This window comes from Arcticibacterium sp. (assembly GCF_055134445.1).
Genome location: NZ_JBSRVI010000035.1, coordinates 115,343 through 173,013 on the forward strand (window position 1 = coordinate 115,343; position 57,671 = coordinate 173,013).

The following is a 57,671-nucleotide window of genomic DNA, read 5'->3' on the forward strand; positions in this document are numbered from 1 at the left end:
ACAGGAATTGAAAAATCACGGTATCGATATTCCCTTTGAATATGGTGTTAAGGATAGTGGAAATATGATGTTTGCCTCCTATGCTCTTGATAACAAACCAGAGCTGGCAGATCTAGCTTATAATGTGAGACTCTTTCCAAATGATGCCATACCGCAGCAGCAGTTTTTGTATGTTTATTTTCCTGAAAAGGATAATTTTATCATGGGAAATATGTGGTCAGTTTTTGGGAGTTCCTTGATCTTGATTTTGATGATTGGTGGTATCTTTTTTACATCCATCAATACGATGTTGAAGCAGAAGAACCTGTCTATGATAAAGAACGACTTCATAAACAATATGACCCATGAGTTCAAAACACCAATTTCTACCATTTCTCTGGCTGTGGAGGTGATGAAAGATACTAGCATGAAGTCTAATCCAGAAAAGTATCTTAACATTATTAAAGATGAAAATAGCAGGTTAGGAAGCCAAGTGGAAAAAGTGTTGCAAATGGCTTTAATGGACAAAGGGGAAGTTAAGTTGTTAACGACCGAAGTAGATCTCCATGATTTAATAGAGCAAGTGTGTCAAAACTTGAGCGTGCAGATTGAAAGTAAAAACGGAAGTATCGTTTTGGATCTAGAGGCCGCAGATGCCGTGATTATTGCAGATGAGGTTCACATGACCAATATTATTTATAATCTGATAGATAATGCAAACAAGTATTCGCCGGAGAACCCAAGGATAATGGTCGCTACCAGGGATGTGGATGGCGGTCTGGCCTTAATTGTAAGTGACGAGGGTATCGGAATGAAAAAAGAACAGCTAGGGAAAATATTTGAAAAGTTTTATAGAGTTTCCACGGGAAACATTCACAATGTTAAAGGATTTGGTTTAGGTCTGAGCTACGTGAAAAAGATGATGGACCTTCACCAAGGAGATATAAAAGTGATGAGTGAAGTGAATAAAGGAAGTACTTTTGAATTAACGTTTTATAAGGATTTAACGGCTTAAACCTGTGAAGGATAAAAATATGGAAATCAAATTAAAAATACTCTTGGCCGAAGACGATCCGAATCTAGGAATGCTCCTTCAGGAGTATCTTTCTTCAAAGGGATATGAAGTGGAGCTGGCAAGAGACGGCAATCAAGGCTTAGATCTTTTTTTAAAGAATGAGGGTTTTGATATGTGTTTGCTGGATGTAATGATGCCGAAGAAGGATGGGTTTTCTTTGGCAAAGGAAATTAGACTCAACAATGCCGAAGTCCCTATTATTTTTCTTACTGCTAAGTCTATGAAGGAAGACACCATTCAGGGTTTTAAAAGCGGAGCGGATGATTACATTACTAAGCCGTTTAGTATGGAGGAGCTCCTAATGAGGATGGCGGCCATTTTTAGAAGAGTTAGTAAGCAAGGGCCAGAGGTAAATCAAGAAGAGTTTTCTATAGGGCCTTATACTTTTAACACCATAGATCTTAAGCTGTCGTTGTATGGAGAATCAAAAAAGCTAACCACAAAGGAATCTGAACTCCTTAAGCTCTTTTGTCAAAACCCAAACAAGCCAGTAAGTAGGAGTTATGCTCTGAAGATGATTTGGGGAGACGACTCCTATTTTAATGCCAGGTCAATGGATGTTTATATCACTAAACTTAGAAAACATTTAAAGGCAGACGAGAACATTAAGATATTAAACCTCCATGGAGAAGGCTTTAAGTTAATAACGGGCTGATGTATAGTGGGGTATATAATTAAAAGCATAGGATAGTGCAGTACAGGTTTTCAGTAATAAAAATCTTTATCCAAAGAAAATTTTGCAAAGAATAATCGTTAATTTTGCAGGAATTATTTCCATATTTTTCAAGACTTAACACTTCGGATGGCAGGATTATTTAGCTTTCTTACTAGCGACATTGCAATTGACTTAGGTACCGCAAATACCTTAATTATACATAAAGACAAGATTGTCGTTGACGAACCTTCAATAATTGCCTTAGATAAAGTAAGTGGCAAAGTGCTTGCTATTGGTCATAAGGCCATGCAAATGCATGAAAAAACCAATGAAAACATTAAGACCATAAGACCGTTAAAAGACGGTGTTATAGCGGACTTTACGGCCGCCGAGTTAATGATTCGTGGTATGATTAAGATGATTGACTCTGGTAAGAGTTGGTTTTTCTCTCCTTCTCACAGAATGGTGGTTTGTATTCCTTCAGGTATTACGGAGGTGGAAAAACGTGCTGTAAAGGATTCTTGTGAGCATGCAGGTGCTAAGGAAGTATATATGGTTCATGAGCCCATTGCAGCAGCAGTAGGTATTGGTATTGACATAGAGCAGCCTAATGGTTCCATGATTGTGGATATTGGAGGTGGTACTACCGAAATAGCGGTCATTGCTCTTTCGGGTATTGTTTGCGAAGCATCTGTGAGAATTGCAGGAGACTTATTTACAAGAGACATTGTGGATTACATGCGTAGAGAGCATAACCTTTTAATAGGGGAGCGTTCTGCTGAATCTATAAAAATACAAGTAGGTGCTGCTCTGCCAGATTTGGATGATGCACCAGCGGACATAGAAATTCGTGGTAGAGACCTTATGACGGGTATACCTAAAGAGATTAAGGTAACTTACAGCGAAATAGCCTATGCATTGGATAAATCAATATCCAAAATAGAAGAAGCTATCATGAGGGCTTTAGAAATGTCTCCACCAGAGTTATCTGCAGATATTTTTGAAAACGGAATTTTCTTGACTGGCGGAGGTGCATTGCTTCACGGTTTGGATAAGCGTCTGGAACTTAAGACAAAACTGCCAATTCATGTGGCAGAAGATCCACTTAAGGCTGTGGTGAGAGGTACCGGTGAAATTCTTAAAAATATTGAGAAATTTCAGGCAGTATTAGTTCATTAGTATTTTTCATTTGAGCATTTAAGTTTTTATGTCTCAATTATTCGGGCTCTTAAACAGAGCCAAATATTTTTTCCTATTCCTAGTTTTGGAGATTATTTCCTTTGCATTGATTCGTAAGAATAATTTGCAATGGGATGTTAATGTCTTTAATTCAACCAATGCGGCGGCGGCAAGCACCATGGCAGCTACGTATAAGGCGAAGGAATATCTCTACTTAAAGGAAGAGAATGAAAGTCTGGCGAATGAAAACAGTGCTTTAAGAGAGGAGTTGACAGAGCTTCAGCAAAAAAGTGAAAGAGGAGATGCCTTTTATAAAGTAGACTCTATATATGCGGATAGATTTGAATTCCAGGTAGCCAAAGTTATCAATAGCACTTCAGCAAGGTCAAAGAATTACATTACCATTGACAAAGGAACTTTGGACGGTATAGAACCTGGCATGGGGGTAATTGGTCCCAGAGGTGTAGTGGGTCAGGTGATGTCTTGTAGCCAACATTTTTCCAGAATTTATTCCATTTTACATGAGGAATTTAGAGTTTCTTCAGAAGTTAAGAATAAAGCACTGCGTATTTCTGATCAAACAGCCCTTGGCCTAGCACTTTGGAATGGTGTTTCGCATGACATCGTTAAGCTAGGAACGATAGATAAATTCAAAAAAATAGCCGTAGGTGATAGTGTAGTAACCTCTGCACAAAACTTAATTTTCCCTCCAGATGTACTTATTGGTAAAATAGGATACGTATCCACACCCGACAATGGGGCTTTTCATGATATTGATGTGAAATTGGCAACTGACTTTGGTGGGCTTACTTATGTATATATCGTAAGGAATAAGTTAGTAGACGAGCAGATAAACTTAGAAAGGGAGGAAGAAAATGAATAGTCAGAATCTCATTAAATCGGGTTTGGTTATTATACTCTATGTGGCACTACAAGTGCTATTAGTGAGGAATTTAGTGCTTTTTGATGTGGCTTTCTGCTTTATATACATTATAGCGATATTATGGCTACCGGGTGATATGGATAGTATTTGGGTTATTTTACTCAGCTTTCTAATAGGATTGACGGTAGATGTATTTTATAATACTGCTGGGGTGCATGCGGCAGCATGTACTTTAATAGGTTTTCTAAGAAGAGGAATTTTACTATACTTTTTTCCGGCAAAGGGGGTTGAAAATGATTTAAGCGTCACACTGCCAGAGTTGGGTCATCAGCGTTATTTGGTATACATCACTGTAATTGTTTTTGTTCATCATTTAGCTTTGTTTTTTATTGAAGCTGGTGGTACACATTTGTTTCTTCACACAGTCTTGAAGATTTTTTCAAGCACTGTATTCACGGTACTGGTTATTTATCTAGGCAGTATTTTCACTTCTAATCTGTCTTTTCAAAGATAATGCTCATCAGACTTTTAGTTCTTTTTTTTTTCTGTTTAAATGTTTTTTCTTGTAGGAGTAAGGCAGATAATACCGGTTTACAAGATCAGGAAGATTTAGGACTACAAGAAAGACTCGATTCTATTCGGGTAGCCATTTCTGCCGATAAAAAGACAGCACTGTTAAAGGGTTTTGTGGATGCCAAAGTCAAAAAGGGTTTTAATGGGAGTATCTTAATAGCCCAAAGCGGGATAGTACTATGTGACACGCTTATTGGGCTGGCAAACTTTGAGGATTCGATACCTATAAGTAGAAATACTCCGTTTCAGTTGGCATCTTTATCTAAAACATTTACCTCAGTAGCTGTAATGCAATTGGTAGAAACGGGTCAATTGAGTTTAGATCTTACCGTTAAAGATTACTATCCTAACTTTCCATATCAAGGTGTTACACTTAGAAGTCTGTTAAGCCACAGATCTGGATTACCTTATTACGAATATACTTTTGATAAAAAATCTAGGGAAGGGAAGTTTTTTCCTGATAATCAAGAGTTGATGAAATGGTTTGAAGAAGTAAATCCTACACCAAAGGCTTTCAATCTACCAGACCATTATTTCTCTTATAACAATACAAATTTTGCTATTTTAGCAGCAATTGTAGAAAAAGTTTCAGGTCTTACGTTTGCGGAATACTTGAAAAAAAGAATATTTCTGCCATTAGGGATGAAAAAATCGAAGTTTGTAACGGAGTTAAAAGATGGTCAGCCAAGGACTTTTGGCTATCAAAATCGAAGAAGAATTCCCTTTGACGCTTATGATAATATAGCTGGAGATAAGGGTGTTTTTTCTACTTCTCAGGATTTATTGAAATGGTACGGGGCTTTAAAATCCGAAAAAATACTGAAGAAAGAGTCTTTGAGGGAAATTTATACACCCAGAAGTTTTGAACATCCGGGGTTGAGAAATTATGGTTATGGTTTTAGGCTATGGCTGAATGATAAACAACAAACAGATTATGTTTATCATACGGGTTGGTGGAAGGGCTATAATACGATTATGTTCTTAGACCTCAGAGAAGATTTTGTTATTATTATATTAAGCAATAGATACAATAAGGATGTTTATCATGTCAAAGATGTTGTCGATATTCTTCATGGAGGAGAAAGAACCACAACGGTGGAAGAAAACATTTTAGATGAGTAGTATAAAAATTTAACCTTTTACGATATATGAAAAAATTATTAATACTGGCGACATTATGCATTTCACTACTGTCTTGTGAGCGGAAGTCGGCAGAAGAGTATGGTGTTATAACCAATAAGCCAGAGTATTATCATAACGCACTAGATAAGCTGACAGAAGTTATTATTCATGACATTTTTTCACCACCAGTAGCGAGTAGAATTTATTCTTATGCTACGCTAGCCGGTTATGAGGCTCTAGTGAATTCTGATGAGAGCTATCGAAGTATGGATGGCCAGCTTAAGGGTTTTGTGAATGTGCCAAAACCGGATGCTGCGGAAGAGTACTGCTATCCTTTGGCGAGTATAAAGGCGTTGCTCCTGGTAGCCAGAAGTCAAACATTTACGGTTGATAAATATGATGAGTTTGAGAATGGTCTCTATGCCGACTTCAAGAAGGCAGGTGTTCCTTCTGATGTTTACGAGAGATCTATAAAGTATGGTGAGGCTATTGCGGCTCATGTTATAGACTATGCCAAAAAAGATAATTATGCCCAGACGAGGGGTTTAAGATATACGGTGAAGAATGAGGCCGGATTATGGGTGCCTACTCCTCCGCAGTATGGAGATGCTATGGAGCCATATTGGATGACTATCAGATTAATGGTTTTAGATTCAGCTAATCAATTCACACCACCACCACCACCACGATATAACCTGGATAAGAATAGTTTGTTTTGGAAGGAGCTTATGGAGGTTTATGATATATCTAAGAATAAAACGGAGGAGCAGGAGAGTATGGCGTGGTTCTGGGATGATAACGCTTTCGTAATGAATGTTCAAGGGCACGTAATGTTCGCTAATAAGAAAATGACACCTGGTGGTCATTGGTTGGCGATAGCAAAAACAGGTTTAAAGGGACAAAAGAAATCTATTATGGAATCTGCAGAAGCGTATCTTATGGTATCAGTTGCTTTGCATGAAGCTTTTATCTGTAGTTGGGAGGAGAAATATAGAAGTGAGAAAATAAGACCAGAAACGGTTATCAATGCCGAGTTTGATCCAGATTGGGTGCCTTATTTACAAACACCGCCATTTCCGGAATATACCAGTGGGCATAGTACCATTTCGGCGGCTTCTGCGGAGGTGATGACGGGGCTTATGGGAGATAATTATGCCTTTACTGATTCTACGGAGTTTCCGTATGGTCACGGGGTAAAGACTTTTCCTTCTTTTAGGGAATCTGCTACGGCTTGTTCATATAGTAGGATGTATGGTGGAATACATTACAGGTCTGGTTGCGAAGAAGGGCAGGCCATGGGAATAAAAATTGGTTCTTATGTTTTTGAGAAGCTGAAAACAAGGAAGTAGTTAAATAAATCCTTCATGAAGTATTTAAAGTCCTGACATAAATGTCATGGACTTTTTTTGTTTTTGGAAGATGAGTGACAATGTGGCATACTTTGCTCACATTGAGAACCAGAAAGAAGACACAATGGCTGAATTATAAGATTGGAATGAGAGTTGATGAGGAATGATTAGAAATTAAATTTTTAATTAAAATAAATAATCATCATGAATACTTTAGTAAAATCTTTTAGACCTGTAAGTAACTACCCTTTCTTATTTAATAATGTTTTTGGGGAGAATGACTCGTTTGGAGATATAAAGAAGAACGAAGCAATACCCGCTGCGAATATTTTAGAAGGGGTGGATAATTTTAAAATTGAATTGGCGGTACCTGGAGCACAAAAGGAGGATTTCAAAATTAACGTGGACGGCAAGCATTTGTCTATCGCTAGAACTTTGACAGAATCTAATGAGCGTACGGAGGCCAATTATACGAGAAAGGAATTTAGTCAATCTTCTTTTGAAAGAAAGTTCTATCTGCCTAAATCTGTAGATGTCGAGAAAATTGATGCAAGTTATGTTAATGGTATATTGATGCTTAATTTGCCTAAGAAAGAAGAAGAGAAAGAAAAGGAGCCTAAGCTGATTACGGTTTCGTAATGCTAATGAGGGTGTAAAAAGCGGCTTAGAAATAGCTCTAAGTCGCTTTTTTCTTGTTAAATTATGTTAAGTGTTGAGGTCGGGGTTGAATTTTAATGCTTCGACGTACGTTTCTATATTACAAAAAAATATTTTTGTGTTTATTGTTCTAAATGAAAAACAGATGAAGGATATATGAAAAATAATTTAAAAGTAGCATTAATAGCAGTGGCAAGTAGTGTGGTCACCATAGTAGGCTATAAAGTGTCAGGCTTAGAAAAGACTGATGTTATAATGAACGAGGCGAATGCTAGAGAAGATACAGGGAATTCGAAGCTAGTGAACTTTTCGAATATGCCTGCTTCTGGGTTGACAGACTTTACTTATGCAGCCGGAGTTTCTGCTCCTGCGGTAGTGCATATAAAGGCTAAGTCCATGCGGGCGGTAAGACAGCAGCGAATGCCGTCTATCTTTGATGATTTTTTTGGTTTTGATCAACAACAAGCTCGTCCGCAGGAACAACAATCTTCTGGTTCTGGTGTAATTATCTCTAAGGATGGATATATCGCTACAAACAATCACGTGGTGGAAGGTGCAAGCGAACTTGAGGTAGTGACTTATAATAAGAAAATTTATACGGCAGAAGTTATTGGTGTAGACCCGTCTACGGATATTGCGGTAATAAAAATTAAGGAGAAAGATTTACCTAGTTTAATCTTTGCCGATTCCGATGAGGTTAAAGTGGGAGAATGGGTATTGGCGGTAGGAAATCCTTTCAATTTGGAGTCTACAGTTACGGCTGGTATCATAAGTGCAATTGGTAGAGATATAAGTATTTTGGCTAGAAGTTATCAGCAGAGGTACCAGAAAAGTGGCGTAGAGGGCGATACGCCGATTGAATCTTTTATTCAAACAGATGCTGCGGTTAATCCAGGAAATAGTGGCGGGGCTTTGGTGAATTTACAAGGTGAGCTTATCGGAATTAATACCGCTATAGCGTCTCCAAATGGGGCTTATGCCGGTTATGCTTTTGCAGTTCCTTCAGCAATTGTCAAAAAAGTAACAACAGACCTTATTAAATTTGGTAACGTTCAAAGAGGATATCTAGGGGTTGTTCCGGTGGAACTAGACAATAAGAATTCTCAAGAATTTAAGGTAAAGGTTACTCAAGGAATTTATGTTAGAGAAACTACAGAGGATGGTGCTGCTAATGTTGCGGGAATTCAGCCAGGTGATGTAATTTTAAAAATTGATGGGATGGTAATAAAGTCTGAGCCGAAATTTAGAGAGTTAATTGGACTTAAAAGACCGGGTGAGAAAATTAAAGTGACCGTGGATAGAGATGGTAAGGAGAAAGATTTCACGGTAACATTAAGAAATAGAGATGGAGGTAGTTCTATCATTAAAAAGGAAGTGGCAAAGAGTTCTATTTCTAATTTAGGAGTTAAACTAGAGGAGCTTTCATCTGGAGAGAAAAGCGAGATGGGAGTGAGAAACGGTGTTAGGGTTTCAAAGGTTTTTGAGGCGGGCACTTTTGCTAGAGACACAGATATAAAAGACGGTTTTATTATTACGCGTGTTGGGAACGTTAAAGTGGATTCAGAGAAGGATTTCAATGATGCCATTCAGCAAGCAGTCAATAATAAGGAGGATGGTGTGTTGATCTGTGGTGTTTATAAAAGTGTTTCACGTAATTTCTGTTATGGTTTAACGCTTTAAAAGAGCGTATTAGGGTAATATGCAAAAAGACCGCTTTCCGTGAAGGAAAGCGGTCTTTTTATGCCTAATAATGCAAGAATAACTATCCAATCACCGTGTGAGTGAAAGAAGTTATTTTCAATCCTTTTTGAGTGTTCTCAAGAAGTTTTGCAATGTTAATAGATGGGTCTTTAACAAAGTCTTGATTTAAGAGTGTATTCTCTTTATAGAACTTATTAAGTTTACCAAGGGCAATTTTCTCAAGCATTGCTTCAGGCTTTCCTTCTTGACGAGCTTGCTCTTTTCCTATTTCAATCTCTTTTTCCACGATTGTAGGATCTACATTATCTTTATCTAAACCTACAGGCTTCATGGCTACAATTTGCATTGCAACATCTCTACCTAAAGATACTACATCCGCTCCTTGAACATTCTCAAAAGATACCAAAGCAGAGGCTTTGTTATTTGAGTGAATATAAGCCACAACAGCTTCTCCTTCAACATGGTCAAAAGAAGATATAACTACCTTCTCACCAATTTTACCTATTAATTCTGTGATGGCCTCACTAATTATTCTGCCATCTTCAAGTTTTGTTTCAAGTAAAGTAGCCGTGTCTTTTACATCATTTTTAACACCAGCTTGTAAAATAGCTTTTGCCAATGAAGTAAAGTCTTCAACATTTGAAACAGGCTCTGTTTCGCAAGCTAAGGCCAATACTTTACCACTTTTACCACCATCACTTACATCTACAAGAATAACGCCCTCAGAAGTAGTATTGTCTGCTCTTTTGGCAGCTACTTTCTGACCCGCTTTTCTTAAAAATTCTACTGCTTTTTCAAAATCGCCATCAGCTTCTACTAAGGCTTTTTTGCAATCCATCATACCAGCACCTGTGGCTTGACGAAGTTTGTTTACATCTGCAGCTGTTATGTTCATTTTTGCTTTGATATTTAATTATAAATCCTATAATGTGAATAGCCCGAAAGGTTCCTCCGGGCTATTCGAAAACTTATTTTTTCCTAGAACTAAGCTTTCTCCTCTGTAGAAGTAGCATCAGATTCAGTAGCTGGAGTTTCCTCGTCAGCACCTTCTTCCTTTGTTGTTCTTGTTCTCTTTCTTTTTGGAGATTCTTCAGTTTCCGCTTCTTCAACTGGAGCTGCAGCTGCTGCGGTAGCGGCTGCCTTTTCTGCTGCTTTTTCGGCTGCGGCTTCTTTTTTAGCATCTGAAGCTTTTTTAGCTTCTTCAGCTTCTTTTAACTCAGAAGCTTCTTTATCTTGTTTTCTTTCAAGAATACCTTCTTCTATGGCTTTACCAATAGCAAGGGTAATCAAAGAAACAGATTTGTAAGCATCATCATTAGCTGGGATGGCGAAGTCAATTAACTCTGGGTTAGAGTTAGTATCAACCATAGCGACTACGGGAATACCTAATCTTTTTGCTTCAGAAATAGCAAGGTGCTCACGTTTGATATCCACTACAAATAAAGCAGCTGGAAGTCTAGACATGTCAGTAACACCACCAAGCAATCTTTCTAACTTGATTCTGTCTCTGTCTAACATTAATCTTTCACGCTTGGCAAGATTGCTAGAAGTTTCTTCGTCAGAAAGCATTTTCTCAATGTTCTGCATTTTTTTCAATGACTTACGAATCGTTGGGAAGTTGGTAAGCATACCGCCTAACCATCTTTCTGTAACGAAAGGCATTTTCAATCTTTTCGCTTCTTCAGAAACAATCTCTTGAGCTTGTTTCTTAGTAGCTACAAACATTATTTTTCTACCAGAGCGAGAAATACCTCTTACGAAGGCTTGAGCTTGCTCTAATGAAGTTAATGATTTGTTAAGATCAATAATATGGATACCATTCTTCTCCATGAAGATGTATGGAGCCATACGTGGATCCCATTTACGGGTAAGGTGACCGAAGTGAACACCTGCATCTAAAAGTTCTTTGTAAGTTAACTGTGCCATTTGTCTTTGTTTAAAGGATGATTTAAGCAGCCCAACACATCGGACACGATAAGTGCTGACTGTACTATTTTAAGAAAAACACAAAGTCTGAAATAGAAAACCATGACAGACTTTGTATTCATATTGGTATTAACGTTTAGAGAACTGGAACTTCTTACGAGCCTTTCTACGTCCGTATTTCTTACGCTCAACCATTCTTGAGTCACGAGTAAGGAATCCTTCTTTTTTCAAAGCTGGTCTGTTTTCTCTATCTGCCTCTACTAAAGCACGAGAGATAGCCATTCTAATAGCTTCCGCTTGTCCTGCTATTCCACCACCTTTAACATTCACTTTTAAGTCATACTTTCCGTCTGAATCAACTAAATGAAAAGGTTGGTTTAATATAATTTGTAATACTTCCGTTGGGAAATATGTTTGCAAATCGCGACCGTTAACCGTAACATCACCCTTACCAGGTTGCATGTATATTCTTGCAACAGCCGTCTTTCTTCTACCTATGGTATTGATTACTTGCATATTTTTAATGTTTTAATTTAGAATTAAAGTTCGATTAACTTCGCTTGTTGTGCTGCGTGAGGATGCTCACTTCCAACATAAACAAACAGGTTTGTAAATTGCTTACGACCTAGACGAGTTTTTGGAAGCATACCTCTAACGGCCATTTCCACAACTCTTCTTCCGTCTTTCTCCATTAATTCACGAGGTGTAGCAAAACGTTGTCCACCTGGATGACCCGTATGACGGATATATTGCTTATCTGTCATCTTCTTTCCAGTCAATTTCACTTTCTCAGCATTGATAACAATAACATTGTCACCGCAATCTACGTGAGGCGTGTAATTCGTTTTGGTTTTACCTTTCAAAATGCTGGCAATCTGGCTACATATACGACCTAAAACTTTGTCTTTTGCATCCACAATTATCCATTCCTTGTTGACCGTCGCTTTATTAGCCGAAATGGTCTTATAACTTAATGTATCCACTGTTTATTTTTTTTAAACGTTTATAAAAAAACATTCGCCATTTGATTTTTAAACCTATCCCAAATTCAGTGTTAAAAACCTCAAGCCTAAAGAAAAGTTGTAAGATGCTAGAAACCAGCACATAAAACGGATCGGAACTTCCATTTACACCAACTTAATTTTCCCTTCGAAGCACGGGCGGCTTCATGAAGGCAGTCTTTGGGGCTGCAAAGGTATAAATAAGTGGTTTTAAATACAATAGCTTATTGAAAATAAATATTCAACTAAGCATTTAGCTTTATGACTTACCAAAATTACCTCTTAGAGGTTGGTATTTCCAAGAGGTAAATGGGTTTAGGTTTATCTAAGGTTAATATTGCTCGCTAGTTCACAATCAAATAATGATAGGTATCAGTATCATGGGAGTTCTCATAAAGATAACCAGAAACCTCCAATCTTAAATTGTAGCGGTCATTTGAATCTCTGATAAAACGACGAGTTTCCCCATTTTTATAAGTAACATTAATCCTTATCATTGATGTCTTAACGCAATCATCAGGGCCTTCTGCGGTTGCCCAATACCTACGGCTTGAGGTTTCTCCGTTTTCGGTTACTTCGTCATATGATATACTATTTCCAGAAACATCCTCCGTATCTATAGTTAAAAAGTAAAGACTGTCTTTATAGCTTATGGTACTGTTTGGAATTACTATTTTTTCTAGTTTGAATTTTCCTCGAATTTGACTGCTGGCAGGAATACAGCTACAGCTGTAGATAAACCAGCAATGGTCGTCAAGAGAACAATGACTAACGTTGTTGAGGGTTTTTTCATAAGTGGAATTTAATATTTATGACATAGCTGCAATATAAATATTGTGTATTCTTCTCATGATTGACACTTTTTTAAAAGCGGTGATACAGCTTATCTAAGCTTCAGCGTTACAAGACATATTACGGCTAATATGATTCCGATAATCCAGAATCTGGCCACAATTTTCGCTTCGTGCAGACCCTTTTTCTGAAAATGATGATGCAATGGTGACATCAAAAGAAGGCGGTTGGCTTGTGCATGTTCCAGTCCATGTTTTCTTTTTTGGTATTTAAAATAAGCCACCTGAGCCATAACCGAAACCAGTTCTATTAGAAATATACCACATAACACAGGAATTAATAGCTCTTTTCTTAAGGCTAATGCCATGGTAGCAATTATTCCACCGAGCATTAAACTTCCTGTATCTCCCATAAAAACTTGAGCAGGATAAGCATTATACCAAAGAAAGCCAATACAAGAACCAAGGAAGGCCGCACAGAAAATCACAATCTCTCCAGAGTTAGGAATAAGCATTATGTTAAGGTATTCTGCGAAAATTTTATTTCCAGACAAGTAAGCAAAAATGGCAATAGCCAACCCAATGATAGCGGAGGTTCCTGCGGCAAGGCCATCGATACCATCCGTAATGTTGGCTCCATTTGAGACAGCCGTTATTATAAATGTGCAAATGAATACATAAGGTAACCAAGATAAAAAATCAGGCAAGAAGCCCCCAAGAATACCGTAATCGATCTCATTACCTTTCATAAAAGGGACAGTGGTGGTTAGCTTAGCCATATCTACATATTGGCCGGCATTTCCCACATATTCTCTAACCACAACATTGTCATTATAATAAAGGGTAAGGCCTACAATTAGCCCAAGCCCAATTTGACCTATGACCTTAAACTTTCCTTTAAGACCTTCTTTGTCTTTCTTGAAGACCTTTATATAGTCATCAGCAAAGCCAATCATGCAGGTCCAAATAGTCGCTATTATTAAAAGTATGATGTATATATTATCTAGCCTAGCAAATAACAGTACTGGAATTAATAAGGACGCCAGTATAATAAAGCCGCCCATGGTGGGTGTGCCTTTTTTTTCCATTTGCCCTTTAAGGCCTAGATCCCTAATGGATTCTCCAATTTGAAGATTTCTTAAAAGGTTAATAATTCTTCTACCAAAAATGGCAGCAATTAAAAGAGATACGATGGTTGCTGCAGAAGCTCTGAACGAAATGTATCTAAAGACTCCTGCCCCTGGTAAATCAAGGATACGATGTAGGTAATCGAAAAGGTAATAAAGCATAAATTAGAAAAGGTATGACCAAAGATAGGGATAAAATTATTGTTGATCTCAATCTTCGTTTATGGAGTAGTCAAAAGAAATTTAATGCGAAAGTCGTTGTTCGCCCCAAGAGGAGTTCAATTAATAAAAGGCATCTTCAAAATGTACAATTTCAAATGGCGAAACTATGATAGAAATTAAATCAAAACGGACTTTACCTTCCCATTCAGAATCATTCAAATATATGTCGGCGGCTTTGATAAGAAAATTCTGTTTCGACTTACCCACATTGTCTTCCGGAAGACCATGGTCTGCATCCCCTCTTAATTTTACTTCTACAAAGATAAGCCAGTCGTTTTGTTTAGCGATGATATCAATTTCTAAATGACTAACCTGATAATTTCTTTCTATAATCTGGTAACCCTTATTGACTAAGAAATCTACCGCCCATTGTTCTCCTTTTTCGCCAACTTTTCTTTTGTTCTTCATCATCGGTATTGAAAATAGCCTTAAGTTTTATTTTTGTTTAGTGTACTGTAACCATAAAAGCAAATTAATTTTGCCGCCATAGTGTTATAGTCAGAACCTGAGAGATATGGATTAAAGATATGCAAAATAAGGAAGTAAAGGTTGAAAATTTGGGTTTGATAGACTATCAAGCGGCATGGGATTACCAAGAAAGTGTTTTTGCTAAAACAGTAGAAGTCAAGCTCCACAATAGGAATAATAATACAGACACCCGAACGCCAAATCATTTGTTGATTTGTCAGCATCCGCATGTTTACACGCTTGGAAAAAGTGGTAAGGAAGAAAACTTGCTTTTAGACCAAAGAGGTTTGGAAGAAAAGAGTGCTAATTTCTATAAGATAAATAGGGGCGGAGACATTACTTATCATGGGCCAGGTCAATTAGTGGTTTACCCCATTTTAGATCTTGAAAACTTCTTTACAGATATACATAAATATTTAAGGTATTTGGAGGAAGCGGTTATGCTTACTTTGGCAGATTATGGCATTTCAGGTCTAAGGGTAGATGGTTTTACGGGTGTGTGGCTAGAAAGAAACCCTTTAAAAATGTTAGGAGAACGAAAGATATGTGCTATGGGTGTAAAAGCCAGTAGGTGGGTGACTATGCATGGTTTGGCGTTAAATGTGAATACCGATTTGTCCTATTTTGGAAATATTGTGCCTTGTGGTATTGAAGACAAAGCAGTTACTTCAATGCAGTACGAGCTCGGTAGAGAACTAGATATCAATGATGTTTCAAAAAAAATGATTGAGCATTTGAAGGTATTGTTTAATATGGAAATTATATGAAGTTAAGACTGTTGCCATTTAGTTTAGAAAACAAGAACCCATTCAGGATTTCTTATGGTGTAAGAACGCATACAGATACACTGTTTGTGGAAGTAAGTAGCGGGGGCTTTGTGGGATTGGGCGAGGCCGCTCATGTTCCATACTATGGCATTAATGTGTCAGAATCTATCGCCATTTTAGAAAAAAATTGGAGTAGCATATCAGACTTCTGGGGTACACCTCATGATATTTTTTGGCATCATATAAATGATATACTAGGAGAGAATCATTTTGCGAAATGTGCTGTGGATATTGCCCATTATGATTGGTGTGCTAAAAGAGAGAGAATGACTTTATCAGATTATTTGGGCCTTAGTTTAGATAGTCTGCCAAATTCCTGTTTTACCATTGGAATGGATGAACCTGAGAGAATGGCTGAAGCAATTTCTTCATCTAACTGGCCTAGTTTAAAGATAAAATTAGGAGGAGAAGATGATTTAAACACACTAAAGTTCTTAGAAAAAAGTATTCATAAACCCTTCAAAATTGATGTAAATGCAGCTTGGAGTTTAGAAAAGGCTTTTGAGTATTTGCCTGAGTTGGAGAAATTGAACCTTCAGTTTATGGAACAGCCTTTGGCTAGAAACAGGATTGATGAAAATGGACTTTTAAAGGAAAGATCTTCCATTCCTATTTTTGCGGATGAGAGCTGCTTTTACATGGAGGATGTAGTAAAATGTGCGAAGAGTTTTGATGGTATAAATATAAAATTGAGCAAATGTGGAGGTGTTTTTCCGGCACTTGAAATGATAAAAGAGGCTAGATCTCTTAACTTGAAAGTTATGATGGGTTGTATGACAGAAAGTAGTGTTGGTATTTCCACCATTGCACATTTAAGTTCTTTGTTAGATTATGTAGATATGGATGGAGCGGCCTTGCTAAAGGACGACCCTGCATCTGGTGTTAATGTAGTAGATGGGGTAGCGGTTTTTAACGGTCTTCATGGGCACGGAGCCAATTTAAAATAATTTTAGAAATGTTAGAACAGGACGAACTTAAGCGATTTAGTAGACAGGTTCTAATTCCAGAATTTGGAATAGAGGGACAGGAAAAGTTGAAGCAAAGTTCGGTTTTAGTGATTGGCTGTGGAGGATTGGGTAGCCCCGTCCTTATGTACCTAGCAGCAGCTGGGGTTGGAAGGATAGGACTCGTGGAAAACGACGTAGTGGAGACTTCAAACCTGCAGCGACAGATTCTATATTCAGAGGATTCTGTGGGGAAATTGAAAATCGAGGAAACGGAAAGTCGACTTAAGTCCATTAATAAAAGACTTAAAATCACGAAGCATTCTACCCGAATAGTGTCAAACAATGCATTAGAGATTATTGAAGATTATGACTTGGTGATAGATGGTTCTGATAATTTCCCTACGAGATACCTTGTAAACGATGCCTGTGTTTTAAGTGAAAAGCCACTAGTTTATGGGGCAATATACAGGTTTGAAGGCCAAGTTTCTGTCTTTAATTATAAAGGAGGGGTGAATTATAGGGATCTTTTTCCAAGTCCACCTTCAGAAGAAATGGCACCAAACTGTGCGATTGCTGGAGTTTTGGGCGTTATGGCCGGAATAATTGGTTCCTTGCAGGCCATGGAGGCCATCAAAATATTAACGGGTATAGGAAAGGTATTGAGCGGAAAACTACTTATTGTTGAGACTTTAAGTATGAGCTTTAGGAAACTGACAATTTTTAAAAACACAGACGCTGAGCCAATTACTAGTTTGATAGATTATGACAGGTTTTGCGGTATTATGGTTGAGGACAGGGACTGTATTGATTATGATAACTTCAAAGTTTCAAATATCGCTCAACTGATAGATGTGCGAGAATTTCATGAGCATGAAATGGGAAATCTTGGAGGAGAGCTAATGCCTTTGGAAGCCTTAGAGGATTTTATTCCTGAAATTAAAAATACAGGACTCGTGGTGGTTTACTGTCAAAGCGGTATCAGAAGTGCTAAGGCTGTTAAAGTTTTAAAAGAGACTTATGGATTCAATAATGTGGTGAGTCTAAAAGGAGGAATTAATGCCTGCGACTCATAAAATCTTGTAGGATTATAGTAGCAGATATTTTATCAATGTTACCCTTTACTCTCCTGTCTTTCTTCTTTGTTCCGCTGGAAATCATGACTTGCACGGCCATTTTGGAGGTAAACCTTTCATCAATCATATGTACGGCTTTATCTGGAAAAGCTTTGGAGAGAGAGAGTCGAAAGTTTTTCACCATTTCTGTGGCATCCGTTGCTGAACCATCTAGGTTTTTAGGATCACCCAAAACAAAGCATTCCACATCTTCCTTTGCGGTATATTCTTTTAAATAAGATAGGAGGGTGTTGGTAGGCACTGTTTCCAATGCAGTGGCTATAATTTGTAGAGGATCCGTTACCGCTAAGCCTGTTCTTTTCCCTCCAAAATCAATTGCCATTATTCTTGCCATGATGTTCTTAGAATTTTTCTATGTCGGAAAAGAAAAAGGAAGATTCAATCAAAGCGTTCTCATCTGAATCGGAACCGTGGATAGCATTTTCACCTAAAGATTTTGCAAAAATCTTTCTTATAGTTCCATCTGCTGCATCCTTTGGATTTGTAGAACCAATCAGGGTGCGGAAGTCGGAAACTGCATTCTCTTTTTCAAGGATTAACGGTATGATGGGTCCAGATGACATGGTTTCACAAAGTTCTTCGTAAAATGGCCTCTCCTTATGAACAGCATAGAACTTGCCTGCGTTTTCGGCTGTTAGTTTGGTTTTTTTCATGGCCACTATTTTGAAACCAGCCTTTTCTATCATTTGGATTATCGCTCCAATATTATTTTCTGCCACTGCATGCGGCTTAATCATTGAGAATGTTCTGTTGGTCATATTAATTGATATTTCAGATTCGATAGGAGACAAATTTAATGTATTTAGAGATACTACGCTGAATTATTAATATAGCTTTCCAAATATGCTTTGTACCTTTGCCCCCCAATTATAGAGAATGCATCAATATTTCACTGACAGTCAGGACAAAAGGAAAGAATTTTTAAGTTTGATGGCTAAGCCACAACAAATAATTCTTACCGCACATCAAAACCCAGATGGAGACGCTTTTGGCTCTTCGTTAGGGCTTTATGCTTTTTTTAAACAGCAAGGACATGAAGTCACGGTAATCAGTCCTACAGGTTATGCCGACTATTTGGCTTGGATGCCTGGCGTAAATCATGTGGTAGATTTCCAGAGTGAACCTGCTAAGGCAGCAGAACTTATTGCTAAAGCTACCCTTATTTTTTGCTTAGATTTTTCTGCATTAAGTCGCATTGGTGAAATGGGAGAAATGTTTGAAAAATCTTCCAGTTTTAAGGTCTTGATTGACCATCATCAAGAGCCAGAGAGCTTTGCTGATTTTGTTTTTTGGAATGATAAGGCAGCAGCAACTTGCGAGTTGATTTATACCTTAATAGAGCAGTTGGGTCTTTTGGAGTTTATTAACGAAGAAGTGGCCACTTGTCTGTACACAGGAATTTTAACAGATACAGGTTCTTTCAAATTTGATAGCACTTCGAAGGAAGTGCATCGAATAGCAGGTGAACTTATTGATAAAGGAATAAATCCCAATGCAATAAATCGAAAGCTTTTCGATCAAAACGAAATTGATAGGCTCCGGTTTTTAGGATACGCTCTTAAAGAGAAACTTACTTATTTAGAAGAATACAGAGTTGCTTATTTCTTTTTTTCAAAGGAAGAATTGGAAATGTTTAACTCTAAAAAAGGAGATACAGAAGGGCTTGTAAATTATGGATTGTCTATTTCTGGGGCAGTAATGTCTGCTATTTTTATTGAAAGAGATGGGATGATAAAAATCTCTTTCAGATCAGTTGATGATTTTTCTGTATCCGAGTTTTCAAGAAACCACTATAGTGGCGGTGGTCATAAAAATGCCGCTGGTGGAAAGTCGGATTTGTCATTGGAAAGTACGGTTGAAAAGTTTTTGAACCTTCTTCCAACTTATAAACAACAATTAACCTCACAGCCAGTATAAAAATGGAGTGTGATTCAAACAAAGCAAAAAATGAACTTTAAAGCGAGTGTGTTAGTGGCAGCTGTATCTGGTTGCTTATTGGCGTGTGGCCAATTTAAAATCTCTGAAACTGAAAATGGAAGTAGGCTTCAGATGCATAGAGAGAGCTCTGAAACCAAAATTAAGGAAGGTGATATGTTAACCTTGGATATGAGAATATCTACCGAGTTGGATACCGTTTTTAGAGATACTTGGGCTGAAGGCCAATCTATTCAAGTACCTGCAAGAAAAGGAGAGTTTAGAGGATCTTTTGAGAATGCTCTTTTTGAATTAGGAGAAGGAGACAGTGCAACGGTTTATGTTAAGGTGGATTCTTTATTTGGTAAAATGGGACAGCCGCTTCCTCCAGGAGTGCCTGAGCATTCAGAATTAAAGTTTTTAGTAAGTGTTAAGTCTGTTCAAACAATGGAGCAGTTTCAGGAGTCTTTGAAACTTAAGAGAGAAGGCGAGGCACAAACTATTGCGGTTTATGTGAAAGAAAAGTATCCAAAAGCCGTTAAAATGGAGAATGGAATTTATTATGTTAAAGAAAAAGATGGTGTTGGAGCAACGGTAGCTGCTGGAGATACCGTAAGTGTTAGTTATGTAGGTAAGTTTTTCGATGGTAAGGTTTTTGACCAAAATAGTCCCTTCAAATTTCCTGTAGGTTTAGGATATGTAATTAAAGGTTGGGATGAAGCCTTAATGACAATGAATAAGGGTCAAAAAGGTACTTTTATTATTCCTTCAGATCTTGCCTATGGCGAAAGAGGTGCAGGGGCAACAATTCCTCCTTTTACGCCATTAGTATTTGATATAGAACTTTTTGAAATAGGTAGAAAATGAAAAATGTAGTTATTGCTTTATTAGTAGCGGTGGGCCTTTCCTCTTGTGGAAAGAATTTTATTGAGAATGAGGACCAAAAGTATTTAGATCTTAACGTAGAAGAAATAAAGGCTTTTAATGAAGCAAATAATTTAGGTCTTACAGAACATTCAACGGGTATTTTTTGGAAAAAACTAGTCGAGGTAGAGAGTCCTGTTTATCCAACTGCTGATATTTCTCTTCATGTAGCGTTTAGAATGAGCACATTGAAGGGTGGTGAGTTATTAAATGTTACTGCGGCAGACTCTAGCTTTTTTTCCGCAAGTGCGGCATCTAGTGTTTTTCAAGGGTTTTTAATTGCACTAAGTGCTTTAGGAGAAGGAGAAAAGGGCGTGTTTTATTTGCCTTCTACATTGGTTTATGGTGCTAACCCACCAGAGAACTTAGCCATTCAGCCCTGGCAAGTTGTCGTTTTGGAAATGGAGATTATTAAGCAGTATTCTGAAGAGGATTTTATCGATCTTTATATAGAAAGAAATAGTTTGGCAACTCCAGAACTTACAGATCTAGGTGTTAGAATTATTAGAAGTGCTAATAGACCGGCGGAAGGAGATTTGGTTGCTGGGAATGTGGTTAAGGTAAAATACAAAGGTTACTTTTTAAATAAGAGCACTTTTGATGAAGGTGAGTTTGAATTTAGATTGGGTGCAGGTTCTGTTATTACTGGTTTTGATGATGGTGTTTCGCATATGCGAGTAGGAGAGAAAGCCACTTTAATTATTCCTTGGAGTTTGGGTTATGGAGAGTTTGGTACAGGAACTATTCCTGCAAAAACCACATTGGCTTTTGACATTGAGGTTGTATCAAAGACGGAATAATTTCCCTATTGATGGTGTAATAAAACACTAATAAGGATTCTTGACTTGAAAAAGTGACATTATTCCAAATGATAGCCATATTTTTTAAAAGCAAATATTGTTTGGCTTAAAAGCTTAAAAAGCAAAATATTAGTTTAGTTATGTTAAATAATTGTAACTATTAGGCCACTTAAAAGGAGTCTCATCCAAATTTGGATGAGACTTTCTTTTTTAAAAAGATCTAACATCGCATTGATTTAAGGATCTTTAAAACATATCTTTGCGGCGATATCAGCAAAATGTTAATGCTGAACAAAGTAAACGCAATGAAGATATGTCAGCTACTGTAGAGAAAACGCATTACACAGAAAGTGAGTTAGCAGAGTTTGAAGTTATAATTCAAAAGAAGCTCGCGGCAACAATTAATGAAATTAACTTTATAAGCACCACACTGAGTAGAAAAGACGATAACGGTACCGATAGTACTGCTGTTGGAAGTAAAACGCTGGAAGATGGTGCTGATATGAGGGAAAAGGAGAGACTTAACCAATCTTCAGGAAGGCTGAAAAAATTTGCTTCTCAATTGGAAGGAGCCCTGATTAGAATTAAGAATGGTACTTACGGATTATGTAAAGATACTGGTAAGCTTATTCCGGCAGAAAGATTAAGAGCTGTACCGCATACTCAACAGACTATAGAAGCCAAGTTGGCGAGAAATTAATTGAACAATACCTATTTAACCCTAAATTACCGTCATTTTTAATGACGGTTTTTTTATGCGACATGTTTTACAAATAGCATCTGCGATAGTCTACTTGCTTTTGGTTTTATTTCACAAAGAGAGACAGGATTTTTGGCTTTATTTTGGTGGGGTGTCACTTCTTTTCGCTTTTTATGTTTATGTTGTAGTCAAGACGAAGTTTGTTTTTTTTGAGATTTTATTTTGGGCAGTGCTGTTCAGATTTCTTTTTATTTTTTATTTACCGGTACTTTCAGATGACGTATATCGGTTTATTTGGGATGGCTATTTGGGCATAACAGATCAAAACCCATATTTATTTTTACCTTCAGATTATCATGGTCTCATGCCTGAAGGGCTTTTTGAAAAATTAAATTCTCCTAACTACTACAGCCTTTACCCTCCGTTAAATCAGCTCCTCTTTCAACTAGGCGTAACGTTGGGTAAGACTTCTGTTTTTAGTAGTATTGTGGGTATTCGTTTTATTCTTTTTGCGGCAGGAATTGGAAATGTTTTTTTAATTAAATCAATAGGTGAAAAATTAAAATTTTCAAAAAATAGGGCCGTTACAATTGCTGCTATTTATGCTCTAAATCCTTTTATTATCATTGAAACGGTAGGAAACCTTCATTTTGAAGGCGTTATGCTATTCTTTTTATTTTTAGCCAGTTATGTTTATTTGAGATTTTCTCATACCATATGGTCGGCCATTCCTTTTGCTTTAGCGGTATCTATAAAATTACTTCCGCTTATATTTCTTCCTTTGATTTGGAAAAGGCTGGGTTTAAAAAAGGGAGCTTATTTCATTCTGTTAACTTTTTGCATAAATGTAATTTTATTTCTACCCTTTTATGATGCTCATTTGTTGACTAATATTTTCAATTCTCTAGATTTATATTTTCACAAGTTTGAGTTCAATGCGAGCTTCTATTATTTACTTAGAGCAGTAGGATTTAAAGCTTTGGGCTTTAACACTATTAGCATAATAGGGCCGTTTTTGGCGACTGTTAGTTTATCTCTCATACTAAAACTGTCTTTTTCCAGGCTTGAGTTTGCCAAGACTTCGCTTTTGATTCTACTTATATACGTAATGTGCAGTACCACCGTGCATCCATGGTACATTATTACGCTTTTCGGGGTTTCTTTGTTTACGGATTTCAGATTTCCAATGGTTTGGACTTTTGCAGCTTCTCTTTCATATTTCGCCTACACATCACAGCCAGTTCAAGAGAACCTCTATTTGGTAACTTTGGAATATATGGTAGTTTTCTTCGCAATTTATTGGGAATGGAAGAATAAAAAACCGCTGTTCTAATTTAAGATTCCTTTAATCTTCCTATTATTTAGGCAATAATGGTAGGATTCTCTTCAAAAAATGCAAAACAATGTGTAAGAAGTTTGTTTTCTCCTTCGGAGTTTTTAATTTTGCAGTCCAAATCTCAAAATAGACGAATAAAATATATCTTGATATGGCTAATATCGGTAAAATTTCACAAATTATTGGACCTGTAGTTGATGTAAGCTTTGAGGGCAAAAACTCAGAGATTCCTGAAATTCTAGACGCTTTGTCTGTGGTAAAACCAAATGGACAAAAAGTAATTTTGGAATGTCAACAGCACCTTGGAGAAGACAGAATCAGAGCTATTGCGATGGATTCTACAGATGGTCTTCAAAGAGGAATGGAAGTAACTCACTTGGGTTCTCCTATCATGATGCCAACAGGTGAAGAAATCAAGGGTCGTCTTTTCAACGTTGTTGGAGAAGCCATTGACGGTTTAGGAGAAGTTACCACAAAAGGTATTTCTATTCACCGTTCTGCTCCTAAGTTTGAAGATTTGGCAACGTCCACTGAAGTACTTTTTACAGGTATTAAAGTAATTGACTTGCTTGCCCCTTATGTAAAAGGTGGTAAAATTGGTTTATTTGGTGGTGCAGGTGTTGGTAAAACAGTACTTATCCAAGAGCTGATTAATAACATTGCCAAAGCTTATGCTGGTTTATCCGTATTTGCTGGAGTAGGTGAGCGTACGCGTGAAGGAAATGATTTACTTCGTGAGATGATCGAGTCTGGTATCGTGAAATATGGCGATGCATTTAAGGAGTCCATGGAGCAAGGAGGATGGGATTTGAGCAAAGTAGATAAAGAAGCTTTGAAAGATTCTCAAGCAACATTTATTTTCGGTCAGATGAACGAACCTCCAGGAGCACGTGCTAGAGTAGCACTTTCTGGTCTTACTGTAGCAGAACATTTCCGTGATGGTGATGGCGAAGGAAAAGGTCGTGATATTCTTTTCTTTATAGATAATATTTTCCGTTTTACACAAGCGGGTTCAGAGGTTTCGGCTCTTTTAGGTCGTATGCCTTCTGCCGTGGGTTACCAACCTACATTGGCTACGGAAATGGGTGTAATGCAGGAGCGTATTGCTTCTACAAAAAGAGGTTCTATTACATCTGTTCAGGCCGTTTACGTACCTGCTGATGATTTAACTGACCCAGCCCCAGCAACTACTTTTGCTCACTTGGATGCCACAACGGTATTGAATCGTAAGATTTCTGAGCTTGGTATTTACCCTGCGGTGGATCCTTTAGATTCTTCTTCAAGAATTCTTTCTGCAGAAGTTTTGGGAGATGCCCATTACGACTGTGCACAAAGAGTGAAGAATACACTTCAGAGATATAAAGAATTACAAGATATTATTGCTATTCTTGGTTTAGAAGAACTTTCTGAAGAAGATAAATTAATCGTAACAAGAGCTCGTAGAGTTCAGCGTTTCCTTTCTCAACCATTCTTTGTGGCGGAGCAATTCACAGGTCTTCAAGGCGTTTTGGTTGACATTAATGATACTATCAAAGGTTTCAATCAAATCATGGATGGTCTTTATGATCACCTTCCAGAAGCAGCTTTTAACTTGGTAGGTACGATTGAGGATGCCGTGGTTAAAGGAGAGAAACTGTTGGCAGAAGCAAACAAATAAATTCCACTGAAATTAGAGTTTGAATTATGATTCTAGAAATAATTACACCAGACAAGAATGTTTTTGAAGGCGAAGTTTCTATAGTGACTTTACCTGGTAAAAACGGAGAGTTTCAGATTTTGAATGATCACGCTCCATTAGTGAGTACACTTGCAAAAGGTAACTTAACTTATGAGCAAGGTGGTTCTAAAACCTCAATGATAGTAGATGGTGGTGTGATAGAAGTGGTAAACAATAAAGTTCTAGTTCTTGCTGAGGCTGTTTTAAAAGCCTAGTTTGAACAAACTAGTATATTAAATCCCATGATTCATTTCATGGGATTTTTTTGTTTTTAAGTTTAAATGAAAACACTCATTTCGATTTCTATTGTAGTTTTGTAATAATGGGAATAAAATCTACTCTAAGTAAGCCTTTAGCCGCTATTACGGCAAGGAATCAACATGGCTGGATGCGAAATGCCGTAGAGGTTCAAGAGAAATGGCGTAAAAGCATTATAGAAACAGCTTCAAATACCGTTTTTGGGAAAGATCATCGTTTTTCAGATATTCAATCTTATGGTGATTTTAAACAAGCGGTTCCTGTAAATGACTACGAAGGCTTAAAGCCCTATGTAGAGAAAATTATAGCAGGAGAAAGTGACGTACTCTGGAAAGGAAAACCGCTATATTTTGCTAAGACTTCAGGGACTACCTCTGGAGTCAAATACATTCCAATAACAAATGACTCCATTCATAACCACATAGATTCGGCCAAAAACGCTTTGTTGAATTATATTTTTGAAACAGGAAATGCTAAGTTTTTGGATAACAAGCTCATTTTTCTTTCTGGGAGTCCAGTAATGACCAAAACGGCAGGTATTCATACTGGGAGACTTTCTGGAATATCAAATCACCATGTACCAACTTATCTCAAAACAAATCAGCTGCCTTCTTATGAGACAAACTGTATAGAAGATTGGGAGCAAAAACTGGAAAGAATAATAGACGAGACCATTGATAAACCTATGAGTCTTATTTCTGGTATTCCGCCATGGGTGCAGATGTATTTTGATAGGATTCAAGAGCGAACTGGAAAACAGATTAAAGATGTTTTTCCAGAATTCGATCTTTTTGTTTACGGCGGTGTAAACTTTGAACCCTACAAAGCAAAACTGTTTGAATCTATAGGCAAGGAAGTAGCCTCTATTGAGCTATATCCGGCTTCCGAAGGATTTATAGCTTACCAAGACAAATTTGAGTCTGAGGGGCTTCTTATGCTCTTAGATAGTGGTATTTTTTATGAGTTTATTCCTGCGGAAGAATATTTTGACGAAAACCCTACTCGTTTAACCATTGGTGAAGTAGAACTGAATAAGAATTATGCCTTAGTTATTAATAGCAACGCCGGTCTTTGGGGTTATTCTATTGGAGATACTGTAAAATTTGTTTCTTTAGATCCCTATAGAATTATTGTATCTGGAAGGATTAAGCATTTCATTTCAGCTTTTGGAGAGCATGTGATAGGGGAAGAGGTAGAAAAGGCTATGAAATACGCCTGTGAAAGACATCCTGAAGTAGAAATAGTGGAGTTTACAGTAGCTCCTATGGTGATACCAAAAGAAGGTCTGCCATATCATGAGTGGCTTGTGGAGTATGCCAGAGAGCCAATTGATGAAAAAGCATTCGCAAAAGATTTAGACTCCCAGTTGGTGTCGCTTAATACTTATTATAAAGATCTCATCGTCGGAAATATTCTAAGGCCTTTGGTGGTTACTTCACTTAAAAGAAATGCCTTTATAGGTTATATGAAATCAATAGGTAAATTAGGAGGACAAAACAAAGTACCTAGACTTTCCAATGATAGAGTTATAGCAGATGGATTGACCAAGGGTCAAAACTTAATTTAAAGTGAACTTGTCGGCATCCAGATGAATAGGAAAGGCATTTCTAAAAGAGCTTAATTCGTCTTTTGATAGTTCAGAAATAACAATCTGAGACTTACTGCTAATTTCGTTTAAAACAACACCTTTCGCATTGATAGCCTGTGAATGCCCAGAATAGGAAAGATTGTTTCCGTCGGTGCCTATTCTATTGGTTCCTAGAACGTAACACTGATTTTCAAGACTTCTTGCCTTAAGTAAAGTATCCCAAACATCTGTTCTTGACGCAGGCCAAGAGGCGGTGTAAATTAATACATCATAGGCTAAACCTAGGTTTCTACTAAATACTGGAAAGCGGAGATCGTAGCAAATTAAAGGGCAAAATTTCCAACCCTCATAATCTATAATCAGGCAATTATCACCGCTAGAAAATGTCTCTTTTTCTCCTCCAAAACCAAAAAGATGTTTTTTGTCGTAGAAGGAAGTGTTTCCATTGGGTTCCACAAAAAGCAAGCGATTGAAGAAATTTTCACCTTCTTTAATAACCAAGCTTCCACATATAGCGGCATCATACCTTTTCGCCATTTGCTTCATCCATCGGTGTGTGGTGAAGTTCATAGGCTCTGCCAAATGTTTTGCATTTGTTGAGAAGCCCGTGGTGAACATTTCGGGAAGCACTATCAAATCAACAGGAATATCAATAGAAGATATTTTTTCTTCTATTTCAGACCTATTAGCTTCAGGGTTTTCCCAGTAAATATCTGTTTGAACAAGAGCTACTTTTAGTGTTGGCTTCATATATAATGTGTTTTACTTTTTGTAAAAACGCATTTTATAGTCTGCTTTTATCATGCCTTTAGAAATATTAGTCAATCTTTTTTTTAGCATTTGCTTCTTAAGCGGACTTAAATGATCTGTAAATAATATTCCGTCAATGTGATCGTACTCATGCTGTATAATTCGTGCCGCCATATCATCATACTCTTCTGTATGTTCGTTCCAGTCCGTATCAAAATATCTAATGGTAACAGTCTCGGGTCTTAAAACTTCTGCTCTTATGTCTGGAATACTTAAACAACCTTCTTCATAAGCCCACTCTTCCCCTGTTTCTTCCAAGATTTCGGCATTAATAAAAACTTTTTTGAAGCCCTCTAAAGACGGATTAACCTCTTCATCCTCCTCTAAGTTTTCATTTATTTGATGCCCATCTACTACAAACATGCGTATGTCTTTCCCAATTTGAGGAGCCGCTAAACCAACCCCAGAGGCAGAGTACATGGTTTCAAACATATCTTCTGCTAGTTTTTTTACATCTATTTCCCCTTTTTCTATATCACGGCATTCTTTTCTTAAAACAGGATCGCCGTAAGCTACTATAGGATATTTCATCTAGAATTCTCTTTTGTTTTTTGCAAAAATAAGGATATGTTTTTTCACCTATGCATTTCAGTGTAAGTACTAAGAGAATTTGTCTGTAATAAATTCCCGTTATCAGGGCACTATTTCAAAATTTAGACAGGAAAACCCGCTGAAAGAGAAGTAAAATGTTTTGTTTTTAAAGATTCCAAAAGCAACCTTATTTTTTTTAGTTACGTTGATATAATAGGGTTTTGAAATTTACTTAAAGGGAAAAGTCAAGATCATTTATGTCTTTAATGCGGATTGAAAACGGAATTTTTGAATAAAAAACGTTAAATCTCGTTTTCTAAAAGCAATTTTACTTTAAATTACGTAAATCAGGCCAGCCTGAGTCTGGTTCAGTTTTTGAGCCTACTTTCTTTGTTAAAATATGTTTCGCTTAAATAGGAAAAATATAATAAATCTGTTCTTCATGACGCTGTCACTTTTTGTGAACAGTAGTGCTTGGGCACAGTTTTATGTAAGCGAAAAAACTTGTGTTGTAGATATTCAGAGTGGTGCAGAAGGTTCATTAGAAGGATGCCCAAATGCCACTTATTTTTTCGACACCGATACGAGTACTGCTATCTGGGAATGGAATTTTGGAGATGTAGCCGATGTGACTCCCGGGCTAATAAGAAACCCACAACACTTCTATGGCTCCCCAGGTGATTATGTCGTTCAATTGACTAAGACGTCTAAGCAAGGTGTGCGATCCATTGAGACTAAAACTATCTCCGTTGGAGGTTTGCCACAGCAGCCTAAGTTTAATGAGGCTATTTCGGCAGATACTACGGTTTGCGGTAGTAATCCTTTAACCCTTAATCCTTTCAAAATAGGAATAGGAACTGGAGATTATACTTACTTATGGTACCCAGGGGGAGATACCACTCGAACCATTGATGTAGATTCTTCTGGATGTTATTCTGTAGAAGTTTTTAGTGCAAGTGGTTGTTCTAGAACCGCCAAGATAAATGTTAAATTCTGTTTTGAAAAGTCTGGTGGTGGTGGTGGAAATGAAGAATGGTTTTTTGGGACAGGAGCAACGCTAGAATTTCAAAATGATGGTGGCGTAGAAATCCCTAGAGATTCCTTAAATCCCGAAGGTGATTTTTTTGCAGACGTAGAAAAAGATAGCATCACCATTTCTCCAGTGGCAGGACGTTCAAATTTATTAGACTCTGATGTTTCCACAGGTATGGTTTATGGGCCTTCTGGAAGTCTGGCTTTCTATTCCGACGGAAAAAATGTCTATAATGCAAACGACGAACCTGTTTTAGACATAAATGGTGTTGGTTTATTAAATGGAAATAATACAGCATCTCAGGGTTTGATTATTATACCTAAATCTGGATGTACAGAATGTCCTCATCATCAGTATTATGTTTTTGCCAAAGATGTAGACACGGGCTTACTTTCTTATAGTGTGATTGATCTCAGATATAATGGAGGAATGGGCATGATAACCGAAAGGGATGTTCCAGTAGCTGTAGGAATTACAGACAAGATTACCATTCTTCCTAAATCAGACGAAACAGGATTTGAAATTTTCACACATCAATCTGGAAACAATATTATTGAAGTAATTAGAATTGACTCTGTTGGGATTCAAAGCACACAACAATCCATTGGCTTGCCACAGGATAATCCTTTAACAGAAAGTGGATATACGGTATTTGACCAGAATGGTGCTCAAATGGCTCAAGGTGGAATTCAGAATGGAAACAATGTCGTTGAAGTTTTTAGCTACGATGGGGCGACAGGAACATTTTCAAATCCTATTGTGATAGATCTGGGTATTGCAGCTCCGCCAAGCGTTTACGGATTGTCATTTAGCCCAGATGGAAGGCTTTTATACGCTACTATTTCTGGTGATCCAACTAAGGGGGAAACGTCTACCTTACTACAAATTCCAATATTTTTTCAAGATCCAAGTTTAATACAAAGCAATATCTCTACCATTGCTACATCTAAAACGGAGCAATTTGGAGCCCTACAGTTAGGACCCATAAATCCTAATGCCCCCGGAGATAAGTATTTATATATGGCTGTCAATAACAGCAAAAATGTAGCTTACATTCAAGCTCCCGATATTCCTGGAAATGCTGCCGTAACTGGATATATAGAGGCCAGTAAAGGAATTGATGTGAACGGTGAGATGGGCTTAGGTCTTCCTACCGTAATTTATGCCAAACAAGTGCAGGATGGAGGCGGGGCTTCTGCTAATTATTTTGGGAATTGTTTTAACGCTGCCACGGCTTTGGAATCTCAGGGCATTTGTGACCCTATGAGGAATGAAATCACGTGGGAATTTGAGGACGGCACCACATTAAAGGGCACCAATGTCAATTATACCTTCCCAAAATTGGGTTGGAATAAGATCAAGGTTATTATAAAAGTCTTTAATAAATCACCATTGAGTGGTGTAATAAGCTCTCAGGTTATAGATAAATTATTAGAACTTACAGAAACGGAATGTACAGAAGTCATTTTAGAAGATTCCATTTATATCAAACCTTCGCCCGTTTCTAATTTGCCAGATGTAGGCTATGTATGTACCAGAGAAGTCCCCGTGAAAAGAGCAACTCTTTATGCTAATGTTACCGGTGGAGATGAATTCTTTTATAGCTGGGGCACCGCTTCTGGAGTACCGCTTGGCGGAAACTCAACCGACTCAACGGTGAGTGTTATAGCACCTTCCGTTTATACGCTAGAAGTGGAAAACAACTTTGGGTGTAAAACCAATGACGAAATAGAAGTAGTTGAAGGATGTGAACCAAGGGTATTTTTTCCTGAAGCTTTTACGCCAGTGGGTATGAACCCAAAATTTAAAATTCAATACGCTTATTTGGATGAAGTGAATTTGAAAGTCTTTAATAGGTGGGGCGAGCTGGTATTTGAGACTGATAATCTGGATAATCTATGGGATGGTCGGATTAAGGGCAAATTACAGGCACCTACCGTATATTCATACGTCTTAACTTATAAGGCTCTTGACTTTCCTGATAGGGGAGTTTTAAGGGAAGTAGGCTCAGTGTGGGTATTAAAATAAAAATTCCAAGAATTATTTGAACCAATAATTAGCAGCATAACCCACAATTTGTATTTTTACCAAATTTAATTCTGTTTTGAATTTATGCGGGAAGATTACTTAAATACTGATAGCGATATGCTTAGCCCTACGGAGAAGGATATTGAAAGGGCGTTAAGACCTGTCAATTTTGACGATTTTGCTGGTCAAGCTAAAATTCTCGAAAATCTTAAAATTTTTGTTCAAGCTGCTAATCAAAGAAAGGAAGCCCTAGACCATGTTTTACTTCATGGACCTCCAGGTTTAGGTAAAACCACACTTTCTTTAATCATAGCCAATGAACTAGGCTCTTCCATAAAAATTACCTCTGGACCAGTTTTGGACAAACCGAGTGATTTAGCAGGTTTATTGACTAACTTGGAAGAGAATGATGTGCTTTTTATTGACGAAATTCACAGACTTAATCCTATCGTAGAAGAGTATTTATACTCTGCCATGGAGGATTATAAGATTGATATCATGTTAGATTCTGGTCCAAACGCCAGAAGTGTTCAGATTTCGCTTAATCCGTTTACGCTAATAGGAGCAACCACTAGAGCGGGTTTATTAACATCTCCTTTGAGAGCAAGGTTTGGCATTAATTTAAGATTAGAATATTATGATGCTAAGCTATTAAGCCAAATTGTAGGAAGGTCCGCTCATATTTTGGAGACACCAATAAGTGAAGAAGGGGCTTTTGAGATAGCCAGAAGAAGTAGGGGTACTCCAAGAATTGCCAATAATTTATTAAGAAGAACTCGAGATTTTGCTCAGGTGAAAGGGTCTGGAAAAATAGATATCAAGATTGCCAAAATGGCTTTAGGAGCTTTGGATGTTGACGAACATGGACTAGATGATATGGATAATAGGATTTTACATACTATTATTGATAAATTTAAAGGTGGACCAGTGGGGCTTTCAACTATTTCTACGGCTTGCGGAGAAGAAGCAGAGACCATAGAAGAGGTATATGAGCCTTTTTTAATTCAAGAAGGATTTTTGAAAAGAACCTCGAGAGGCAGAGAGGCCACAGAAAAAGCCTACATTCATTTAAATATAGTACCAAAAAATAGAACAGGAGAATTGTTTTGAAATGGGAGTAAAAAGAATCGGAAGGGAATCAGAGGAGACATTCAAGGTAGAGCCAAGACCACAATCAAAAGAGGTCTTGTTTGAACTCGCTTGGGAAGTTTGTAATCAGGTAGGTGGAATCTATACCGTAATTCGCTCCAAAGTACCAGCAATGGTAGAAAAGTGGGGAGAGGATTATTGTTTGATAGGACCTTATATAGAACAGACAGCCTCCATAGAATTTGAAGAGTACACAGACGACTCCCCATTTTGTAAAGCGGCAGAGGCTCTCCGTTCAAAGGGCATGGATGTATACTATGGTCACTGGCTAGTTACGGGTAGACCAAGGATGATCCTTGTGGATTTTGAGAAAACCTTAGAAAAAGTGGATAGCCTAAAGTTCGACTTATGGGAAAACCATAAAATAAGCACTATCAATGCCGAGCCTCTTGTAAATCAGGTGATCGCTTTTGGACACTGCATTGAAACGTTTTTGACTGAATTTTTACAAAACCATGCTAAAAAATTAAGTGTAATTGCTCATTTCCATGAGTGGATGTCGGCTATTCCTATTTTAGGGCTAACCAGAAAACGGATGGATTTGGCTACGGTATTTACTACGCATGCTACCATGCTAGGAAGATACATAGCAGGAAATGTGGAAGACTTTTATGAACACCTGCCAAGTTATGATTGGGAAGTAGAAGCAAAAAACTACGCCATAGAAGCTCAGGCAGGGATAGAGTATCATGCGGCTCAAAACTGCCATGTTTTAACCACAGTTAGTGACATTACCGCTAAGGAATGTGAGGTTTTCTTTAGAAGAAAATGTGATCTCATTTTACCTAATGGGCTTAATATTACAAGATATGCGGCTACCCACGAGTTTCAAAACTTACACATTAAATTCAAACAGAAGATTAATCAATTTGTGATGGGTCACTTTTTCCAGAGCTATAGCTGGGATCTAGACAACACCCTGTACTTTTTTACTTCTGGAAGGTATGAGTTTAAAAACAAGGGTTACGATTTAACTTTAGAAGCCTTAAAGCGTTTAAACTTCAAATTGGTCAAAAATAATATTGACACCACCGTGGTGATGTTCATTATTACAAGGAACCCCGTTTATTCTATAGATCCTGCAGTATTGCAGTCTAGAGCTGTTATGGAGGAAATAAAGCTTACCTGCGAATCTATTGAAGAGCAGATAGGAGAGCAATTATTTTTCGCGTCAGCGGCAAATGACGACACAACGCTTCCTGACTTAAATGCTTTTGTAGAGGATTATTGGAGGCTGAGATTACGCCGGACTATTCAAACTTGGAAAACCCATACACTTCCAGGAACCACGACGCATTTGCTCAAAGGACCTGATCAAATAACCGAGTTTTTTGATCAGTCTAACATGAAAAACTATAAGGAGGATAGAGTGAAATTTGTCTATCATCCAGACTTTATCTCACCGACCAATCCGCTATTTGGATTAGAATACGGTCAATTTGTGAGGGGCTGCCACTTAGGGGTGTTTCCAAGCTACTATGAGCCATGGGGTTATACACCATTAGAATGTGTTATTCGTGGTATTCCTACGGTCACTTCTGATTTATCTGGTTTTGGTGACTTTATGATTCAAATCATGAAGGACTACGAAAATGTGGGGGTATATGTGGTTAACAGAAAGAAAAGAGATTTTGATCAAGCTGCTGATCAGCTTGCGGAGCAACTTTTCAATTTCGTGACCATGAATAGAAGAGACAGAATAATGCAGCGAAATAGGGTAGAGAATTTTTCTGATATTTTTGACTGGGCTAATCTTCGTTCTTACTATGATACTGCTCACGATTTGGCGATCAAGAAAAAAGGTGTAAAATTAAAATAAGTAAATTTTTGATGTCGGAAAGGTGCAGTTACTATATTGATAATAAGAAACTTGTCGATTATTATATTTAAGAGCATCTTTAAATGATACAATTTATTTATTTTTGCATTTCAAAAAATCTACCTTATTAAATGCTATCAGTGGCTGGCTTTATTTTTCTGGCATATTTACTTGGATCTATACCTACGGCAGTGGTTTATGGAAAGATATTCCATAAAGTTGATGTAAGAGAATTTGGCTCTGGTAATGCAGGTGCCACTAATTCACTTCGTGTTTTAGGCAAGAAGGCTGGTTTGGCTGTCTTGGTGATTGATATGCTAAAGGGATTTTTAGCCATTAAGATTGCCCAGTATTTCTTGGGAGATCTTGATTCCATGCTTATTATCATAGGCTTTGCCTCAGTTATAGGTCACATTCTTCCGGTTTTCGCTGGCTTTAAGGGAGGGAAAGGTATTGCAACATCCTTTGGCGTTATCTTGGCCCTTAATCCTTTAGGTGCTCTTGTTTGCTTAATCGTTTTTGTAATCGTATTGAGCCTGTCTAAATATGTATCTTTAGCGTCATTAATGGGCTCACTTTCTTTTATTCCCTTTAATTTTTGGCTCAACCCAGAAAATTACTTTTTCCAGTTAATGGCGTTTGCCTTATTTCTTCTTCTATTGTTTACCCACCGAGAGAACGTTAAAAGACTTCTGGCGGGAAATGAAAACAAGTACCCTCCGAAATAGATTAATCTAAAATTTACGAGCGTTTAAAAGCTTTTGTCTGACCTTCGTTAAGCGAATTGTTTACTATCGCTATCTTTGCTTTAAATTAAAGTAAGCAATAGGAATGAAATCTTTCATTGACAAAAACAAACAACGATTTTTAGACGAACTTTTTGAGTTTCTAAGAATACCTTCCGTAAGTGCAGATCCTAAATTTAATGCTGATATGCAAACGGCATCTGAGTGGATTAAGAACAAGCTTTTAGACGCTGGAATGGATTCCGCAGAAATTTGCCCAACGGCTGGACATCCCATCGTTTTTTCTGAAAAAATAATTGATAAAGCCTTACCCACTATTTTGGTTTATGGACATTACGATGTGCAACCAGCAGATCCTTATGAACTTTGGGATTCACCTCCTTTTGAACCCGTCATAAAGAAAACTAAAGTACATCCTGATGGTGCCATATTCGCAAGAGGTGCATGTGACGATAAAGGTCAAATTTACATGCACGTCAAGGCCATTGAAGGTATGTTGGAAAACAACGCTTTGGTGTGTAATGTTAAAGTAATGTTTGAAGGAGAGGAAGAAGTAGGCTCAGAAAACCTAGAAACTTTTATCAGAGCGAATAAGGAGAAATTATCAGCAGATATTATTCTTATTTCCGATACTTCTATCATATCAAATGACATACCATCTGTAGAGACTGGCTTAAGAGGATTGGCTTATATGGAAGTAGAAGTTACTGGCCCAAACAGAGATTTACACTCAGGGGTGTATGGTGGAGCTGTAGCAAATCCAGCAAATGTCTTGGCAAAAATGATAGCCTCTCTTCATGATGAGGATGGCAAAATTTTAGTAGAAGGTTTCTACGATAAAGTCTTAGAGCTAAATGCTGAGGAAAGAGATGCTTTAGAATCAGCACCATTTAATGAGGAAGAATATAAAGAAGATTTGGGTATCGCAGAAGTTAGCGGAGAGAAGGGCTATAGTACTAGAGAGCGAGCTGCCATCAGGCCAACATTGGATGTAAATGGTATTTGGAGCGGTTATACAGGAGAGGGTTCCAAGACGGTTCTTCCGTCAAAGGCTAATGCTAAAATCTCTATGAGATTAGTGCCAGATCAAGATTGGATAGAAATTTCGAGCTTATTTGAAAAACACTTTAAATCTATAGCTCCTGATACCGTAAAAGTAAAAGTTTCAAGACATCATGGAGGTCAGCCTTATGTTACGCCAACAGATTCGATAGGGTATCAGGCGGCGTTTAATGCCATGCAAGAGTCTTTCGGAAAAACACCAGTTCCTACAAGAGGAGGGGGAAGCATTCCGATTGTGGCTCTGTTTGAAGAGGTGTTGGGTCTTAAGTCTATTTTGTTCGGTTTTGGTTTAGACTCCGATGCATTACATTCTCCAAATGAAAATTACGGTGTATTTAACTTCTTTAAAGGCATTGAAGCTATTCCTCTTTTTTATAAACACTTTGCAAAACTCAACAAATAATATTAATGGAAGATTTGCTTCAATTGTCAACAGAATCGAGTTCCAATCATCAAGATTTGGAAAAGAAGTCTGTAATGGAACTTTTGGTAGGAATAAATGAGGAGGATCAATCGGTACCTTTATCGGTCAAAAAAGTATTGCCGCAGATAGAAGTCCTGATTTCTGAGATCGTGAAAAGAATGAAAGAAGGCGGTAGGTTGTTTTATATTGGAGCAGGTACCAGCGGTAGATTGGGTGTAGTAGATGCTTCTGAATGCCCTCCTACTTTTGGAGTGTCGCATGAAATGGTAGTGGGAATCATTGCTGGAGGAGATTCCGCCATAAGAAAGGCAGTGGAGTTTGCAGAAGATGATGAAAATCAGGCATGGAAAGATTTGACCGCCTATAATATTAACAGTAAAGATAGTTTGGTAGGCATAGCCGCTAGTGGAAGGACCCCTTATGTCATTGGGGGATTGAAAAATGCTAATGAAGCTGGCATATTAACGGGATGTATTGTATGTAATAGTGGAAGTGCAGTGGCGAAGGAAGCCACATTTCCAGTGGAGGTGGTGGTTGGTCCTGAGTATATTACCGGAAGTACAAGGTTGAAATCAGGCACTGCCCAAAAGCTTGTACTCAACATGATTTCCACTGCGGTCATGATTCAACTGGGAAAGGTGAAAGGAAATAAAATGGTGGATATGCAGCTCTCTAATGATAAGCTGGTGGAAAGAGGAACCAGAATGGTAATGAATGAGTTGGAAATTGATCATGAAACGGCATTGGGTTTGTTAATGAAATTTGGTAGCGTTAGAAAGGCCGTGGAAAATTATAGTAAATAATTATTCACTATGCCAGATTGGATTTCCACAGATTGGTTTTTGCTTTCTACTTTACGAGATTTCGTTTGGGCAAATCCCTTTTATTTATATCTAATTCTTGGCGTACCTTTCGTCTTTGTTTTACGATGGTTTTTTGCGAGTAACAGGGGGCAAAATTTAAGTTTGTCTTTGAACAAAAGTAAAGGAAGATTAGCTTGGCTAACTTCATTAAGGTTTGTTAACCCATTACTATTTTTACTAGGTTTGGTTTTGTTGCTTATTGCTTTGGCTCGCCCGCAAAGAGCCCTGAGATCGGAAGATGCCATAGGGGAAGGAATAAGTATTATCCTAGCTATTGATGTGTCTGAATCCATGAAAAGCACGGATTTGGTGCCTAATAGATTGGAAGCGGCGAAACAGGTGGCAAGCGACTTTCTTAGAAAAAGGTCGAATGACAAAGTTGGTTTGGTGGTTTTTGCTGGTGAATCCGTAACTGTTTGTCCTTTAACATCCGATTATGGATTACTAAACGATTATTTAAATAAGGTTTCGTGGGACATGATAAACAGTTCTGGAACTGCCATTGGTAATGCCATAGCCACTTCTGTGAATCGACTTAGGGATTCTCCCGGGAAAAGTAAAGCCATTATATTGTTGAGCGATGGTGACAACACCGCAGGGAATCTTTCCCCTTATTCCGCCTCTGATTTAGCGAAATCTTTCGGAATTAGAATTTATACCATCGCAGTCGGTAAAAATAATGCTACGGAAATAGTAAATACAAAAATATTAAATGATGTGGCGGCTAATAGTAATGGGGAATTTTACTCAGCCATATCTAGGGAGTCGCTGATGGATATTTTCAGAAATATCGACGAGATTGAAAAGACCAGATTTAATGAGATAATTTTCAATGAAGTCACGGATTACTATTATGTTTATCTGAATTGGGCTTTGTTGATTTTTTTAATTGTTTTTATGCTAAAAAATACCTTTTTGAGCAATGCCTTGGAAGATTAATGAAGACCTAAAAGTTGTAGTTCTTGGCTTGGGCTATGTCGGCCTTCCAACGGCTATTGCATTTTCTAAAAAGTATCAAACTGTTGGAGTTGATGTCAATGAGAAAAGGGTTGAAGAATTAGTCAAAGGAATAGACTCAAAGGGTTTAATAGCTTTAAAGGAATTAATTGAAAAACCTGCCTTGGTTTTTCAAACGAGTGTTCCTTTATATGAGTGCCAGACTATTTTTATAGTTACGGTACCAACGCCCGTTGATGAGAATAAGGAACCCGATCTTACTTTCTTAAAGGAAGCATCAAGAATGATTGGTGTGGTTTTAAAGAAAGGTGATATTGTTGTTTATGAATCCACTACTTATCCTGGATGTACAGAAGAAATTTGTATTCCTATTTTAGAATCCTTTTCAAACCTGAAATTGAATCAAGGTTTTGGCGTAGGATATTCTCCTGAAAGGTTCAGCCCCGGAGAAACAAATAAAATTGAGTCGATAGTAAGAATAACTTCTGGCTCCGATCAAAAGGTTGCCCATATAGTAGATCGGTTTTATGGCTCAATTATGGAAGTTGAGACCTATTTAGCACCATCTATAAAAGTTGCCGAAGCGGCGAAATTAGTGGAAAATTGTCAACGAGATGTGAATATCTCGTTTGTCAATGAATTGGCTCTCATTTTTGACAAAATGGATATTTCGATAGATGAGGTTTTAAAAGCGGCAAAAACGAAATGGAATTTCCTAAACTTTAAACCGGGTTTAGTAGGCGGGCATTGTATAAGTGTTGACCCTTATTACATGATATATAAGGCCAGAACGTTGGATTATGACCCAAAGGTAATAGGTGCCGGAAGGTTAGTGAATGAAGAAATGGGTCGGTTTGTTGCACACAAGGCAATGAAAAAAATAATCGCCAAAGGATTAAACTTAAACGGTTTGAGGGTTCTTGTACTAGGTTTCGCTTATAAAGAAAATTGCTCTGATTTTAGAAATACCAAGGTAGTGGATTTGGTTCACGAACTGAAAGATTTTGGCTTAGCTGTAAGTGTTTATGACCCTCTGGTAGACAAGGAGGAGGTTTTCAATTCGACAGGGATACAACTATTGAACAAACCAGACTTTGAAAACATTGAGGTTGTTATAACAGTGGTTCCCCATAGTGAATTTGAGATTTTGGAGTTGCAAGAGTCTGGTTTACTATGGATTGAACCTTTCTATTAGAAATCCGAATAATAAGAAAAGAGTTTGAAATTGTGCGAGGCTAATTAATTTCCTTTTATTTGTGAAAAAATCCAAAAGACCTCTAAATGAAGAAACGACATAACGTTTATTTTTTACTCTTCATATTTCTTTCGCTTTCCATTGAAACTTTCTCACAAAGTCCTGGTAATGTTGACGAGGTGACCGATGCTCAGGTGGAACAATTCATGAAGGAAATGCAACAGCGTGGATTGTCTGACATGGAGATTGAAGCAGCCGCTTTAGCAAACGGTTATACGCAGGAGGATGTTGCAAAACTCAGGGAAAGGATTAATAGACTTAAGACGGGAACGAATAAGGTGTCTCAGTCTGACAACAAGTCTACGCGAGATCAAATGGGGGAGTTGGCTGAAAGAACCCCGATTCAAGTGAATGAAAAAACTGAAGTCACCAGGAAAAAAGAAGTATTTGGAAGAGAAATATTTAATAACAAAAATCTTTCTTTTGAGCCCAATTTAAGATTACCTACACCTAAAGATTACATTTTAGGCACATATGATCAATTGAAAATTGACATCACTGGATATGCTTATCAACATTACGATGTTACCGTTTCACCTGAGGGAACAATCAAGTTGGAAAGCCTTTCACCAATATATGTGAATGGACTGACCATTGATGCTGCCAAATCTAAAATCGTAGAACGCCTAAAGCCTCTTTTTGGAGGATTAAGAAATGGGACTTTAAACGCGGATGTAACATTAGGAAATGTAAGGAGTATTAAAGTTACTGTTGTCGGGGAAGTTGAAAACCCTGGTACTTACACCGTTTCGGCATTTGCTACTGTTTTTAATGGACTTTATTTGGCCGGAGGTCCGAGTAAAATAGGATCTTTTAGAAATATAAAACTTCTTAGAGGAAATAAGGAGCAATCACAGATAGACTTATATCCATTTCTTACCAAGGGAGAATTCGTTGGAAATGAAAGACTGCTAGATCAAGACGTAATCTTTGTTCCAATGGCAGAATCAAAAGTGGAATTCGAAGGTAAAGTAAAAAGAGAAGGGGTTTACGAATTAAAAGTAAATGAATCCTTAGAGGATGCTTTGTTTTTTGCTGGCGGTCCCTCCGATCAAGCATATTTGGAAAGTATAAACATCACTAGAAACACAAAAAAGGAAAGAAAGCTTTTGACTGTAGATGGTGATAAGTTGGGTATGTATGCTCTTCAGAATGGCGATAAGATTTATATAGGAGCGATTTTAGATCGGTATGAGAATAAAGTAGAAGTTTCTGGTGCGGTCTTTAGACCAGGAGAATATTCTTTAAGTGAGTCTTTGAGTACGGTTAAAGAACTTATAAGTGCTTCAGAAGGATTAAGGGAAGATGCGTTTTTGGAGAGAGTATTAATTGTTAGAGAACGAGAGAATTTAGATCCTGAAATTATCTCCATCAATTTAAAGGAAATTTTGAATGGTGCTGTTGCTGATTTGGCGTTAAGAAAGAATGACCAATTAATAGTAAAGTCGGTTACGGAATTGAGAGAATTGAGAAGAGTTGAAATTAAAGGTTCGGTTAATCAACCAGGTGAATTTGATTTTGCTGAAGGTATGTCTGTGGAGGATTTAATTCTGCTTTCAGGAGGCTTTAAAGAAGGGGCATCGGAGAAGAGGATTGAGGTTGCTAAGAGATTATATAATGACGAAAGCTCTAATGAGACCGTGGAGATTGTAGTAGTACAAAGCGATGACCTTTTTGTGAAAGAAAGGAAAGTGCTTTTGAGTCCATTTGATAAGGTTTTTGTCAGAGATCTTCCAAATTATGAAGAACAGAAACTGGTTAGTATTTCTGGAGAAGTGAATTATCCAGGCTTATATACGATATTAAAAAGAGAGGAAAGAATTTCTGATTTGATAGAAAGAGCCGGTGGCTTGAGAATCGAAGCTTATTCAGAGGGAGCAAGGTTTTTTAGAAATGGTAGTTTAGTGGCATTAGATTTAAAAAGAGCTTTAGGAAATAATCAAGATTTGGGCAATTTGATTTTATCGAAAGGAGACAGTTTGATGATTCCTAAAATTCAGGAGGTCGTCAAATTGAGCGGACAAGTCTTGAACCCAACTACGGTCGCCTATCAACCCGAATTGAGTTTTTCTGATTATATTGCTCAAGCTGGTGGAGTTACAGACTCTGCTTTTGTAAGAAAGGCATACGTACGTTATGCGAACGGATTAACAGACAGAACAAGATCTTTTATGGGAATAAAAAATTATCCTGAAGTACAAAGAGGTATGGAGGTCATAATACCCACAAGAAACAAATATAGATGGACACCTGCTGAAAGAATAGCAGTGAGTTCGGCATTTGTCTCTATTGCGACTATTTTAGTGACAGTAATAAGAATATTATAGTATGTCGAATTTAATGGAGGAAGATGTTTTTACAGTAGATGTCAAGGCTTTTGTCAAGGTTATTTGGAAGGAGAAGTTATTGATATTTGGCATAATTCTATTGTTTGCGATATTAGGTATATGGTATGCTTTTAGTTTAAAAAAGGAATTTGTATCTGAGGGGAAAATATTGCCGGAAATTTCAAGTGGGGGTGGTGGCTCTTTAGGCGGTTTAGCAGATTTGGTTGGAATAGGAGGTTTTGAGCTTGGTATGAAAAACAATACGGATGCTATTAGGCCAGATTTATACCCTGATGTCATAAAAACAGCACCATTTTTTTTAGGGCTTCTGGAGCAATCATTTATAAATCAAAACGGTGATAGTATACTTTTTAATGAATACTGTGATATGTATTTAATGGAAGGTTCCGAGGAAAGCACAAATCAGGCTTTTAAAGGAAGGCCTGAAGGGGTGATTGTATTAGACGAATTAACTGAGAATAAGATTAAGGAGTTAAGAGAGAGAGTTGTTGGAAGTATTGATAAAAAAAGTGGTGTGATCTCGATTTCAGCAAAAATGCCAGATCCTGTAATTGCGGCTGGATTAGCTCATTATGCTATGAATTACTTGACAGGTTATGTTAGTACTTATAGAACGGAAAAGCTGAGGTCGGAGGTTGAATTTCTAGAGAATAAAGTGGCATCTGCTCGAGGTACTTTTTATAAAGATCAGTCAAAAAAAGCAGTTTATGAAGATCAGTTTTCAGCCTCCACAATGAGATTAAAATCAGCCGATATCCGAAGGGAGAGGATTGAATCAGAGTATAAAATGTCAACTAGTATTTATAACGAGCTATTAAAAAAATACGAAGAGTCTAAGTTAAAGTTAAAACAGGAAACTCCAATATTTCAAGTGCTGGAACCACCAATGGCACCGAACTTGGCTAGTGAACCGAAGAAGGGCTTCATTTTAGGAGTTTTTATGTTAGTTGGATTTTTGGTTTCTTTAGTAGTAACATTATTTGTAAGGAAAAACCACAAGAAAATTTTTCTTACGTCACATAATTAGTTTCAACCATAAGGTCTATAAATAAAATAAACATTCAATAAGGTTAATGTTAAGCGAAAAATCTATTTTAATTACAGGAGGTACCGGCTCACTCGGAAAGGCTTTAACTAAAGAGCTCCTTTCAAAAGCGAATGGGATTAAAAGATTAGTAATATACTCAAGGGATGAGCAAAAGCAATTTCAAATGGCCCAGGAGTTTCCTCATGATTTATATCCTCAAATCCGTTTTTTTATCGGCGATGTAAGGGACTTTGAGCGATTGAAAAGAGCGATGAGAGGAGTGGATTATGTTATTCATGCCGCAGCTATGAAGCATGTCCCGATTGCTGAGTATAACCCCATGGAATGTGTAAAAACAAATATTCTTGGAGCCGAAAATGTCATAAACGCTTGTTTAGAGACTGATGTCGAGAGAGTTGTAGCACTATCTACTGATAAGGCATGTGCTCCTATCAATCTATATGGTGCTACCAAACTAGCTTCCGATAAATTATTCGTTGCGGCCAATAATATAAGGGGTTGGAATCCTATTAAGTTTTCCGTTGTAAGGTATGGAAACGTTATGGGTTCTAACGGTTCAGTTATTCCGTTTTTCTTAGATAAAAGAAAAGAAGGGGTTTTGCCAATTACCGATGCGAATATGACCCGTTTTAATATTCCTATTCAAGGAGGTGTAGACATGGTCATGCATGCTTTGGAAAATGCTTGGGGAGGAGAGATCTTTATCCCCAAAATACCATCTTACAAGATTCTTGATTTAGCGGAGGCCATTGGACCAAATTGTGAAAAGAAAGTGGTGGGTATCAGACCGGGTGAAAAGGTGCATGAAGAGATGATCTCTGAATCGGACTCTTTTTTAACCTATGATTTGGGTAAGTATTATACTATTCTGCCTTCAACTCATAATTGGTCGATAGATGAGTTTATTGCAAAGCACAATGCTGTAAAGGTGAAAGAAGGCTTTAAATATAATTCGGGAACCAACGATGAATGGGAAACGATAGAAGGCCTAAGAGACTTAATTAAAATTCATATTGACGATACTTTTGAAGTATGAGAGCGATAAGTTATGGAAGACAAGACATAAGTCCTGAAGATATCCAAGCTGTTGTTGAAGCACTTGGTGATGATTTTTTGACTCAAGGTCCACGTATTCTACAGTTTGAAGAGAAATTCGCAGACTATGTAGACGCAGAGTATGCGGTGGCTGTCTCTAACGGAACTGCTGCGTTGCATTTGGCAGCATTAGCATTAAACGTTAGTCATAAAAGTAATGTGATCACTTCTCCAATAACTTTCGTAGCCTCCGCCAATTGTATAAAGTACTGTGGTGGGAAAGTTACATTTGCAGATATAGATCCTGATACATTTACTTTGGATATTAAGGCCGTAAGAAGGCTTTTAGACGCGTCGCCAAAGGGTACTTATGATGGTATTATTCCTGTGGACTTTGCAGGATATGCATGTAACCTTGAAGAATTCAAAAATTTGGCTAAAGAATATGGTCTTTGGATTATAGAAGATGCATGTCACGCCCCAGGAGGATATTTTATAGATTCTAAGAACAAGAAACAAAAGTGTGGCAATGGGGCTTATGCCGATCTTGCCATATTCTCCTTTCATCCTGTAAAGCATATTGCTGCTGGCGAAGGTGGGATGATAACTACAAATGATAAGTCTCTTTACGAACGCCTATTATCATTAAGGACTCATGGTATTACCAAGGAACCTTCTAAACTAATTGAAAACCATGGTTTGTGGTATCATGAGATGCATGAGCTGGGTTATAACTATAGACTAACAGATTTTCAAGCAGCCTTGGCAAATTCCCAACTTAGTAAAGCGGAAGAAGGGTTAAAAAGGAGACATGAGATTGCTATAAAATATGAGGAGGCGTTCAAGGGAACGGCTGTAAAAACAGCTATTGTACCTTCTGGCGTTTATCATGCTTATCACCTCTATTTGGTTGAATTAAGCAATAGAAAAGAAGTCTATGATGAATTAAGGAAATATAAAATTTTCACTCAGGTTCATTATATACCGGTGCACACACAGCCTTTTTATAGAAGTCTTGAGTCTGAAAGGCTTGTTCTTCCTGTAGCAGAGACATACTATTCTAAGACTTTAAGCTTGCCTATGTTTCCAAGTTTAACAGACGAAGAGCAAAACTACGTTATAACTAAAATTTTAGAGGTAGCTAAATGACTTCAAAACTGGCAATTGGAACAGTTCAATTTGGAATGGACTATGGGATTAACAATAAAAAAGGTAAGCCCAGTTTGTCAGTAGTAAGAGAAATTTTGGAATATGCGAAGTCGCAGGGAATAGATACTTTAGACACGGCAGCATTATATGGTACCAGTGAAAAAGCTTTAGGTCAATGTGATTTGGATGGGTTTAATATAGTTTCAAAATTACAACCATGTAAGAATGGTGATTTCGATAAAAACTTGGACAGCACTTTAAAAAACCTTAACAGAGAGGAGATTTATGCATACCTATTTCATCACTTTTCGACTTACTTAGAAGATGATCTCCTGATGGAGCGAATGATGGAGGCAAAGAGAAAGAGACGAATTAAGAAAATTGGTTTTTCCCTTTATAATCCTGCTGAATTAGACCTGCTTTTAGAGAGAGGGATTAATTTTGACATTGTTCAAGTTCCTTATAATGTATTTGATCAACGCTTTGCTGAACACCTGGAAAAATTAAATTCCGAAGGGGTTGAAGTTCATGTGAGATCCGTTTTTCTTCAAGGCCTATTTTTTATGGATGTGAAAGAAATACCCCAATATTTTCAAGCGGTTATTCCTAAATTGAAGAGCTTAAACAGTTATGATTTAAAGAAAACTTCCATTTGCTTGAATTTTGTTTTATTAAACCCAAATATTAATAAGCTTGTACTAGGAATAGACAACTTGGAGCAATTAAAGAATAATATAAGTACGCTATCGGATAGTAGCTTGGTAAACGAGATGTATGAAGAGCTTAAAAGCTATCGTGTAGATGATGAAAAGATTATTAATCCAAGTAACTGGAAAATTAAATAAAAGATGCAAGACCTATTTTCATTACAGAATAAAGTTGTTCTTATAACGGGTGGTTACGGTTATTTGGGCACTGCTATTACAAAAGGTCTTCTTAAGTGTGGTGCAAGTGTAGTTGTGTTGGCAAGGAATAAGGAGAAATTTGAAGAAACCTTTAACGATAAAAATGTTTCATTCCAATATTTAGACATTGACAGTTCGAGTAGTATTAAAGAGGCATATCAAGCCGTATTTAATACATATGGAAGAATAGACGCACTTATTAATAATGCGTTTCATGTAAAAGGAAATAAGCCAGAGTCTTTATCTGATGAAGAGTGGAACGGAAGTATAGATGGCAGTTTAAATAGCATTTATAGGTGTATTAGGGAAGTACTGCCCTTTATGAAAAAAAATAAAGGAGGAAGAATTATTAATGTATCTTCTATGTACGGTATGGTGGCACCAGACTTTTCTGTTTATAATGATTTTCCACAGTATTTAAACCCACCACATTATGGAGCTGCCAAGGCGGGAGTAGTTCAGCTAACTAAGTATTTTGCCAGTTATTTGGGTGGAGATAATATTCTGGTAAATTCCGTTTCTCCAGGACCGTTCCCCAGTGAAGCTGTTCAGAAGAATGTAGGCTTTATAGAGGCCTTAAGTAATAAAAACCCTTTGGGAAGAATTGGAAGGCCTGAAGAGCTGCAGGGTATATTTGCTTTTTTATGTTCTAATAGCTCTTCTTTTATAACCGGTCAAAATATTGCCGTTGATGGAGGTTGGACTTCAATTTAAAAATGAAAACAGGAATTGTCATACAAGCAAGGTTAAACTCTAAAAGACTATCTGGAAAGGTTCTGTTGCCAATTACTGAAGAGAAAACAGTTATTGAGAAAATCTTAGATACGGCTAGTAGCGTTAAAAACTGCGATCACGTAATTCTTGCAACTACAGATAAGCAGACTGATGATAGGTTAGTAGAATTTGTTACTTCTAAAACGAATTTTGAAGTATACAGAGGGAGTGAGGACAATGTGCTGAAAAGATTTTGTGATGTAGCCGATAAGTTTGATTTCGACAACATTGTTAGATTAACAGGTGACAATCCATGCATAGATGCAAGCTTAGTTGAAAAAGCGGTGAATGAACACCTTTTGAAGGGCTCTGCTTATACACATACTGTTGGTTACCCAATTGGTATGAACGTTGAGGTTATTTCAAGAACAGCTTTGTTAGAATCCTTAGATCACGCGGATGCTATGGATAAGGAGCATGTGACTTTTTATGCCAGAAATCATGAAGAAAAATTTGCTCATCATGTTATGAGGGCAAACTTTCCCAAAGAAGTGGCTAATTTAAGGCTTACACTAGATTCCAAAGAAGATTATTTGATGTTGAGAATTCTATTCGACTATCTTAAATCAAATCAAGAACATTTTTCCTTTCAAGATATTTTTGACCTATGGGAAAGGAAGCCATACATTTTCACTTTAAACCAGGAAGTGTATCAAAAAAGAGTTTTTAGCAACCTAAGTGAAGAATTAAATAAGGCTGTTGAAATCTTAGATTTACAAGAAATGTATAAATCGGCAGATATCTTAAAATCTTATCAGCATGAAGGGTAAGACTAGGATTTTTTTTAGAGCTGATGGCAATTCGACAATAGGTTTAGGGCATGTTATGCGTTCTTTAGCTTTAGCAGAAATGCTAAATGAAGAATTTGATTGTTTTTTCATAATTCAGGAACCCGAAGTCAAACTTTTGGAGAAAATCTCTTCAATTTGTTTAGATGTAGTTTCTTTAAATGTTTCAAATGAATATAGGAAAGAGGCAGAAACATTAGTTAGTAAGTTTAATAAAGGGGATATAATAGTTTTAGATGGATATACATTCCTTTCTGACTATCAAAAAGTGTTTAAAAAAAATGAAATCAATGTTGTTTGTATTGATGATTTAAATTCTGAACATTTTCTGGCAGATGTCGTCATTAATCATGCTGGAGGTATGGAACCTTCTCAATATTCAGGAGAGCTTTATACAAAATTCTATTTAGGTGTGGAGTATGCATTGTTGAGTAAACCATTTAGAGATATTGCTAAAAAAAAGGCTAAAAAACCGGACAATTTGTTTATTTGTATGGGAGGGGCGGATCCTGAGAATTATTCATTGAAAACTTTGAAAATGCTCGAAATACGACAGGAAAAGAACATTTGTTATTTGGTAATAGGCAGTGCCTACTCTTGGTTAAATGAGTTACAATTGTTTATAGATAAAACTCCACTTAAGGTAGTGGTTTTATGTAATTTGTCTGCAGAAGAAATGGTTCTATACATGAATCAATGTGGAAGGTCTATTACTTCTCCAAGTACTATCTCATATGAGTATTTAAGTACTGGAGGTGTTTTATTTCTACAATGTTATGTTGATAATCAAAAGAATATATTTGATTTTTTTCTTCAAGCGGGTCTTGCTTTTAATATTAATCAATTTGGTTCAATTAAAGAGTATGACATTCAAAGAGCAGTAAAAAAACAAAATGAATATTTTGATGGTTTATCTGATTTAAGATTGATTGATGTTTTTAAAACCTTGTCCAAATAATTAAAAATCCGATTTGTATATTTAATTATGATATCGATTTGTCTACTTGTTAGTGGTGAGCTTGGTTATAGAATTCTAGAAGAATTGTTTTTGGACAAAGAGTTAAAGTTAAACGCGGTGTTCACTAATAAGTCGTCAGACAGTATTATTCTCTTTTGTCAAAAGAACGAAATTCCAACTTTTATCGGAAACCCAAGAGAGGGCAGGGCTAAGAAATTCATTAGCGGAATTAGGTGTGATTTATTACTTTCGATTAATTATTTATTTTTAATAGAGGAGGATATTATACAATTACCAGAAAAATATGCCATAAATTTTCATGGTTCTTTGCTTCCAAAATATAGAGGAAGAACACCTCATGTTTGGGCCATTATAAATGGAGAAAAGGAAACAGGTATTACTGCTCATATCATCAATGAATCTGTAGACACGGGTAAAATTATTAAACAGATAGTAGTCCCAATTGAGGATAAAGACACTGGAGCTTCGATTTTGGGTAAATTTTTAGTTTTATACCCAACATTGGTTAAAGATGTTATTCAAGATGTAAAAAAGGATAGAATTTCTGCTTTTGAACAGGATGAGGGGAAAGCAACATTTTACGGGAAGAGAGTACCTGAGGATGGAAGAATAAATTGGAATTGGAGTAGAGAACGAATCATTAATTGGATTAGAGCACAGGCAAACCCCTATCCTGGGGCATATTTTTATTTTAATAATTCTAAGGTGATTGTAAATCAAGCATCAATTAGTGATATGGGTTACTCTTTTGACTTTGATAATGGTCAGGTTCTATTTTCAGAAAACCAAAACATTATTATTAAAAGTACAAATGGAGCCGTTTTTTTACAGGGTCTAGTTTTCGAAAAAAATGAATTTGAAATAATTAAGGGCGATTTGTTACAATGAATACTTTTAAAATAGGAGGCAGGAAGATAGGTGCTGAATGTAAGCCGTTTATAATTGCAGAAATGTCGGGCAATCATAATGGTGATATAAAAAGAGCCTTGGAGTTGGTAAAAGCAGCTGCAGATGCCGGAGCGGATGCACTAAAGCTGCAGACTTATACGGCCGACACCATCACCATGAATCATAGCGGTGGCTTATTTGATATTACAGATCCCAGTTCACTTTGGTATGGGAAAAACCTTTATGAATTATATCAAGAGGCCTATACCCCTTGGGAGTGGCATAAAGAAATTTTCGATTATGCCAAGTCATTAGGCATGGAAGCTTTTTCTTCTCCTTTTGATGAAACCGCTGTAGATTTTTTGGAGGAGCTAGATGTACCTGCGTATAAAATTGCTTCTTTTGAGAGCAATCATTTTCCTCTTTTAAAGAAAGTTGCACAAACGGGTAAACCAATTTTGATTTCCTCAGGAACAAGTAAATTAAATGAGCTTTATGAGGCTATTCGTTTCCTTAAATCTAATGGAGCTAAAGATATTATAATTTTCAAGTGTACGTCTAATTATCCGGCTACACCTAAGAATACGAATTTAAACACCATTCCTGTTCTTCAGTCTATTTTTGAAGATTGTATTATTGGTCTATCAGATCATACCATGGGTATTGGTGCTTCTGTAGGAGCGATAGCCTTAGGTGCTAGGGTTATAGAAAAACATTTTACACTACACCGTGCAGACGGTGGTGTGGATAGTGCATTCTCTTTGGAACCAGAAGAACTGAAAAGTTTAGTAGTGGAAACGGAAAGAGTGTTCTTGGCACTAGGACATACGCAGCTAGATACACAGAAAAGTGAAGAAAAGAGTCTTCAGTTTAAAAGATCCATTTATATAGTGAACGATATTAAGAAAGGCGATAAATTTACTTCTGAAAATATCCGAGTTATACGACCAGGGGATGGCTTAAGCCCTAAGTTTTATGAAGAAGTCTTGGGAAAAACTGCAGAGAAAGATTTTTCAAAGGGCAGTCCTTTTACTTGGTAAAAGATTAAATATAAAAAATATGAAAGCACTGGTTCACAAGATACTTAACTATAAATTTCGAGGTCTAGATTATTATTTGATGAGAGGCTTGAGTAACAAGTCTTTAAGAGATTCTGTTATCAAATGGAAAGTAAAAGGGAGAGGAAAGGAATACTCTTCAAATAAAGAATCTGCTTTTATGAATTTGAGCGAGATTGGAACGCATTCAGAGAACTTAAGAGCTAATGGCTTCACAAAAATGAATGCTAAGGTTTCTGAAAGTAAGCAGGAGAGAATTCTTGAGTCAATAAAACTGTTATCCTGCTTTGACCCACATAAAAGGCTTTTAGGCGAAATAGATCCTTTGAACCCGCCTAACGAAACTCATACGGCCCACTATAGAAGAGATGAATTAGTTCAAAATATTGATATTTTAGAGATAGCTAACGATCCAGGGATTCTTAGTATTGCTCAAGATTTTTTAGGAGCAACCCCCACGATCAGTAATGTAAATTTATGGTGGTCTTACAGTGGGAAAAAGCAGGCAGAGGAGGCTCAGCTTTACCATAGAGATGTGGATGATTGGAAGTTTTGTAAGTTGTTTATATACTTAACTGATGTTTCTAAGGACGCTGGTCCTCACATTTATGTTAAAGGCTCTTCTTTGTCGCCTAAGCTTAGGAAAATAAGAAGATATCAAGACCAAGAAGTTGAGAAAGTGTTTGGTAAAGAAAACGTAATGACTTTTATTGAACCTAAGGGAAGTGTTTTTCTAGTAGACACTTATGGTTTTCATAAGGGTTTGCTTCCTAATTCTGAAAAGAGGCTATTGTTACAAGTAGAGTATTCATTAAACCCTCTTGCTGTGGAGACTTATAAGCCAGTAAGTTTTGATTCTGCACAGGTTGACCAACTAAATCTTTTTGTTAACAGACTTTTAATTAAATAATGACTAAAACTCTATACACCAAAGTTGCGTCAAATGGATTTGTGAAAGCTTTAACGCTTCTTTTCCTTAAATTCATTCATTTCTTTGACCGTGTATTTAGTCATTTGCGATTTCATGCACTTGTTCCTAATGCAAGCAAAACAGCTCTTTGTCATTGGACTACTGACATTAAATATGGCGAAAATATTTACATTGGCGAGGGCAGTGGCATTAATAAATATTGCACCTTAGGAGCTCATAGTAAGATTACTATTGGAGAGAATGTTAGGATATCAACAGGGGCAATTTTAGAGACGGCAGGTTTGGACTTTGGTTCGCCTGCTCCGTATAAACATCTTTCAAAGCCTATTGTTATTGAGGACGGCGTTTGGATAGCGTCAAATGTTATTGTTTTGGGTGGAGTGACTATCGGGAAAGGAGCATTAATTGGTGCAGGAGTGGTGGTCTCTAAAAATATTGAGCCTCATAGCATAGTTGTTGGTTCGGGGAACCGACTTTTAGACAAAAAAACGCCCTTTCATGATTGAAAAAATTAACTTAGCTAGAAAGAAACTACTTGATAATTACGATTTAAAGAACATTAAAACCATAATAATAAGGTATTTTTTGTATTCTTTTGGAGTAGTAGATGGCCTAATGTTACCTTTTTTTCTTAAAGACAATCCGGAGGTATATTCTAATATTGAATATTATCGAAATGCTATCTTTCTTTTTCCCAATGTCCTTTTAGGTGCATATAGTGGCTATACATATGTGAAATACAATTTTGGAGTGGATTATTTCCAGCAGCTTTTCAAAGTTGGTTTGGTCCTAAGCCTCTTGAGTTCCATTATTGTTGGCTTTGTTTTTAGCTTAGAAATATTGATTATTCCTCTAATAATAATTAATTTATTTACAATTTTAGAACAAAAGCTAAAAGTACTCAAAGAGTTTACAGTCGCATTCTTCTTTAAACCCCTTTTGGCTGTTTTTAGTATTTTGTTGGGTGCGGCGAATTATTTCTTTAAGTTAGACTTGGCTGCGAATATTTTTATTTTAACCATTTTTTTCTTCGCTTTCTTAGTTTGGATTATAATGATAAAAAGATTTATCATTATAGAGGGGTTCCTTTCAATATCTAAAACGGATGTGTTGAAGTATTTCGTAATGGTTAAAAAAATATTTACAGGAGTTCTTGCCACCTTAGTTTTTGGTTTGCTGATATTTTCTGAAAGGTTTATTGTAGAGAAGTATTTTTATTCAGATTTGCCTACATATTCCTTTGCGTTTAGCTTATCGCAAATAATTGTTGTTGTAATTAGTGCTTTCAGTTATTTGTCAAATATCACTTTAGGAGAGAAAATAAAATCACTAAAGAAAGAAAGTTTGATAAAGCAATTTAAAGTTTCATTTATTGCCTATATAGGCTTATTACTTTGTTTTGTATTGTTCTTATTCCTTATTACACCAATTTACCCTCAGTTTAATGATATCGTATTAGTTGCTTTTCTAATAACGATTTTTAAAGGTTTTTTCTTTATTGTTGGCATTTTTAGCCCTATTGCGGTATTTAAGGATTTCAATAATAGTATGTTGGGTGCCGTTTTGGTGATTTTTGTCAGTTGTATATGTGTTTCTGTTTTTCTAGCTAAAAATGGGTTTTCTGTGTTTACCATTTATTTTTCTAATGGACTATTCATTTTCAGTTATAGTCTTTACGTTTTAAACATTGTTTTTAGAAGAATTAAGTACGAAAATTAATCTAATATGATAGAAGCTTTATCTGGAGTGAAAGAACTTAAAGTATTGTTATATGCTAGAGAACCGACGGGGTATGGGAACATGTTTCGTGAGTATGGTGACTTGATTATTAAGAATTATTTAAAAACTGAAGAGTATAAGATCTTATCCGATTACCCAACTAAGACAGACTATTATCTTGATCTGAAAAAGTATAACGTGAATGATTATACAGCAGAAGATTATTTGTTTTTTGAAAACAACTTGGATATCAATCAAATTATAAAGAATGAAAGAGTTTTTAGGATAGATATGTCCTACTTGGATTCTTGCAATCTTATTTTTGCATGTGCTAAATTTTTGCTTGACTTTTTCAGAGAAAATTCTTTTGATGTCTTAGTGACGAATATGCCTGATTGTTATATTGTTGATATTTTGACACAAATGGCGAGACAAAAAGGCATTCGAGTTATATCTTCTTGTGGCAGTTCTTTTGGAAGAGAGCATATTCGAATTACGGAAAGGGGAGAGCTAAATAAGGTAAGGGAAGTTGATGATAGTGAAGTAGATGGGTTTTTAGAAAAAATGTCAAAAAAGTATGACCAACCATATGTGTCATCTAAAAAGCAAGTTTACCTCAAAGTTTTAAGATATTATTTTTCCTATAAGGCAAAGTATGTTTTACATTATTTGATTAATTATAAGCTTTTTAAAAAGCTTAATTATAGATTCTTAATGACGGTTGTGGATACATATCCGAGACGATTGATAGATATTTTTTGTGTCAATAAGTATTTCACTAAGGATGTATCTTCTTTGAGGTGTAATAAATCAGAGAAATTTGTCTATATACCATTACATTATCATCCAGAAGCTACAACCGAATATTGGGTGACAAAGAAAAACTATTTGACTTACTACTTTTCTCTTTATAAAACTATCCAATACTATGTAAATAATGGATATAAGGTATTGGTAAAGGAGCATACAGCATCTTATCTTAGAAGAGACAGAAATATTTATAAAAATATATTAAGTTACAAAAACACGTTCCTAATTAGCCCTTTTGTTTCCACTTATGAAATGTTTGAATTGGCGGACTATGTTGTGGTTTGGACAGGAACAACTGGTGTTGAGGCTATTATGGCGGATAAAAAAGTTGTTTTGGCTGAATCAGAAGTTTATTTTAGTCTTGGTAAACTTCCATATGTTGGAGAAGAAGAGAAGTGTAAATTGTTTTCAGATATGGATAAAAAAGATTTAGCAAGAAATATTTTAGAAGGACTCTTTCCTATTACAAAGGTTTAAGTGAATGTCTCATTACTATCCGGTTAAGTGTTTTTTGTTAAGTTGGTTTGTGGTGGTCTTTATTAGGCTTGCTGGTTTAATGAATTATGACAGTGTAAGCATCGAAACTAGTGTAAGCATAGTGGTATTTATTGTAACCTTTGTATGCGGCTATATATTCGGGGTTAATAAGGTTATCAGCGTTAAAAGGATTTTTTTATTAAGCTTTAGAGGATTCTCACCTCGGGGAAATTTGTTATTTCTGATGAACTTAACAATATTGTTATCAGTCATTTGTATTTTTTTTATGTACCTAAAAGTTAGAGGGTTATCTGAAAGGTATGATGCAGACATGAGTTTAAGTGGTTTTACGGAAATACGAGGAGCATCCATCGGTGATGATACCAAAGAACTAGGTTCTAGTATATATGGAATGATAGCTACTTTATTGTTTGGCTTTCCTTTGCTAGCCGGTATAATTGCGATCTATTATGAAAAAATCTTGAGTAGAGTTAAAAGATATTTGTTAAATATTAGTTTTTTTGGTGGGATTCTCACTTCATTCATGACCGGAGGACGATTTACTGCATTTACTTTTTTGATAATTTATCTTTTTGCCCGAAAACTTAGTCCCGTAAAATTAGCGTTTAAAACAAAACTCATTCTTTCTTTAGCCGCTATTATATTTATCCTTATCTCTGGTCAAATATTTATGGATAGATTAAGTCATCAAGATATAAGCCAAGTGGCGTATTATCTAAGACTCTGTAAGCCAAAAAGTTTTACGGAAACCTTGATAAGGTATAACCCGAATTTGACTACTGTAGTGATTTACTTTGAATATTACATTGCTCATGGGGTGAATCAATTGGATGTACTACTGAATGCACCTCAACCTAAAAGTTTCCCATATTTGGGTGCGTACGAGTTTAAGACCTTTGTTCTAATGTTAAATAAGATTGGATTTAATATAATTAATTCGGATAAAATAGTTTCTGAGATAGTTAATCCTGGGGTTTATTTCACCCAAATAGGAGCTATGTATCTTGATTTTGGCTACTTTTTATCTTCATTGGTAACCCTTTTGTTTGGCGTTTTTACTGGAATCTCATGGAGAAACTTTCTTCATTTTAAAGGGATTTCAGATTTGCTAGTTTGTGTTATTTTACTTTCTTTGATTTCTGTTTCATCTATTGTTAGTTTAATAGGTGCCGGTTATTTCTCGGCTATCCTTGTTGTTGCCGTTTTTTTATATTTTTTTAACTTTTTTTTCCCACTGCCTATTTATACCGAAGATGTTTAGAAGATATTCACTTTCAAACTTCTTTTATTTGTCTTATTGCTTTTTGAGGACCAAACTGATCGCTCGAAAGGCTCGTTTAATGCGTTTCCCGATTGATATTAGAGGTAGAGCTTTTATAGATTTTGGGGAAAGTTTGACTACGGGTGTCGGATGTCGAATTGAAGCAGAGTTTGTTGGAAACGAGAGGGAACAAAAAACGAAAATATACTTTGGTAAGAACATTCAAATCAACGATTACGTGCATATAACTGCAGCAAAAAAAATTACATTTGGAGATAATGTACTAATAGCCAGCAAGGTGTACATATCTGACTGTAGTCATGGCAGCTACGGCTTTGAGGGCCATCATGATAGTCCTTTAAGCATTCCCAAAGACAGAAAAACATATGCGGATGAGGTGAAGATTGGTGATAATGTATGGTTGGGTGAAAATGTGGCTGTGCTAATGGGTGTTGAAATAGGAGAAGGTAGTATAGTAGGGGCTAATTCAGTTGTAACAAAAAGTATACCTGCTAACTGTATTGCTGCCGGAGTACCAGCTAAAGTTATTAAGAAGTTTGACTTTGATTTAAATCAGTGGAAAAAGGTATAAAGATGAAATTCGATTACTGCATTATTGGTTCCGGTATAGGTGGGGGAATGCTGTTAGATTCTTTGATTAAAAAGAACCCAAACAGTAAAATAGTATTAATAGAGGCCGGAGGTAATAGTCCCAAAAAAGACGAACATTATGAATCAACGGGTTTACCATTTAAAATGATCACCACAAGTGTTCAGGTGGGAGGGACGAGTAACCTCTGGCATGGTGTTTTGAGTTTTTTGGATGAAATTGATTTTAAAAAACGTTCTTGGATTCCTAAAAGTGGTTGGCCCATAGTTAGGGATGATATCATGTCTTATTATAAGAAGGCTGCCATCTTCTTTGGAATAGAGGAGTATAATTATTTCTTTTTAAGTAGACTAAATGCCTTTTTAAAGAAGTCTATGGAGAGCATAAACTTCAATAAAGATCTTTTAGAAAATAAGCTGTTTCAGCAACCCAAAAATATTTTAAGCCTTAAAAGAACTATTAAGGATATTACAGGGCGGTTTCCTAATGTACAGCTTTATGATGAAACCACCGCTTTAGCCTTAAAAGAGGGTTCTGCAGGTACTGTAATTTCTTGTCTTGTTGGCTATGGAGAAGGGCAAACGAAGGAAATTTTTGCAGATAAGTTCATAGTTTGTGCCGGGGCTTTAGAAACTCCGCGATTACTTTTAAACTCCAGCTGGATATACAATAAAAATATTGGTAGATATCTAATGGATCATCCTATGGGGAATTTGGTCCAACTAAAATTTCGGAAAAAGCAAAAGGCTCATATTTATTCCACCACCCCTTACGGAAACGGAACAAAAATTAAGACGGGTTTAGTTTTTAAGGAGGAGTGTCAAGAGAAATATAAACTTCCTAATCATAACTTTTACATAAGACCTTCTTTTGTGAAGGGTATAGATGACAAATCGGAGAAGATAAAATTGTCTCTCTTGACTTATAAAAGTGGGAAACTTACTTTTTCAGATATAAAAAACACCTTATTGAATTTAAATGTGGTAAGGCAGATTTTAACGTATAAGCTTTCACTTAATGTTTCTTATAAATATGCCGACTTGTTTTTTATGACGGAGCAAGTGCCTAGTTGGGAGAGCCATGTGAGTTTATCTGAAGTCAAAGACGAATATGGGTACAGAAAAGCTAATGTGAATTGGTGTTTGGCTCCGTATGATATCGAAAATATGAGGCTGGTGTATAATATGTGCCTTGAAAATTTCTTTGATGATAAGGATTTTGAAATAACGCATAAAGAAAGTGACTTTAATTGGGAAAACATTTTCACCTCTGGTGCACATCATGTGGGTACCGCAAGAATGGCAGATACGGATGCCGACGGAGTAGTGGATGCTGATTTAA

Annotated in this window: 55 protein-coding genes (2 of these 55 running past the window's edge); 45 read left to right on the forward strand and 10 right to left on the reverse strand. The window is 36.7% G+C overall.

From position 1 onward, the window contains the following. The 9 genes from ACTBZY_RS04865 to ACTBZY_RS04905 all read left to right on the forward strand — a co-directional run. Positions 1-994: the 3' portion of a sensor histidine kinase gene (locus ACTBZY_RS04865; protein WP_463045214.1), read on the forward strand. Its footprint begins 1,049 nt before the window's first position; only the last 994 of its 2,043 coding nucleotides appear in the window; its start codon lies beyond the left edge, outside the window; its stop codon occupies positions 992-994. Between the two features lie 19 nt (positions 995-1,013). Next, a complete protein-coding gene (locus ACTBZY_RS04870) occupies positions 1,014-1,709 on the forward strand; it encodes a response regulator transcription factor (protein WP_463045215.1) in 696 nt (231 codons plus the stop codon). Between the two features lie 147 nt (positions 1,710-1,856). After that, positions 1,857-2,888 (forward strand): rod shape-determining protein, encoded by a 1,032-nt coding sequence (locus tag ACTBZY_RS04875; RefSeq protein ID WP_111373174.1) that lies wholly within the window; start codon positions 1,857-1,859, stop codon positions 2,886-2,888. Positions 2,889-2,916: 28 nt separating this feature from the next. Further along, positions 2,917-3,771, forward strand: a complete 855-nt coding sequence (gene mreC / locus ACTBZY_RS04880) for a rod shape-determining protein MreC (RefSeq protein ID WP_463045216.1) — start codon at positions 2,917-2,919, stop codon at positions 3,769-3,771. After that, the gene (locus tag ACTBZY_RS04885; protein WP_463045217.1) at positions 3,764-4,285 is read left to right on the forward strand and encodes a hypothetical protein; all 522 of its coding nucleotides are present in this window, start codon (positions 3,764-3,766) and stop codon (positions 4,283-4,285) included. The genes mreC and ACTBZY_RS04885 overlap by 8 nt, the downstream gene beginning before the upstream one ends. Beyond that, positions 4,285-5,466 carry a serine hydrolase domain-containing protein gene (locus ACTBZY_RS04890; RefSeq protein ID WP_463045218.1) on the forward strand — a complete coding sequence of 394 codons (1,182 nt, stop codon included), beginning with the start codon at positions 4,285-4,287 and terminating at the stop codon, positions 5,464-5,466. Before ACTBZY_RS04885 ends, ACTBZY_RS04890 begins: the two co-directional genes overlap by 1 nt. Before the next feature lie 26 nt (positions 5,467-5,492). Further along, a complete protein-coding gene (locus ACTBZY_RS04895) occupies positions 5,493-6,815 on the forward strand; it encodes a vanadium-dependent haloperoxidase (protein WP_463045219.1) in 1,323 nt (440 codons plus the stop codon). A gap of 204 nt (positions 6,816-7,019) precedes the next feature. Continuing rightward, the gene (locus ACTBZY_RS04900; RefSeq protein ID WP_463045220.1) at positions 7,020-7,454 is read left to right on the forward strand and encodes an Hsp20/alpha crystallin family protein; all 435 of its coding nucleotides are present in this window, start codon (positions 7,020-7,022) and stop codon (positions 7,452-7,454) included. A gap of 174 nt (positions 7,455-7,628) precedes the next feature. After that, complete coding sequence (locus tag ACTBZY_RS04905) at positions 7,629-9,152, forward strand: trypsin-like peptidase domain-containing protein (protein WP_463045221.1); 1,524 nt, start codon at positions 7,629-7,631, stop codon at positions 9,150-9,152. Between the two features lie 82 nt (positions 9,153-9,234). Here ACTBZY_RS04905 and tsf read toward each other — a convergent pair whose 3' ends face one another. The 6 genes from tsf to ACTBZY_RS04935 form a co-directional block, all read right to left on the reverse strand. Beyond that, on the reverse strand, positions 9,235-10,068 hold the full coding sequence (gene tsf, locus ACTBZY_RS04910) for a translation elongation factor Ts (RefSeq protein WP_463045222.1): 834 nt from the start codon (positions 10,066-10,068) through the stop codon (positions 9,235-9,237). A gap of 89 nt (positions 10,069-10,157) precedes the next feature. After that, positions 10,158-11,099, reverse strand: coding sequence for a 30S ribosomal protein S2 (gene rpsB / locus ACTBZY_RS04915; protein WP_463045223.1), 942 nt, complete (start codon positions 11,097-11,099; stop codon positions 10,158-10,160). Positions 11,100-11,228: 129 nt separating this feature from the next. Continuing rightward, positions 11,229-11,615 carry a 30S ribosomal protein S9 gene (rpsI, locus tag ACTBZY_RS04920; protein ID WP_463045224.1) on the reverse strand — a complete coding sequence of 129 codons (387 nt, stop codon included), beginning with the start codon at positions 11,613-11,615 and terminating at the stop codon, positions 11,229-11,231. Between the two features lie 23 nt (positions 11,616-11,638). Beyond that, on the reverse strand, positions 11,639-12,082 hold the full coding sequence (gene rplM, locus ACTBZY_RS04925) for a 50S ribosomal protein L13 (protein ID WP_463045225.1): 444 nt from the start codon (positions 12,080-12,082) through the stop codon (positions 11,639-11,641). A gap of 901 nt (positions 12,083-12,983) precedes the next feature. Further along, positions 12,984-14,180 carry a phospho-N-acetylmuramoyl-pentapeptide-transferase gene (mraY, locus tag ACTBZY_RS04930; protein ID WP_463045226.1) on the reverse strand — a complete coding sequence of 399 codons (1,197 nt, stop codon included), beginning with the start codon at positions 14,178-14,180 and terminating at the stop codon, positions 12,984-12,986. Between the two features lie 120 nt (positions 14,181-14,300). Continuing rightward, positions 14,301-14,651, reverse strand: coding sequence for a YraN family protein (locus tag ACTBZY_RS04935; RefSeq protein ID WP_463045227.1), 351 nt, complete (start codon positions 14,649-14,651; stop codon positions 14,301-14,303). Positions 14,652-14,758: 107 nt separating this feature from the next. Here ACTBZY_RS04935 and lipB point away from each other — a divergent pair, with 107 nt between their 5' ends. From lipB to moeB, 3 genes are read left to right on the forward strand one after another with little or no spacing between them, the layout of a single operon-like run. Then, entirely contained in the window at positions 14,759-15,475 is a 717-nt protein-coding gene (lipB, locus tag ACTBZY_RS04940) for a lipoyl(octanoyl) transferase LipB (protein ID WP_463045349.1), read from the forward strand. Continuing rightward, positions 15,472-16,482, forward strand: a complete 1,011-nt coding sequence (locus ACTBZY_RS04945; RefSeq protein WP_463045228.1) for a dipeptide epimerase — start codon at positions 15,472-15,474, stop codon at positions 16,480-16,482. Before lipB ends, ACTBZY_RS04945 begins: the two co-directional genes overlap by 4 nt. A gap of 8 nt (positions 16,483-16,490) precedes the next feature. Next, positions 16,491-17,555 carry a molybdopterin-synthase adenylyltransferase MoeB gene (gene moeB / locus ACTBZY_RS04950; protein WP_463045229.1) on the forward strand — a complete coding sequence of 355 codons (1,065 nt, stop codon included), beginning with the start codon at positions 16,491-16,493 and terminating at the stop codon, positions 17,553-17,555. Here moeB and ruvX read toward each other — a convergent pair. Together ruvX and ACTBZY_RS04960 are read right to left on the reverse strand one after the other, a co-directional pair. After that, positions 17,536-17,949, reverse strand: a complete 414-nt coding sequence (gene ruvX / locus ACTBZY_RS04955) for a Holliday junction resolvase RuvX (protein WP_463045230.1) — start codon at positions 17,947-17,949, stop codon at positions 17,536-17,538. The two genes, moeB and ruvX, sit on opposite strands and share 20 nt — an antisense overlap. A 7-nt stretch (positions 17,950-17,956) precedes the next feature. After that, positions 17,957-18,373 carry a nucleoside-diphosphate kinase gene (locus ACTBZY_RS04960; protein WP_463045231.1) on the reverse strand — a complete coding sequence of 139 codons (417 nt, stop codon included), beginning with the start codon at positions 18,371-18,373 and terminating at the stop codon, positions 17,957-17,959. A 118-nt stretch (positions 18,374-18,491) separates the two neighbouring features. Between ACTBZY_RS04960 and ACTBZY_RS04965 the strand changes: the two genes are divergently transcribed. The 8 genes from ACTBZY_RS04965 to ACTBZY_RS05000 all read left to right on the forward strand — a co-directional run bounded on the left by ACTBZY_RS04965 (position 18,492) and on the right by ACTBZY_RS05000 (position 26,831). Continuing rightward, complete coding sequence (locus tag ACTBZY_RS04965; RefSeq protein WP_463045232.1) at positions 18,492-19,532, forward strand: DHH family phosphoesterase; 1,041 nt, start codon at positions 18,492-18,494, stop codon at positions 19,530-19,532. 30 nt (positions 19,533-19,562) lie between these two features. Next, a complete protein-coding gene (locus ACTBZY_RS04970) occupies positions 19,563-20,396 on the forward strand; it encodes an FKBP-type peptidyl-prolyl cis-trans isomerase (RefSeq protein WP_463045233.1) in 834 nt (277 codons plus the stop codon). Then, positions 20,393-21,253, forward strand: a complete 861-nt coding sequence (locus ACTBZY_RS04975) for an FKBP-type peptidyl-prolyl cis-trans isomerase (protein ID WP_463045234.1) — start codon at positions 20,393-20,395, stop codon at positions 21,251-21,253. Before ACTBZY_RS04970 ends, ACTBZY_RS04975 begins: the two co-directional genes overlap by 4 nt. A gap of 313 nt (positions 21,254-21,566) precedes the next feature. Beyond that, positions 21,567-21,953, forward strand: a complete 387-nt coding sequence (locus tag ACTBZY_RS04980) for a TraR/DksA family transcriptional regulator (RefSeq protein WP_463045235.1) — start codon at positions 21,567-21,569, stop codon at positions 21,951-21,953. 55 nt (positions 21,954-22,008) lie between these two features. Then, on the forward strand, positions 22,009-23,286 hold the full coding sequence (locus tag ACTBZY_RS04985) for a hypothetical protein (protein WP_463045236.1): 1,278 nt from the start codon (positions 22,009-22,011) through the stop codon (positions 23,284-23,286). 154 nt (positions 23,287-23,440) lie between these two features. Further along, positions 23,441-24,946, forward strand: coding sequence for a F0F1 ATP synthase subunit beta (gene atpD, locus ACTBZY_RS04990; protein ID WP_463045237.1), 1,506 nt, complete (start codon positions 23,441-23,443; stop codon positions 24,944-24,946). Positions 24,947-24,972: 26 nt separating this feature from the next. Next, positions 24,973-25,221: an ATP synthase F1 subunit epsilon gene (atpC, locus tag ACTBZY_RS04995; protein WP_463045238.1), complete on the forward strand. Its 249-nt coding sequence runs from the start codon at positions 24,973-24,975 to the stop codon at positions 25,219-25,221. A gap of 107 nt (positions 25,222-25,328) precedes the next feature. Then, positions 25,329-26,831, forward strand: coding sequence for a GH3 auxin-responsive promoter family protein (locus tag ACTBZY_RS05000; RefSeq protein ID WP_463045239.1), 1,503 nt, complete (start codon positions 25,329-25,331; stop codon positions 26,829-26,831). Here the strand turns inward: ACTBZY_RS05000 and ACTBZY_RS05005 are convergent. Together ACTBZY_RS05005 and def are read right to left on the reverse strand one after the other, a co-directional pair. Next, entirely contained in the window at positions 26,823-27,602 is a 780-nt protein-coding gene (locus ACTBZY_RS05005; protein ID WP_463045240.1) for an amidohydrolase, read from the reverse strand. The two genes, ACTBZY_RS05000 and ACTBZY_RS05005, sit on opposite strands and share 9 nt — an antisense overlap. A 12-nt stretch (positions 27,603-27,614) precedes the next feature. After that, positions 27,615-28,193 (reverse strand): peptide deformylase, encoded by a 579-nt coding sequence (def, locus tag ACTBZY_RS05010; protein ID WP_463045241.1) that lies wholly within the window; start codon positions 28,191-28,193, stop codon positions 27,615-27,617. Between the two features lie 442 nt (positions 28,194-28,635). Between def and ACTBZY_RS05015 the strand changes: the two genes are divergently transcribed. From ACTBZY_RS05015 to ACTBZY_RS05135, 25 genes are all read left to right on the forward strand, one after another. Further along, complete coding sequence (locus ACTBZY_RS05015) at positions 28,636-31,254, forward strand: PKD domain-containing protein (RefSeq protein WP_463045242.1); 2,619 nt, start codon at positions 28,636-28,638, stop codon at positions 31,252-31,254. Positions 31,255-31,338: 84 nt separating this feature from the next. After that, positions 31,339-32,364 (forward strand): Holliday junction branch migration DNA helicase RuvB, encoded by a 1,026-nt coding sequence (gene ruvB, locus ACTBZY_RS05020; protein ID WP_463045243.1) that lies wholly within the window; start codon positions 31,339-31,341, stop codon positions 32,362-32,364. A gap of 1 nt (position 32,365) precedes the next feature. Beyond that, complete coding sequence (locus tag ACTBZY_RS05025) at positions 32,366-34,222, forward strand: glycosyltransferase family protein (protein ID WP_463045244.1); 1,857 nt, start codon at positions 32,366-32,368, stop codon at positions 34,220-34,222. A gap of 131 nt (positions 34,223-34,353) precedes the next feature. Next, positions 34,354-34,950 carry a glycerol-3-phosphate 1-O-acyltransferase PlsY gene (plsY, locus tag ACTBZY_RS05030; protein ID WP_463045245.1) on the forward strand — a complete coding sequence of 199 codons (597 nt, stop codon included), beginning with the start codon at positions 34,354-34,356 and terminating at the stop codon, positions 34,948-34,950. Positions 34,951-35,053: 103 nt separating this feature from the next. Next, positions 35,054-36,433 carry a dipeptidase gene (locus ACTBZY_RS05035; RefSeq protein WP_463045246.1) on the forward strand — a complete coding sequence of 460 codons (1,380 nt, stop codon included), beginning with the start codon at positions 35,054-35,056 and terminating at the stop codon, positions 36,431-36,433. 5 nt (positions 36,434-36,438) lie between these two features. Then, complete coding sequence (murQ, locus tag ACTBZY_RS05040) at positions 36,439-37,257, forward strand: N-acetylmuramic acid 6-phosphate etherase (protein ID WP_463045247.1); 819 nt, start codon at positions 36,439-36,441, stop codon at positions 37,255-37,257. A gap of 9 nt (positions 37,258-37,266) precedes the next feature. Beyond that, on the forward strand, positions 37,267-38,256 hold the full coding sequence (locus ACTBZY_RS05045; protein WP_463045248.1) for a VWA domain-containing protein: 990 nt from the start codon (positions 37,267-37,269) through the stop codon (positions 38,254-38,256). Beyond that, positions 38,240-39,469: a nucleotide sugar dehydrogenase gene (locus ACTBZY_RS05050; protein WP_463045249.1), complete on the forward strand. Its 1,230-nt coding sequence runs from the start codon at positions 38,240-38,242 to the stop codon at positions 39,467-39,469. Before ACTBZY_RS05045 ends, ACTBZY_RS05050 begins: the two co-directional genes overlap by 17 nt. Before the next feature lie 86 nt (positions 39,470-39,555). Further along, positions 39,556-41,856 (forward strand): SLBB domain-containing protein, encoded by a 2,301-nt coding sequence (locus ACTBZY_RS05055; RefSeq protein WP_463045250.1) that lies wholly within the window; start codon positions 39,556-39,558, stop codon positions 41,854-41,856. Between the two features lies 1 nt (position 41,857). Continuing rightward, positions 41,858-42,904: a Wzz/FepE/Etk N-terminal domain-containing protein gene (locus ACTBZY_RS05060; protein ID WP_463045251.1), complete on the forward strand. Its 1,047-nt coding sequence runs from the start codon at positions 41,858-41,860 to the stop codon at positions 42,902-42,904. 46 nt (positions 42,905-42,950) lie between these two features. Then, positions 42,951-43,961, forward strand: coding sequence for a UDP-N-acetylglucosamine 4,6-dehydratase (inverting) (gene pseB, locus ACTBZY_RS05065; protein ID WP_463045252.1), 1,011 nt, complete (start codon positions 42,951-42,953; stop codon positions 43,959-43,961). Continuing rightward, the gene (pseC, locus tag ACTBZY_RS05070) at positions 43,958-45,109 is read left to right on the forward strand and encodes a UDP-4-amino-4,6-dideoxy-N-acetyl-beta-L-altrosamine transaminase (protein WP_463045253.1); all 1,152 of its coding nucleotides are present in this window, start codon (positions 43,958-43,960) and stop codon (positions 45,107-45,109) included. The genes pseB and pseC overlap by 4 nt, the downstream gene beginning before the upstream one ends. Continuing rightward, complete coding sequence (locus tag ACTBZY_RS05075; RefSeq protein WP_463045254.1) at positions 45,106-45,954, forward strand: aldo/keto reductase; 849 nt, start codon at positions 45,106-45,108, stop codon at positions 45,952-45,954. The genes pseC and ACTBZY_RS05075 overlap by 4 nt, the downstream gene beginning before the upstream one ends. 3 nt (positions 45,955-45,957) lie before the next feature. After that, positions 45,958-46,728 (forward strand): SDR family NAD(P)-dependent oxidoreductase, encoded by a 771-nt coding sequence (locus ACTBZY_RS05080; RefSeq protein WP_463045255.1) that lies wholly within the window; start codon positions 45,958-45,960, stop codon positions 46,726-46,728. Between the two features lie 2 nt (positions 46,729-46,730). Then, on the forward strand, positions 46,731-47,558 hold the full coding sequence (locus ACTBZY_RS05085) for a cytidylyltransferase domain-containing protein (RefSeq protein ID WP_463045256.1): 828 nt from the start codon (positions 46,731-46,733) through the stop codon (positions 47,556-47,558). Further along, complete coding sequence (gene pseG / locus ACTBZY_RS05090; RefSeq protein ID WP_463045257.1) at positions 47,548-48,534, forward strand: UDP-2,4-diacetamido-2,4,6-trideoxy-beta-L-altropyranose hydrolase; 987 nt, start codon at positions 47,548-47,550, stop codon at positions 48,532-48,534. The genes ACTBZY_RS05085 and pseG overlap by 11 nt, the downstream gene beginning before the upstream one ends. A 27-nt stretch (positions 48,535-48,561) precedes the next feature. Further along, positions 48,562-49,443: a methionyl-tRNA formyltransferase gene (locus ACTBZY_RS05095; protein WP_463045258.1), complete on the forward strand. Its 882-nt coding sequence runs from the start codon at positions 48,562-48,564 to the stop codon at positions 49,441-49,443. Beyond that, the gene (pseI, locus tag ACTBZY_RS05100) at positions 49,440-50,483 is read left to right on the forward strand and encodes a pseudaminic acid synthase (RefSeq protein WP_463045259.1); all 1,044 of its coding nucleotides are present in this window, start codon (positions 49,440-49,442) and stop codon (positions 50,481-50,483) included. The genes ACTBZY_RS05095 and pseI overlap by 4 nt, the downstream gene beginning before the upstream one ends. 19 nt (positions 50,484-50,502) lie before the next feature. Beyond that, positions 50,503-51,411, forward strand: coding sequence for a phytanoyl-CoA dioxygenase family protein (locus ACTBZY_RS05105; protein ID WP_463045260.1), 909 nt, complete (start codon positions 50,503-50,505; stop codon positions 51,409-51,411). After that, the gene (locus ACTBZY_RS05110) at positions 51,411-51,938 is read left to right on the forward strand and encodes an acyltransferase (RefSeq protein ID WP_463045261.1); all 528 of its coding nucleotides are present in this window, start codon (positions 51,411-51,413) and stop codon (positions 51,936-51,938) included. Before ACTBZY_RS05105 ends, ACTBZY_RS05110 begins: the two co-directional genes overlap by 1 nt. Continuing rightward, entirely contained in the window at positions 51,931-53,151 is a 1,221-nt protein-coding gene (locus tag ACTBZY_RS05115; protein ID WP_463045262.1) for a hypothetical protein, read from the forward strand. The genes ACTBZY_RS05110 and ACTBZY_RS05115 overlap by 8 nt, the downstream gene beginning before the upstream one ends. Before the next feature lie 6 nt (positions 53,152-53,157). Next, on the forward strand, positions 53,158-54,438 hold the full coding sequence (locus tag ACTBZY_RS05120; protein WP_463045263.1) for a hypothetical protein: 1,281 nt from the start codon (positions 53,158-53,160) through the stop codon (positions 54,436-54,438). 286 nt (positions 54,439-54,724) lie between these two features. Continuing rightward, a complete protein-coding gene (locus tag ACTBZY_RS05125; protein WP_463045264.1) occupies positions 54,725-55,720 on the forward strand; it encodes a hypothetical protein in 996 nt (331 codons plus the stop codon). A gap of 79 nt (positions 55,721-55,799) precedes the next feature. Beyond that, the gene (locus ACTBZY_RS05130) at positions 55,800-56,312 is read left to right on the forward strand and encodes a DapH/DapD/GlmU-related protein (RefSeq protein ID WP_463045265.1); all 513 of its coding nucleotides are present in this window, start codon (positions 55,800-55,802) and stop codon (positions 56,310-56,312) included. A 2-nt stretch (positions 56,313-56,314) separates the two neighbouring features. After that, positions 56,315-57,671: the 5' portion of a GMC oxidoreductase gene (locus ACTBZY_RS05135; RefSeq protein WP_463045266.1), read on the forward strand. The gene runs 134 nt beyond the window's last position; only the first 1,357 of its 1,491 coding nucleotides appear in the window; the start codon lies at positions 56,315-56,317; the stop codon falls past the right edge of the window.

What these genes read in the sequence shown, in the direction of transcription:
- ACTBZY_RS04870 (WP_463045215.1), top strand. Translation starts at nt 1,014, where the DNA reads ATGGAAATCAAATTAAAAATACTCTTGGCCGAAGACGATCCGAATCTA.
- ACTBZY_RS04875 (WP_111373174.1), top strand. Translation starts at nt 1,857, where the DNA reads ATGGCAGGATTATTTAGCTTTCTTACTAGCGACATTGCAATTGACTTA.
- mreC (WP_463045216.1), top strand. Translation starts at nt 2,917, where the DNA reads ATGTCTCAATTATTCGGGCTCTTAAACAGAGCCAAATATTTTTTCCTA.
- ACTBZY_RS04885 (WP_463045217.1), top strand. Translation starts at nt 3,764, where the DNA reads ATGAATAGTCAGAATCTCATTAAATCGGGTTTGGTTATTATACTCTAT.
- ACTBZY_RS04890 (WP_463045218.1), top strand. Translation starts at nt 4,285, where the DNA reads ATGCTCATCAGACTTTTAGTTCTTTTTTTTTTCTGTTTAAATGTTTTT.
- ACTBZY_RS04895 (WP_463045219.1), top strand. Translation starts at nt 5,493, where the DNA reads ATGAAAAAATTATTAATACTGGCGACATTATGCATTTCACTACTGTCT.
- ACTBZY_RS04900 (WP_463045220.1), top strand. Translation starts at nt 7,020, where the DNA reads ATGAATACTTTAGTAAAATCTTTTAGACCTGTAAGTAACTACCCTTTC.
- ACTBZY_RS04905 (WP_463045221.1), top strand. Translation starts at nt 7,629, where the DNA reads ATGAAAAATAATTTAAAAGTAGCATTAATAGCAGTGGCAAGTAGTGTG.
- tsf (WP_463045222.1), bottom strand. Translation starts at nt 10,068, where the DNA reads ATGAACATAACAGCTGCAGATGTAAACAAACTTCGTCAAGCCACAGGT.
- rpsB (WP_463045223.1), bottom strand. Translation starts at nt 11,099, where the DNA reads ATGGCACAGTTAACTTACAAAGAACTTTTAGATGCAGGTGTTCACTTC.
- rpsI (WP_463045224.1), bottom strand. Translation starts at nt 11,615, where the DNA reads ATGCAAGTAATCAATACCATAGGTAGAAGAAAGACGGCTGTTGCAAGA.
- mraY (WP_463045226.1), bottom strand. Translation starts at nt 14,180, where the DNA reads ATGCTTTATTACCTTTTCGATTACCTACATCGTATCCTTGATTTACCA.
- ACTBZY_RS04935 (WP_463045227.1), bottom strand. Translation starts at nt 14,651, where the DNA reads ATGATGAAGAACAAAAGAAAAGTTGGCGAAAAAGGAGAACAATGGGCG.
- ACTBZY_RS04945 (WP_463045228.1), top strand. Translation starts at nt 15,472, where the DNA reads ATGAAGTTAAGACTGTTGCCATTTAGTTTAGAAAACAAGAACCCATTC.
- moeB (WP_463045229.1), top strand. Translation starts at nt 16,491, where the DNA reads ATGTTAGAACAGGACGAACTTAAGCGATTTAGTAGACAGGTTCTAATT.
- ruvX (WP_463045230.1), bottom strand. Translation starts at nt 17,949, where the DNA reads ATGGCAAGAATAATGGCAATTGATTTTGGAGGGAAAAGAACAGGCTTA.
- ACTBZY_RS04960 (WP_463045231.1), bottom strand. Translation starts at nt 18,373, where the DNA reads ATGACCAACAGAACATTCTCAATGATTAAGCCGCATGCAGTGGCAGAA.
- ACTBZY_RS04965 (WP_463045232.1), top strand. Translation starts at nt 18,492, where the DNA reads ATGCATCAATATTTCACTGACAGTCAGGACAAAAGGAAAGAATTTTTA.
- ACTBZY_RS04970 (WP_463045233.1), top strand. Translation starts at nt 19,563, where the DNA reads ATGAACTTTAAAGCGAGTGTGTTAGTGGCAGCTGTATCTGGTTGCTTA.
- ACTBZY_RS04975 (WP_463045234.1), top strand. Translation starts at nt 20,393, where the DNA reads ATGAAAAATGTAGTTATTGCTTTATTAGTAGCGGTGGGCCTTTCCTCT.
- ACTBZY_RS04980 (WP_463045235.1), top strand. Translation starts at nt 21,567, where the DNA reads ATGTCAGCTACTGTAGAGAAAACGCATTACACAGAAAGTGAGTTAGCA.
- ACTBZY_RS04985 (WP_463045236.1), top strand. Translation starts at nt 22,009, where the DNA reads ATGCGACATGTTTTACAAATAGCATCTGCGATAGTCTACTTGCTTTTG.
- atpD (WP_463045237.1), top strand. Translation starts at nt 23,441, where the DNA reads ATGGCTAATATCGGTAAAATTTCACAAATTATTGGACCTGTAGTTGAT.
- atpC (WP_463045238.1), top strand. Translation starts at nt 24,973, where the DNA reads ATGATTCTAGAAATAATTACACCAGACAAGAATGTTTTTGAAGGCGAA.
- ACTBZY_RS05000 (WP_463045239.1), top strand. Translation starts at nt 25,329, where the DNA reads ATGGGAATAAAATCTACTCTAAGTAAGCCTTTAGCCGCTATTACGGCA.
- ACTBZY_RS05005 (WP_463045240.1), bottom strand. Translation starts at nt 27,602, where the DNA reads ATGAAGCCAACACTAAAAGTAGCTCTTGTTCAAACAGATATTTACTGG.
- def (WP_463045241.1), bottom strand. Translation starts at nt 28,193, where the DNA reads ATGAAATATCCTATAGTAGCTTACGGCGATCCTGTTTTAAGAAAAGAA.
- ACTBZY_RS05015 (WP_463045242.1), top strand. Translation starts at nt 28,636, where the DNA reads ATGACGCTGTCACTTTTTGTGAACAGTAGTGCTTGGGCACAGTTTTAT.
- ruvB (WP_463045243.1), top strand. Translation starts at nt 31,339, where the DNA reads ATGCGGGAAGATTACTTAAATACTGATAGCGATATGCTTAGCCCTACG.
- ACTBZY_RS05025 (WP_463045244.1), top strand. Translation starts at nt 32,366, where the DNA reads ATGGGAGTAAAAAGAATCGGAAGGGAATCAGAGGAGACATTCAAGGTA.
- plsY (WP_463045245.1), top strand. Translation starts at nt 34,354, where the DNA reads ATGCTATCAGTGGCTGGCTTTATTTTTCTGGCATATTTACTTGGATCT.
- ACTBZY_RS05035 (WP_463045246.1), top strand. Translation starts at nt 35,054, where the DNA reads ATGAAATCTTTCATTGACAAAAACAAACAACGATTTTTAGACGAACTT.
- murQ (WP_463045247.1), top strand. Translation starts at nt 36,439, where the DNA reads ATGGAAGATTTGCTTCAATTGTCAACAGAATCGAGTTCCAATCATCAA.
- ACTBZY_RS05045 (WP_463045248.1), top strand. Translation starts at nt 37,267, where the DNA reads ATGCCAGATTGGATTTCCACAGATTGGTTTTTGCTTTCTACTTTACGA.
- ACTBZY_RS05050 (WP_463045249.1), top strand. Translation starts at nt 38,240, where the DNA reads ATGCCTTGGAAGATTAATGAAGACCTAAAAGTTGTAGTTCTTGGCTTG.
- ACTBZY_RS05055 (WP_463045250.1), top strand. Translation starts at nt 39,556, where the DNA reads ATGAAGAAACGACATAACGTTTATTTTTTACTCTTCATATTTCTTTCG.
- ACTBZY_RS05060 (WP_463045251.1), top strand. Translation starts at nt 41,858, where the DNA reads ATGTCGAATTTAATGGAGGAAGATGTTTTTACAGTAGATGTCAAGGCT.
- pseB (WP_463045252.1), top strand. Translation starts at nt 42,951, where the DNA reads ATGTTAAGCGAAAAATCTATTTTAATTACAGGAGGTACCGGCTCACTC.
- pseC (WP_463045253.1), top strand. Translation starts at nt 43,958, where the DNA reads ATGAGAGCGATAAGTTATGGAAGACAAGACATAAGTCCTGAAGATATC.
- ACTBZY_RS05075 (WP_463045254.1), top strand. Translation starts at nt 45,106, where the DNA reads ATGACTTCAAAACTGGCAATTGGAACAGTTCAATTTGGAATGGACTAT.
- ACTBZY_RS05080 (WP_463045255.1), top strand. Translation starts at nt 45,958, where the DNA reads ATGCAAGACCTATTTTCATTACAGAATAAAGTTGTTCTTATAACGGGT.
- ACTBZY_RS05085 (WP_463045256.1), top strand. Translation starts at nt 46,731, where the DNA reads ATGAAAACAGGAATTGTCATACAAGCAAGGTTAAACTCTAAAAGACTA.
- pseG (WP_463045257.1), top strand. Translation starts at nt 47,548, where the DNA reads ATGAAGGGTAAGACTAGGATTTTTTTTAGAGCTGATGGCAATTCGACA.
- ACTBZY_RS05095 (WP_463045258.1), top strand. Translation starts at nt 48,562, where the DNA reads ATGATATCGATTTGTCTACTTGTTAGTGGTGAGCTTGGTTATAGAATT.
- pseI (WP_463045259.1), top strand. Translation starts at nt 49,440, where the DNA reads ATGAATACTTTTAAAATAGGAGGCAGGAAGATAGGTGCTGAATGTAAG.
- ACTBZY_RS05105 (WP_463045260.1), top strand. Translation starts at nt 50,503, where the DNA reads ATGAAAGCACTGGTTCACAAGATACTTAACTATAAATTTCGAGGTCTA.
- ACTBZY_RS05110 (WP_463045261.1), top strand. Translation starts at nt 51,411, where the DNA reads ATGACTAAAACTCTATACACCAAAGTTGCGTCAAATGGATTTGTGAAA.
- ACTBZY_RS05115 (WP_463045262.1), top strand. Translation starts at nt 51,931, where the DNA reads ATGATTGAAAAAATTAACTTAGCTAGAAAGAAACTACTTGATAATTAC.
- ACTBZY_RS05120 (WP_463045263.1), top strand. Translation starts at nt 53,158, where the DNA reads ATGATAGAAGCTTTATCTGGAGTGAAAGAACTTAAAGTATTGTTATAT.
- ACTBZY_RS05125 (WP_463045264.1), top strand. Translation starts at nt 54,725, where the DNA reads ATGTACCTAAAAGTTAGAGGGTTATCTGAAAGGTATGATGCAGACATG.
- ACTBZY_RS05130 (WP_463045265.1), top strand. Translation starts at nt 55,800, where the DNA reads ATGCGTTTCCCGATTGATATTAGAGGTAGAGCTTTTATAGATTTTGGG.